Source organism: Microcoleus sp. AT3-D2 (genome assembly GCF_036705715.1).
GTDB lineage: Bacteria > Cyanobacteriota > Cyanobacteriia > Cyanobacteriales > Microcoleaceae > Microcoleus.
The window spans coordinates 1-45,898 of sequence record NZ_JAUBVE010000061.1; the positions used below are offsets into that span (position 1 = coordinate 1).

A 45,898-nucleotide genomic window follows, 5' to 3' on the forward strand; every position below is an offset into this window, starting at 1 on the left:
TACAACAAACTACATTGAAATTTAGTCAGATTTAACTGTAGCATATTCGGGGTTCCAGTTAAGATGCGTTTACCCTGTAAGTAGCACCAGCTTTCTCTACCGTAGCTGCGGATGGGAGCTTCAATTTCTGCCGCACTTGCCAATATTTGCAAAAAGATTTCTGGCTTGACACCAATAATTTGGTCGCGATTGATTCTTTGCCAATCTATGGGTTCCCAAGGGCGGGGATGCGGGGTGGAAAATTGCTGGGGTAGATCGGAAAGTCGATCGCTCAAAACTTCCAATGACATATAATGGTCGATGAGCGAGTTAATCCTGGCCCGACTTTGCAAATAGCGAGGGCTTTGATACTGATTACCAGCCAAATCAATTGTATACACCTTACCAGTAGCTTTCATTGTGTCTGCCTGTTCGTGACTTTTACAGCTATTGTGCAAAAGGCATTTGGGAAGTTGCAATGAGTAACGTGCAGGCTGCTCAATTACTAGCAGTTGCCTCGACTGAGCCGAACTCAGGTGAAACGGCCTGAAGTAGGGTGAACTAAGCAACACATGATACGGCTAAGATATGCGGCAGAGTAGGCTTCCTCTAATAAATTGTCTATACTTCAGTCTTGACTAATTCCATAAGTAGAAAGTTGGTGATGCTGGCATTGCAAAAATTTTTGATTTTTAGAACCACGTAGCACGTCTAAGCGGTTGCACATTTAAACTGTCATACAAGCATTACCCTTGTTTTTGATTGGGCGACCCCATTTAATTATTAATTTTCCTTGATTTAAGAGGTGATGCCATAAATATTCTAGCTCTGAAATTAATATAAAAAATCGATTTACAATAATATATATTTATCGAGTGCCATACTAATTTAATTAAGTTATAGTCGGGTTGTTTTCGGGAAAATTCTAAATGAAGATTAGGCATTTATGTCTCAATTCTTTTTAGGCACTATTCTTTAGATATCTCCCAAATATTCCCCTTATGTGGGAAAAGAACATAACAGACATTTTTTTAAACATAAACATGAGCGAGATACTGAATTATATTGAAGAGAATCATCAAGAAACACAGCGATTAATTGGTCTGCCCTATGAACAGTTACAACAATTACTCCCAAATGCCGAACGATTTTAACTTTAGCATACTTTGGACTCTCGTTAAAATGGGCTTACCCTCAATGAAAAACCCGGGTTCGATTTCTTAGGATTAAACATCAGACAATTCCCTGTTGGGCAAAACACATCAGGCAAAGTTAATGGCAAAATCCTGGAACTTCACACTATTATCACCCCCAGCAATGAAAGTCACAAAAGACACTACAGAAAAGTTGCACAAGTAATAAATAAGTCGCGTGGGTTGGGAGCATCTCATATTTGTAAAAACACTTATTCTGGCTCTTTTCTTCTTCCTCTTTCCTCCTGGCTCCTGACTCCCCACTCCAATTTCTAGCTTGGCTGCTTTCATTGAGATGCTCCAGTTCAAGAATGGGAGTACGCCTCGAAATACCCGTAAAAGTGTCTAAACTACTCAAGGGACAAAAATGGAAATGTGATCACTGCGATAACTACTTCAAAGATAGAGGTTGATCACGTCATCCCCAAATCGCAAAGTGGAAGGGAATCGTATGATAATTGGCAATAACTCCATCGACATTGCCACGACACAAAAACTGCTAATGATGGCAATCTCGGTAACAAATCTAGCTGCAAAAGTGCTAAACCTAAGCCAACAGTGGAAGGAAGGCTTTGGGCGTGGTAAAACGATATGTTGGTAACGACTTACTGATGACAACATCCGTTTTATTGGGGAGCGGAATGATGGGAAACTATCACGTTCCGCTTTGGAGAGCAGTGGAGGAGGCGACTACTTCACTGACTTTAATTATCCTGAAAAAGGGAATGAAGATGCTAGGGATGGAGCGGCAAAACGATACCTCTTGGCCAGAGGTATCCGCCTCGAAAGAGGGAAAGTGTGGGGAGAAGACCCCCTCTACTATTAACGATGCACCCTGAGATGGCAAGTGGACTTCGATGAACCATGAATTAGAATCTCCGTCCGCGACGGTGTGGGAGTATGTCAAGGATGTCGAAACAGCCTCATCAAAGAACCGAGAAAAGGTACTTATGCCGATCGCGCCGCAAAAAAATTCTCCTCCCTCCTCCCCTTTCCCCAACTCATTCACTGCCCGCGCCTTGCCACTCACCAAGCAATCTCACGCACTATTCCCCTTCCCCTCTCTCCTTTCGGGATCATGGAAGTTTCCGTAATTTATCTTAACTATAAAACTCCAAACTCAAAACTATTCACCAGCCCCTATCTCCCTTCAGACAGAGGGAAGTTTTGGTGATGTCCCTTATGATAGATATAAGGTTAACTTTTAAGTACCCTTGTTAAAAATAAATTTTGCAAACAATAGGGTAAAAACTAATGAATACTGAGGAAAAAGCGACCCACGCTGGTAGCGAAAATCAAGTCACGCTACCAAAATCCCGGGAAATCTTGCTCGGCGAGGAAACAGAAAAAGCCCTCGGTCAGCAAAAAAAAGAAGATGCTCAAACTATGCACGCTGTCGAACAGTTGAAAGAAGAACTTCAGCAAAAAATAGATAAAGAGTGTCATCACAAGGTAGATTAAAACTAATAGGTTGTTTTTTGGGTGTGGGTAAGATCCGGTCTTGCCCACACCCGCCTTTTTAAGGCACAATTAAATAAAATTTAAAGATTATAAATTCTTTTGGGTTTAAAAAAATAGTCTTGGATCCACGGGCGACCCTCCAGCAGTTTTTTACAAAAATACTTGATTGCAGCCAGCAGAAACGGTAAAAAAAGCCGGTCAGTATGAAAGTGGCAGTTTGTCTAAAATTGAAAAATTATTTTTCCATCTTCCATGTTCTCTCTTCATTTTTTCTTCATTCTTTCTTCCTAGAGGTAGAGTGCAACGCAGCTCCTAGTTACCTATGATGAGTTTATAAAGTAAAAAACGTCAAATTAGATACAGATAGGGAGAAACCCATGAGCACTCAAGATAGAGCAAAGGCAACTGGCGACAACATCGCAGGCAAAGCTCAAGAAGCCCTAGGCAATGTTACTGGCGACCCGAAGGATAAAGCAGAAGGCAAAGCCAAGCAGGCCAAAGCTGAAGCTGGTCACGCCATCGAAGATGTAAAAGATGAGCTCAAAAAGAAACTAGACTAAGCCTAATACTAATTGAGAGGGTCGAGCAACCTGACCCTTTCAATTATGCCAAATCTTTTCTGAACGGAGGAAAAAAGGTGAGTTTATTGCAGCAGAGTCGCAAAATAATTGCGGGCGTACTTTTGGTTTTAATGCTGGCAGTTACTACTGCGTGCGCGCCCAGCGTTTCAGCCCAAAAACCGACTGATGTACCTGTAGCAATTGGTGGCAGTCAGGGTTATTACGCGCAGCTAGAACGTGGCAATACCGCCGCAGGTCAAGATTTTGGTCAATGGGTAACAAAGACGGCTCAGGGTCTGGTTCAGGATGCTTACGTCCGCGACAATAACAAATTGGGAGTTGTAATTACCCCGCAAGTCCGCCCGACTGAAGTGAAAGACTTGGCGAAATCTTTAGCACAAGGTTTTCACCGCAATTTCCCAAATCAGGATGTAAGTGTTTTGGTTTACGCTCCTGACAAAAAACTGATTTTGACGGCTAAGTACGACCAGCAATCAAATCAGATTGAATACAAGTCTTGACCGAGTTAGCAAGCTTAAATGATAGCCGCGTGGCGGTTTAATATTCCGCAGTTTTTTGAAGGCGAAACCATCTCAATTTAAGACTGAAATGTTGTGTAGATTGGAAGAGAGTTACCATGAGTAGCAGCGATAATTACAAGCGTCAAATCATGAACGATTTAGCCCAGGGCGATCGAGAAATGATGCCGCAGACAACTGGTGAAGATTACGAAAACTTTGACGATTTTGCTCAGAGAACTTCGCCGGCTCAGCGCAAACAATTATTCGGGCGTTCCCTGAATCACGACTCGCTCCCGCCGGCTCAGTTGGAACCGGAATTGCAAAAGGCGATCGCCCAAATTAAGCCAAACGAACGCGACGACGTGGCCCGCGAATTCTTCAAGCATTTGGGCAAGAGAGGATTGGACGATCGCCACTTGGAAAAGCAGCTAGGACTTTCTACCCACCACGCCAGCCGCATGAATGCTGACGATGTTACCAAGCTGGCCTCGTTTACCTATCACAATCACCCGGATATTTTCCGAGAAGTGCTGGCCGAACAGCCGAGTTTGATGAAGTTTTTGGGCAATCCAGTTGTTGCGGGTATTTTGGGAATAGTTGCTGCTAAATGGCTCAACAGCCGCAAATAGTCTCGGATTCAGACAAGCCGAAAAGCAGAGAATACCTGCAGCAAATAAAAGGACGATCGCCCGGGCTATCGCCCTTTTATATTTTATATCTAGTCCCGTAAAATAACGGCGATCGCGTTTGTAGTGAGGACTTGAGTCCTCATAAGATTCTGAGGACTCAAGTCGGGATTACAAACCTTTTTGATTGCGGTCGTTCGAGGGGACATAATATTATATTAAATCCCGATGCTTTAAATCTTAATTATTGGGTTCGTAGCTGTTCGGGTGATTAACACCCATTGCCAATTACCGACTACGAATTACCGATTGCCAATGACTAATTATTGCTCAAAGCTAAAAATAGCTGCACAACCTTAAACTGCGGTACACCTGACACTCCGCAAAATTAAATGTAGGATTAAGTTTTGCCGTGAATCACAAAAAAAAGATGAACCTATCCACTATTTGGCGAAAACTCCGCAGCCAGCAAGCCTTCTGCTTGGCTGCACTCCTGGCAGGTTGCCTGGTATTTATCGGTTGTTCCCCTGCACAGTCAGCGGCTGGCAATTCAGTCGATCCCAAGTTGAAAGAGCAAGTCTTGCAGGTTATCCGCGAAAACCCGCAAGCGATTTTAGAGTCGGTACAAGCGTACCAGCAACAGCAGCAGCAGTCTCTCAAAGCAGCGCAGCAGTCATTTTTGCAGGAGATGAAAACTAATCCCAAATCTGCGATCGGGGATTCTCCCAGCACGGGTTCAGCTTCGCAGCAGATTGTACTTTTAGAATTCTCTGACTTTCAATGTCCGTTTTGTGCGCGCGCTCACGATACTGTCAAGCAGTTTATGGCAAAACACCAGGACAAAGTTACTTTAGCTTACAAGCATTTACCCTTGACTTCTATTCACCCTCAAGCGCTGCCAGCAGCTAAAGCAGCTTGGGCTGCTCAACAGCAGGGCAAATTCTGGGAATATTACAGCGCTTTGTTTGAAGGACAGAAAGAGTTAGGCGAGCCATTGTACACATCGATCGCCCAAAAGCTCAATCTAAAATTAGATAAATTTAACACCGATCGCAACAGCCCCGCTGCAGAAGCCGCCATTCAGAAAGACGTGCAACTCGCTCAACAACTGGGCATTCAAGGAACTCCCTTCTTTATTATGAACGGCACAACTTTCTCCGGGGCGATCGAGCTTTCTGAGATGGAAAGCATTCTCGCCTCTGTCTCGAAATAAGTAATTCATGACTCTTGGAAACCGAGTCTAAAAATGCGTTCCCAGCCTACTTTGGCTGGGAACGAGAAAAACCAGAAAAACTCGAAAAATCTTTGATTAAACGGCAGCCAACTCAGGAGTCGGGCGCTTGCTGTGGCGGATACCCTCGATCGCCGCTGCGTAATCATTCGCCTTAAACACAGCAGAACCAGCGACGATCGCATTTGCGCCCGCTTCCAGAACCTGCCAAGTATTGTTCCCCTTCAAACCGCCATCTACCTCAATCCAAGGATCGAGGCCCTTGTCGTCGCACATTTTACGCAACTGGCGAATTTTCGGCAAAACAGCCGGGATAAAACTTTGACCACCAAAGCCCGGATTGACGCTCATAATCAGCACCAAATCGCAAAGTTCCAGCACGTACTCGATCAACTCCAAGGGCGTCGAAGGATTCAGAACCACACCAGCCTGCTTGCCCAATTCCCGAATTTGGCCGAGGGTGCGGTGCAAGTGAGGCGAAGCATTATGTTCCGCGTGAACCGAAATAATGTCAGCACCGGCCTTAGCGAAGTCCTCGACGTACTTCTCCGGCTCCACAATCATCAAGTGGACATCGATCACCTTGGTAGTAACGGGGCGAATTGCCTCAACAATCAGCGGCCCGATAGTAATATTAGGAACAAAGCGACCGTCCATCACATCTACGTGAATCCAGTCAGCCCCAGCTCGATCGACAGCCTGAATCTCTTCTCCAAGACGGCTAAAATCGGCTGATAATATGGATGGAGCAATAACGATGGGTTTTTGGGATTGGGTCATGGCTAAGTCTGTTCTCCTGACTGCTGTGCTGTATCCAGTTTATCAAAATACGGGTCTCCGGGTCGAAAAGTTGCCAACGATCGGTCGCGAGATTGGAAGGGCAGAAAAATTTGGCCTCTGACAGACAAGTTTGGCGATCGCGCCCCAGCCCAGCTCTCGGAATTTTGGTTTAGGATATAAATTTTCCCTCTAACAAATAACTTGTGTGCAAAATCTCACCTTCTGCAAATTTTGAGTACCGAATTATGAAAAAAACAGATCGCTTAGAAAATCCTGAACTCGATCGTGCCAGTCTGTTTGTATTAATGATCCCAGTCATCGGCTTTTTCCCCGCCCTGTGGACTCTTTACCGCCGTCAGGGTAGTCCCGAACGCAAAGCCATCAGCCGCTTGGCAATTGCCCTTGCTTTTAGTTGGCTCTTAGGACATATTCTTTTAGAAGCTGGAGCGATTTCTGCGGAATCTCCGACACTTCCCATGTTATTAATGAGTAGCCTGCTAACAACCAGCTATTTCATCGTTGCTCTGGGACTGATGGTTCGCCTCTGGAAGCGTCAACCGCTATGGTTGCCCGGAATTAGTCGCGTAGCCGAGCAAGTAGTAGGCAAACATTTATCATAATTTAGGGTTATTTTCAGCCCCTACCCTATTGATTGATTGCGTCTTCAGCTTGATACTACATATTGCCATTATCTTTTTTATTTTTGTTGTGTGTGAGGAAGCCAGTGCCAGCTCAAAAAATTCCTAATCAAGACCCTATCCAACAATCAACTGCTCAACCTGCAACCAAAAAAGCTTCCCAGCCCCATCGAGGCCGCTGGCTGGGTTTTGGTTTTGGTTTGGCAGGAGTAGCAATGCTCTCAGCCACAGCCGGAGCGTTGCTAGCCGTCTCCCTTTCCACAACGCCACTTCAGCAACAAAAGTTGAGCCCTGAAGAAGCAGCAGTATTTTCTCAAGGCGACATGGCAAAGCTCAACATGAAGATGCCGGAGCTGACTCGGCCAGTTAATATTTTAGTTTTAGGACTTAAAGTTCTGACCTCTGACATCGAAGGAAGTGTCAACAAAGATGTCGGATACGAGCTTTGGGAAAACTCCTTTAAGGGCTTAACCGATACCATGCTGTTGGTTAGGTTTGACCCTCAAAATAAAAAGTTAAGCCTGCTTTCCATTCCGCGAGACACCCGCACCTATGTTGAAGGCAGGGGCGAGGTGAAAATCAACGAAGCTAATTACTACGGGGGCCCAGCTTCGTCAGCGAAGGCAGTCAGCGGACTCTTGGGTGGCGTGGGAATTGACCGCTATGTCACAGTCAATATTCAAGGCATAAAAAGCTTAGTCGATGCACTTGGTGGCATTACTATCAATGTCCCTAAAGACATGAAGTATACCGATCATAGTCAGCATTTATATATAGATTTAAAGGCTGGCAAGCAGAAACTCAACGGCGAACAAATCGTGCAATATTTGCTTTACCGGCACGACGATTTGGGCGACATCGGGCGGGTGCAGCGCCAACAATTGTTGATGCGGGCTTTTGTGGAACAGGAAGTAAATGTAGGTTTGCTGTCTCGACTACCGAAGATTTTGTCGGTGATTCAGTCTCACCTTGACACGAATTTGAGTATAGAAGAATTGGTGGCTTTGGCTGGTTTTGCTACTCAAACCGATCGCGCTGGCGTGCAGATGTTGATGGTTCCCGGTAAATTTAGCGATTCTAAGGACTACAAGTCAAGTTTTTGGTTGCCCGACCAATATGCCATCGAAACTATGGTGGCGGAACATTTTGACTTCGGCCAAAATACTTGGACAATTGAGAATGCTGATTCGACTTTTCTGAAGGTGGCGATTCAAGATAGTACCGGAGATCCATCGGCTGTTGAAGATTTTGTCAATAATTTGACTCAAGCCGGTTATCGGAATGTTCAGGTTTATAAAGCTTGGCCCGAACCGCTGGAGGTAACTACTCTAGTAGCTCAACAAGGCGATATTAAAGGTGCTCAAGCGATTCGCCAGTTTTTGGGTTTTGGAGATGTGTTGGTTGAGAGTACGGGTTCTTTGAATTCGGACGTGACAATCAGATTGGGTCAGGATTGGCTGAGCAAAAAAAATCAGTCTGGCGGGGAATTTAAGTCTTTTTAAACAGGGCTTTAACCGCAGTATTTGTAGGGACACAGCATTGCTGTGTCCTCTTGTTTTCTGTTGGTAGAGATGGAGGCGATCGCTTTTTTGTCGATTTACTGATAGTATATTTTTGGGTGATGATGAATCACGATCGCAATACCGATACTTCCCTCCGCAGTCACAAGTGAAACAATAATCAACGAGGGAAAGCTTAAGATATTTTATCAAGGTAGGGTTGATGAACAAGGGTGATAAAATAGACCGACAGCGAGAACATCAGGCAAATGAACGCACCTTTCTGGCATGGTTACGAACTTCACTGGCTTTAGTTGGTTTTGGGTTTGCAATCAGTCGGTTCAGTTTATTTCTCCGTCAATTTCAAGCTACAGTGACTCAGCAAGAAGTTTCCTCCCCTCCCTTCTTCAACTCCGAAACTTTAGGGCTGAGTCTGGTCGTTTTTGGGATTGCGGTGATTGCCTTAGCAGCATGGCGTTATAATCGAGTTTTCTGGCAAATTGAGCGAGGTGATTATCGCCCAAATCGTGTGCTAGTTTGGATTCTGACTGGAGTTGTAATGATTTTAGGAACGTTAAGCATTCCCTTGTTGCTGTGGCGAGAGCGCGGAAATATAGCTCCCACTTCAACTCCTAAAAATTCTCAATTCTAAGTTAACCCGATCGCTTAGAATTGAGTGAAAATAACCGCAACCATATCATTAAGCTTTTGTGCATCTAGATTGTCTGTGGTGTTAGAGGAGCTGATGGGGAGAGCATTTGACTTTCGCTCTGGTCATGGAAATATACAATTTAAATGCAGTACAACTTACAAGCGGAAGCAAGTAGAATGAAGCCATCGCACCCACAACCAACCTAAAAAACTCCCCACAAAATAAGAGATAAAATCTGACCAAGTAAAGTGATTTCCCAAAATCAGCCTTCCGGGTAAAGTAGCTCGCATTGCTTGTAAAAACGGAGGTGTCCACAGTTGGAGAAACTCTACTCCGCAGGTAGCTAGACACACAGCTACAGCCACCCTAATTTGCGAAAATCGCGGCAAGATCAGAACTACCAGCAAAATCCAAAATACCTCATAGGCTATGCTTCCAAAAAAGTCGTTGAACCATTCCGGTGCAGGGCCGCGAGAAAATCTCACTGCGTAACCTAAAGGGATAATCACGATTATACTGATGAGCAGGGCAATTCGATATTTTAAAAAACGGCGATCGGGAGAAATTGGAGAAGTCATTAAATTTGAGAGAGGTTTTTTGTTCACTTTAACGCTTTTGCTATAGTATGGATTCTACTAGCACAAGGAAGAAGGAAAATGCAATAGCGGGACTCAGACAAAAGTTATCTTGAAAATAGGCTCAAACCCAGTCGTCAAGGCCAATTAAGCTCTCTTCGTCTTTTTCCTTTCTGCGACTAGGTTTGAACCTCATTTACCCCGCTCCAAATCCATTTCCCAGAGTGGAATACCAGCCGATTTTAGCCCATAATTTGTTTAAGTCCCACTAGCAAAGTATTCTCGCTAGGGCTAAATTTTTGCTTTCGGTTTACCTCGGCACCCTCGGCATGACGGGCATGATTGCTTGGGTTGGGTTGAATTTGGTAGAAGTCAAAGCCGACGACATTATTTTTATTCCGGCAGCTACCGGCGCTGTGGGAAGTGTGGCCGGGCAACTAGCTTCATGGCGCGGGTGTCGGGCGATCGGGTCTGCCGGTTCAATTAATGTCTAATATTTTATTTTGATCTCGTTTACACTCATCAATGTTGCCTTCTATATCAGCTTCTCCAACATGAGATTTAGCTTTATTAAACACTTCTAAGTGAGCGGATTTCCCGAAATGTAAATTATCTACATACCAATATCGGTCTGTAGCTACTTCGCGGTAGATAGCTCTGCCCTGAAACCTGGGTGAAATTTTTTCAAATCTTTGTTTGTCTCTTAGTATAGTTTGCTCATCTATGGGAGGGTCATTAGAGAGTTCATCATATACTGAACAGCTTAAATTAAATGTATGTTCTAGCCAATCTTCAAGCGCAGATTTATTATCAAGACAATCTAATTTTAGACAATTTACTTCATCATTATTTTTAACGATAGTAATTAAGCAACAATTAGTAATATGTGGATGATCGAGGTGAAAACTGGAATTGATAAAATTAATCAATAAATAGGTTGAGCTACTGTTTTGTAATTTTCTATCAGCTATTTCTGCTAATGATGTATCATTTACACCCTTGTACTTTTCATTAATCATCAAACAATCAAACGAGTCTGTTGAAGAATGTACTTGTTCTTGACGCCATTCTTTAGGATTTAATTTATTAAAAACAACATTCATGAAGGCTTGTTTAAGTGATTTATCTTTAATTTGGTTTAAGCTTTGATTAAAATTAGAGCCTTTTACCGCTTCATAGTTGACAAATAATTTACTATCCTCCTTGTATATTTGTTTATCTTTAATTTTTTCATTAATCACATCAAAAATAGCTTTAAAAACTATTACTGCTTCTTTGAATTCGGCATCATTAGGATACTGTCCCTCAAGGGATACTTCATTAATAAAAATTTCCATTTTAGATTCCAAAAAGACGTTCAAAATCTTTATCCATTTGGTCAAAAAATCCTTTAGGCCATTCTTCAATTCCTCCATTAGGTTGAACAGGAATTTGTACAACTGGTTGCTCTGAATTTAGCTGTAAGTATAATATATTTAAATTTTCATGGTCAATATTTTTATCAAGCACAGCTATTCGCAAGGCATTTAAAATATGATCGCTATGTGATTCAATAAAAACTTGTACGCCACAACTGCTAACCTTAGCTAGAAAGTGAGTTAGTCTCGATTGCGCTTTTGGGTGTAAATGCGCTTCTGGGTTTTCTACAATTAATATTTCACCTTTTCTAGCAATTAATCCTGAAACAATAATTGGCAAAATGCAATGGTATCCAAAGCCAACATTAGCTGGTTTATAACGATCTTTTGAGGCGTTGGTATTAAATAAAGGTTCTAAAATGTTACTTATTGATTGTGATATTTCTACTTTAGCTCCCTCAAAAACATAACTTAGCCATTCTTCTGTTTGATTAGATAATGTCTTTGCATTGTCTCCTCTGCACAACATATCATCAACTAAATCATTTCCTTTTCTATAAAGCAAATTTACAGTAAATTCGCCTTTTGCACCTACATTAGGAAAGTTTTTCAAAGTGGACTTGAAATAAAATTCTTGTGGGCCAATGCGATCGGCTGAAATGTAGTGAATATGACTAAAATTGAAAGATTCATCTAAGGAATTCAAATAAAAATTTTCATCTTCTATTAAACTAGAATCATTAGGTATTAAATTATTTAATGAACAGTTGCCCAATCTTTTTGGTTCATTTTCAGTAGTTGAGTATTCATTAGTATTGTCTTTTTTTAAATACTTTTTCTGTACCGTAGTGACAGAATTGTCTAAATTAAATTTATTACACAACAAGTTGATCTCGCTGATTTTTGCTACCATATCATCATCTAAATTTTCTCTTAATAAATATTCCATACATTTATGAATAACTTTATTGGGATGAACAATTTCATGGAAATAATATTTAAGTACAATGGGTTCATCTCTTGAAATACTACTATTCCTAACATCAACAAAATTACCCAGTCTTACACAACTTCCATTCAACAGAATTTGGGTTGTCACTTCACTATGCTCAATAGATTGTCGCATTAAAAGCAAAGCTTGTAAAAGAGTAGATTTACCACGCCCATTTATGCCTGTTAACAGGTTGATATGTGTTAAAGGAAACTGTATTTCATCTTTAAAACACTTAAAGTTTTTTAACTCTATTTTAGTTAGCATTTTCTACGTCTCCTAAAATATTTTGTGCTATTTTAAAGCGGGTACTAACTTTAGATTTGCTACTCGTAGAATACTTTATAGCGTCAAAGTATTCTGGATTTTTAAGCAATTTAATAAAGTTACCTTGAATAGACTTCTTGTGATCTTGTAAAAAGTCATCGCTCATTTTAGAGAAAAAATAACAGACAGATTCAAAAATTGCGATATTTATTTTTCCCCTACTTCGATCCGATGGCAAACGAAAATTTCCCCACCCAAAAAATTTAAAAGTTAAATTCATTACTCGCTCAAAATCATTTTTTAATAGCTCTATTTCTCGATCATCCATTAAATTAATTTTTTTCATAGCTCTCTCTACAAAATCACTCATATCACCTTGATAATCTTTTTCATAATCAAATAGTTTAAAAGCCAAGTAACGCAAAATAACTTCTCTATCCTTCATTCTTTTGGGTGAAACACCGTTGTCTATAGCCTTTATAAAAGATTCTTTTTCTGATAACTGTTTTAGCAGCTTGGTTGATTTTCCTGAAAAAATACAGTTTCTAACTTCTTGACGTTCAAGTTTAGTTCCTCCTGTGTTAACTCTATTGAAAATATCATAGACAACTTTAACGGGAACAGAGGGCTTAATAAGATATATGTAAAGTTTTTTATCTTCAATCCTTGTTTCATAGTCACCTGGTAGTTCTTTAAGTTCTGAAAAGGTGTAGCCATTCAACTTAGTTAATGCTTCTAAACCACTTAAGTTAAATTTATCGTTAACAAATTCATGTAAAGCTGTAGTCCGCTGTAGACCGTCTACAATAATTAGTTTTCCCTCTTTTGTTTGATTTAAATACCAGGGAGGAAGGGGAAAATTTAGGATAACAGATTCAATAAATTTACTTTTTTTGTCTAATTCCCAAACTACATTGCGTTGAAAATCTGGATCGATAATCAGCCTGCCATTGTCATATTTCCTCAATAACTCAAAAACAGTTTGAGGATCTTCTCTAATATCAATATCTGCTTCAGTTGGATCGTAAGGATACAATCCACCACTATCACCACTATCCTCTTCCGCAGTATCCTCATCTGTTTTGATGACATCATCTTGGAGTTCACTCTCCGTCATTACTTGCTCCTTCTCCTAATATGTGTAACCTTGATGATTCCTCAATTGCACTAGCCTGTAATTTCTTAACGGGACTTAAACAAATGTTAAGCCAAAACCAAGCCAAAACTGGCTTTAATGGATTGTATCATGCTTAGCACTGATTTTTTGTTTAAGTCCCGACTTGTTCAAAAAGTCGGGTATCGGGGTCTTCTATTTTTTTACAAATAAAATGCGCTAATTTTCGGTAAATGCCGATCGCTCTTTAATCCAATCGAGTAAAATAGGATTGACCAATTCCGGCGCTTCATCCTGGGGACAATGGCCCACTCCCTCCAAAGGAATAAACTTTTCAACAGCCGGAAACTTTGCCAATTCTCGCCCCAAAGCGATCGGCTCCCAAGGGTCGTCCGTACCCCACAAAATCAAAGCAGGACAGCTCAAACGCGGCAACAAATCCTCCGGTAGCGGCCCTTGAGAATAACTGATAAATGCCACAAATACTTCGACAGCGCCGCTGTCTTTGGCAGGTTCCAGCAGCATATTTACCAGTTCGTCGGTGACAGATTCAGGACGGCGATAAGCTTGCAAAAGCACTTTTTTTACTGTTTTTGGCGTGGCTAATTGTTTAAAAAATAATTGACTTATCCACTTGACATTTAAAAGTTTTTGTGCAATTGGCGCTCCAAAACTGCGATACCAAGGCAATTCGGCGCGTTTGCGATCGTGCAGCAACCGCAGGGAACAATTGAGTAAAATTACGCCCTCAGCAATATCGGGAAAATCAACAGCGGCTTGCATAATTGCCACACAGCCGATCGAATTTCCCACCAAAAAAGCCGGCCCGCCCGCAACTTCCCGACAAAAATCAGCAATTAGCTGTCCCCAAGTTTCAAAAGTATAGTCAATTTCAAGCTTGGGCGCGGGCTTCGCAGAACCGCCAAAACCGATGAGGTCGATCGCATAACAGCGGCAATCAGCAGCCAGCGCCGGCAAATTCTTGCGCCAGTGGCCCCAAGACGCACCAAAACCGTGGACAAACACCACCGCAGGCCCCTGAAAACCCGCAGCCTGGTAGCAAATCGGAAAGCCTTTCCACAGCCAAGTTTGAGGCGAAATAAGTGTTGACAAAGCGGGAGTAGAAGATGTCATGCGATTTTAGATTTTAGATTTTAGATTGGGCATGGGGCATAGGGCATGGGGCATTGTTAGCTGCTGACTGCTGACTGCTGACTAATGACTAATGACTACTTTGCAGTTAGAGCCGATATTATGTCACGATTAAACCTGCTGACTTCTTTGCTGTATTAAAATTTCCCTTATGCCAACGATCGTTTCCACTGCTGTCGTACCGTTTCTGGGGTCAGAAATTGTACCAGACTACGACACCGCCAAAGTAGTAATCTTGCCAATTCCCTACGAAGCTACCACCACTTACCGCCGGGGGTGCGAAAACGGGCCGGCTAAACTTCTAGAAGCTTCTCATCAACTCGAGTGCTACGACGAAGAACTAGATTCCGAAGTTTGCTACGATGTCGGAATTTATACAAAAGAGCCGATCGCCGATACCCGCAACAGGCAACCAGTTTCATCCTCAGAAATGCTGCAAGTCACCCAAGCAGCAGTCTACCAGCTAGTTACCGAAAATAAATTTGTGATCTCCCTCGGAGGCGAACACAGCATCACTGCCGGCGTTGTCGAAGGTTATCGCCAAGCATACCCGGATGAACCTTTCACAGTCGTGCAAATCGACGCCCACGGAGACTTGCGGCACGAATACGAAGGCTCGATTCACAACCACGCCTGCGTGATGCGGCGTGTTGTAGATATGGGCTTACCCACACTGCAAATCGGGATTCGCGCTATCTGCAAAGAAGAAGCCGACTTGATTAAAGCAAAACAGCTAAACGTGATTCGAGCTCGCGAAATCGCTACTCAACCGGATTGGGCCGATCGGGCAATTGCCAGCATCACAACTAAGCGAGTATTTTTGACGATCGACTTAGACGGCATCGATCCGACTTTAATTCCAGGAGTGGGAACACCTGAACCGGGCGGGTTAAATTGGTATTCCCTCACCGGATTTTTGCGCCGCATCTTCGAGTCATACGAAGTAATCGGGTGTGACATTATGGAATTAGCACCTATTGTAGATTCTGTAGTCTCAGAATTTACCGCAGCCAAATTAGCCTACAAACTTATTGGATATCAAGCTCTGGCTCAAGGTTGGCTAAAGCCAGACGAGGAATAAATCGCGAAGTAGGAATCACTTATAGGCTGTTGGCAAGGCTAGAATTAAGGTAAAGCCAAACAACAGCCAATTTTATTCGTGCTGATTGTTTCATCTTTCATGCTGGCAAATACTGCTCTTCACCTCCTGAAAACATGAGTTTACTAATCGATACAACGGGTACTCCCATTAACGGCTACGCTCCCGATTTTGAACTGCCGGGAGTTGACGACGAAGTTCACCATTTAGCTCGATATTTAGAAAAGTTTCGGGCGATTGCGGTGATATTTATGTGCAATCATTGCCCTTACGTGCAGTCGTATCTCAATCGTATGAAAGAACTTCAAGCAGATTTTCAAGATCGAGATGTTACTTTAATCGGGATTAATGCTAATGATGCAAACCAGTATCCCGACGACAGTTTTGAGAATATGAAAATTTTTGCCACCAACAATCAACTCAACTTCCCGTACATCCGAGATGTTGCTCAAGATGTGGCTGAAAGTTTTGGGGCTTCTAAAACGCCGGAGGTTTTTTTGTTAGACCAAGACGGCAAACTGCGCTATAAAGGTTTAATTGACGACAACGGTGACGATCCGGCGGCGGTGCAGGTTTCTTATCTGCGAAGTGCGATCGACCAATTGCTCAACAGTCAACCCGTTGAGCCTTCAACGACAGAGGCGATAGGCTGTTCCGTCAAATGGCGATCGTAGTCATTAGTCAGCAGTCATCAGTCATTAGAAGATGATAATCCTGGACAAACAGCATCTACTTGTAAGGTGTGCGCGGCGCACCTTACTACTACAGATAGTGTAGATCGCTCTAGGGAAAATTATAATACAGCCTTGTGGAAAGAAAACGCATTTTCAACCCGATCGTCGCAGCCACTTTAGCGCTGACACTGCTGATTGCTTGGAACTTATTTAAAAGCGTTTCCCCAAAAACAGCACAGCAGCAAACGTCCTTAAACGTATCCGCTGCTATCAGTCTCTCCAAAGCTTTAGGGGAAATCAAAACTGTTTATCAAAGCAGTAATCCGAATTTTACTATTACTTATAATTTCGGTGCTTCCGGCGCTCTCGCACAGCAAATTCAGCAAGGAGCACCAGTAGATGTATTTTTCAGCGCCGCTACAAAACAAATGAACGATTTGCAGCAATCTAACCTGTTAAGTAACGACACGCGCCGCAATTTGCTAACAAATCGCCTGGTTTTGATTACTCCCAAAAACGGTGTTGCTTTGAGCGATTTCAAACAGTTGACAGATGCCAGAATCAAGAAAATTGCGATCGGCGAACCGAAAAGCGTACCTGTGGGCCAATACGCTCAGGAAATGCTAAATAAACTTGGATTGTGGCGGCAAATACAGCCAAAATTAGTGCGAGGAAATAACGTCCGCCAAGTGCTGACATTCGTCGAAAGCGGTAACGTAGATGCTGGTATAGTTTATGCGACTGACGCCACAGCCTCAGACAAAGTAACTGTGCGGCTAACGGCTGCGGAAAATTTGCATTCGCCCATTGTTTATCCGCTGGCAGTTATCAGAAACAGCCACAATCCGGCTGCTGCGAAAGCGTTTGTTGAGTTTTTGGGGGGCGATGGGGCTAAAATAGTATTTCAGAAATACGGATTTGGCATAGTTCGATAACTCATTAATTAGGGATTTTTTACCGCAGATAAAAGCAGATAAGCGCTGATTAACGCGAATGTATTTATAGATGGAATTTGATATTTCTCCGCTCTGGATATCTCTAAAATCCTCCGCTATTGCAACATTTATCACCTTTTTCCTGGGAATAGCTGCCGCCCGGTGGATGCTTTCAACTCACATCAGAGGTAAAGCTTTGATTGAAGGCATTTTCATTTCTCCCTTAGTTTTGCCGCCGACAGTAGTGGGATTTTTGCTGCTGCTGCTGTTTGGGAGAAATGGGGCGATCGGCAAATTCTTGCTACAATTCGACTTTACTATAATTTTCACTTGGCAAGCCGCCGCCATTACTGCCACAGTTGTATCATTTCCCCTCATGTACAAAACTGCTTTGGGAGCTTTTGAGCAAATTGATGCCAATCTTCTCAACGCTGCTCGCACTTTGGGGGCCTCAGAGTGGCAAGTTTTTTGGCGCATTATGTTGCCGCTAGCATGGCCGGGAATTTTAGCAGGAACTATTCTCGCATTTGCCCGCGCTTTGGGTGAATTCGGCGCGACTTTGATGTTAGCTGGGAATATTCCCGGACAAACTCAAACTATCCCGATGGCAATTTATTTTGCTGTGGAAGCTGGGGATATGAGGCAAGCTGCTATTTGGGTTTTGATTATTCTGAGTATTTCTCTGAGCGTGCTAACTGCTGTTAATTTTTGGATTGATTTACAAAGGATATCGCTCAAACCGAATTCGAGCCAAAGACTGCAATTAAATATTCTTAAATTCGCGTCTACTTTTACTACTACAAAATCCCAAAAACAACAACCGAAAAGCGGACTTTGTTTAAGCATTTTTAAACCTTTGTCCAGCTTTGCCTTGGATGTCGGCTTCGGTATCGGCACGGAAGTGCTCGGAGTTTTGGGCGCGTCGGGTTCCGGCAAAAGCATGACTCTGCGCTGCATCGCTGGTTTGGAAACTCCAATGAGCGGTAAAATTTCAGTCAATGGCAGGGTTTTGTTTGACTCAGCACAGGGTATTAATGTAGCTTCTAAAGACCGCCGCATCGGTTTTTTGTTTCAAAACTATGCTTTATTTCCTCACCTGACTGTTGCTCAAAATATTGCGTTTGGCTTGCAGCATTTATCTGAAAGCGAGCAAAAAATTCGGGTAAAAGAACAACTAATTTCGGTGCAAATGTCGGGACTGGAAAACCGCTACCCGCACGAACTTTCGGGGGGCCAACAGCAGCGGGTGGCTTTAGCTAGGGCGATCGCCCCTTCTCCAGAATTGCTACTGTTAGACGAACCGTTTTCTGCTTTGGATACTCATTTACGCAGTCAACTGGAACGGGAGTTAATGCAGACTCTGGCTAATTATCGGGGAATTACTTTGTTTGTCAGCCACAATTTAGAGGAAGTTTACCGGGTGTGCAAAAATCTGTTGGTGTTGGCGGAGGGAAAGCCGATCGCCTTTGATACCAAAGAGAACATTTTCGATCGCCCTGGCAATTTCACTGTCGCCCAGTTGACTGGCTGTAAGAACTTCTCAGCAGCTAAACCGATCTCCGTAACTCTCGTGGAGGCGATCGACTGGGGCTGTACTCTGACTGTAGTCGAACCAATTCCCAAATCTCTAGTTTCTGTGGGAATTCGGGCTCATCAACTGAGTTTTGTTAGCGGGTGCGATCGTGAAAATACTTTTGCTTGTTGGATCGCCTCGACTGTGGAAACTCCGCACCGGGTGACATTATATCTCAAATTGCACTCGCCTCCCAATGATTCCCAAGATTATCACTTGCAAGCCGAAGTTTTCAAGGAAAAGTGGAGGGCTATTAAGGACAACCCTTTTCCCTGGTATGTTCATATCGAGCCAATTAGGTTAATATTAATGGAAGGCTGAGTTAACTAGCAATATACCGTTAACCGTCAACACTCAACAGTTAACAGCTAACAGTTAACCGTCAACACTCAACAGCTAAATACCTCTTAAGCAAACATCAATCATGACTCAACAAGTTAAAAAAACCGACACAGAATGGCAACAACAACTCACGCCAGAACAGTTTAAAGTCACCCGCAAAAAAGGAACGGAAAGAGCTTTTAGTGGCGAATATCACGACAACAAAAAACCCGGAACTTATAAGTGTATTTGCTGCGGCACTGAGCTATTTAAATCAGAAACCAAGTACGATTCCGGTACCGGTTGGCCGAGTTTCTACGCTCCCGTTAGCGAAGAAAATGTCAAGTGCGAGTCGGATAACACCTTGTTCATGCGCCGAACAGAGGTACTGTGCGCTGTTTGCGACGCTCATCTCGGTCACGTATTTAACGACGGGCCGAAACCTACCGGTCAGCGTTACTGCATGAATTCTGCTGCTCTTAATTTCGTCCCCAAGGATTAAATTTAGTCAACCGTTCTCAGTCAAGTGTTCTGGAACAGACTTTTGGGTCTGTTCCGGGCAATTGATGTTCAAAATGCACCCATACTGCTATCTTATGGTGGAGGCAAAAAGAGTAAAAAAATAGTGGCGGCATGGGGATGGTATATCAGCGAGTTTTGCTGAAGCTCAGCGGTGAAGCGCTGATGGGCAGCTTGGGCTACGGCATCGATCCGATAGTGGTTCAGTCGATCGCCCAGGAAGTGGCCAAAGTCGTGTCCCAAGGCATTCAAATCGCGATTGTTGTCGGTGGTGGCAACATTTTTCGCGGGGTGAAAGCTGCTTCGGCAGGGATGGATCGGGCAACGGCTGATTATGTGGGCATGATTGCTACGGTGATGAATGCTATCACTTTGCAGGATGCTCTTGAACAAGCAGGAGTACCAACGAGGGTGCAATCGGCGATCGCCATGCAAGAAGTAGCTGAACCCTACATCCGGCGGCGGGCGATTCGCCACCTAGAAAAAAAACGAGTAGTGATTTTTGGTGCCGGTTCTGGCAACCCTTTTTTTACTACTGATACTACAGCCGCTTTGCGGGCTGCTGAAATTGATGCAGAGGTCATTTTTAAAGCTACTAAGGTAGATGGGGTGTACGATTCTGACCCCCACCTCAACCCCAACGCGCGCAGGTATCAAACCCTCACCTATGCCCACGTCTTGAATCAAGATTTGCGGGTGATGGACAGTACCGCGATCGCCCTTTGCAAAGAAAATAATATTCCTATTATGGTATTTGACCTCTCGGTGTCGGGCAACATCTACCGAGCTGTAATGGGAGAATCTATTGGAACTCTTGTGGGAGGTTTTTGTGAAGTTAGCTGAAGCAGAAGATCATATGCAAAAGGCAGTTGAGGCTACTCAACGGTCTTTTAATACTATTCGGACGGGACGGGCCAACGCCTCCCTCCTCGATCGAGTCATGGTAGACTACTACGGCTCTCCAACTCCGATCAAATCCCTTGCCAACATCGGCACCCCGGATGCGACTACGATCACCATTCAACCGTTTGATCGCACAGCGCTTACCTCGATCGAAAAAGCAATTTCCCTGTCCGATGTAGGACTCGTTCCCAACAACGACGGTTCAGTTATTCGCTTGAACATTCCGCCGCTGACGAGCGACAGACGCCAAGAATTTGTCAAAATGGCCAGTAAGTTTGCTGAAGAAGGTAAAGTTGCAATTCGCAATATCCGCCGCGATGCCGTTGACTCGATTCGCAAGCAGGAAAAAAGCAGCGATATCTCTAAAGATGAATCCCGCGACTTGCAAGATAAAATTCAAAAGCTGACGGACAAGTACGTTGCCAAAATAGAAGAAGTTTTGGCAGCGAAAGAGAAAGATATCACGACTGTTTAGGGAATGGGAAATTGGGCAGGGGGAATAGGAAGAGTTTTGAGATTGCCGAGATACGGCCGCCAACAACGAGCAGACGCTTAATCTTGTGTGAGTTGTGAGTTAAAAACTCAAGATTTAACACTCATTAACTTACCAATTCCTCCTGCCCCATGACCACTCACCCATTACCAGTTGTCCGCTGAAGGAATTCGTCCTGCCATTGTTAGCGGATTTAAGGCTGCTGAGGCGATCGATCTCTTGGATGTGCCGACGACGCTAAGGAGCAGTACACTCAATCGATCGCCCAAGAATGCAACACTGATATGGTTTGGGCCCGTCGCTTGGCCAGAGCCTTCTATCAGTTTACAGGAGCTGCTTATAGAGCGGGCGTCAAATTCCCGATGCCTACTCAGTTGATGAGCAAAATTTTGTGTGGCTAACTGCTTTATGCCGATATCGCTAACCGCGCTTTTCATTCTTCTGATGCCGTTTTGGAATGAAGAAACAGGGAATGATAAATATTCTTACATTTCCATTGCTTATTCTTGATTTCCCATTCTTAATCCTTAACTTAAAAATAGGAATTACGCACTATTCCTCAGAAAGCCAGTTGATTCCTAGATTTTTCGTTCCTTAACCCGATTTTTTCCAAGAAACTCGGTTCAAAAGCGTAAATGCTATTTTAAATAAAGTCGATGCGAGGATTTTTTAATACAAGCCTCACGCTGCTCATAGAATAAATCTCAAATACTCTTGGAGGCAAAAAGTGGTTGAAAACGTTACTAAGAGCGCGGTAAGGCGCTTCATGGACACCCTGAATAATTATATTCTACCTAAATCCTGTAAAATATAGCCATCCTAAATCATTTGTAAATTTCTTACTCCCTCCCCTTGATAAGGTGAGGGTTGGGGTGGGGTCAAACATTTACGACTCATTTAGGATTGCTATATATAATCTCAAATCTAATGATAATTTATTTTTATAAAGTAGAGGAGCCTTACGGCTGCTTTTCTAATTTTTCACTACATGACATTTCTCTGCACGGTCAATATTGGTTGACTGTGGAACATTACTATCAAGCCCAAAAATTTGTCAGCACTGATAAAAGATTAGTGGCGGCAATTCAAGCCGTAGCAACTCCTCAAGAAGCCGCTAAATTAGGTCGCGATCCCAACCACCGGATTCGTGCTGATTGGGAAGCCGTGAAAATTCCCATTATGCGCGAAGCAGTTTTAACTAAGTTTCTCACTCATACAGACATTCAAGCTATTCTTCTTGCCACAGGGGATCGAGTGATTGTCGAGGATTCGCCAACGGATTACTACTGGGGGTGTGGCTGCGACAGAACCGGTCAAAATCATTTGGGTAAAATTCTGATGAGCGTGCGCCAAGAAATTAGTCAGCGCCTTGCACCCTGATAGAAACTCAAATTCTTTCGTTAATTATCATTATATGAAGTTATACAACAAATGTCAAGTTATCCTAACAATGAATAATTCTCATAGTGAGAGTTTAAGATTGCGAGAAATTTATAAGAGCATTAAAATAATAATTATTATGTGCTTAAGTCGCTCTGCCTGTTGAAGGCAAAGATTAAACTGGCGCGATCGCAAATTTTACTTACCCCAGCCCACCCGATGCGATACACCGTCGTCTCTGACAAGTGCGCGACGGATTAATTGTACAGATCGGTTTAGTCAAAAATTCCGGGTAATGTATTTGAGTTTGAACGTTCCAACAGCACATCAAAACTTCTTATTATTGTATAAGTACAAAAGGAGATTTATGCAACTCAGAGAAAATACGCAAGAATTACATTATAAACTAGACAGAGAAGTTTTGATACGGCGGATAACAGAACGCATTCGCCAATCTCTAGAATTAGAAGATATTTTAACCAGTACAGTAGCAGAAGTGCGGTCTTTTTTGAAAACAGATCGCATTATGATTTACAGGTTTAGTGCTGACGGCAGTGGAGAAGTTGTTGCTGAGTCAATTAATAACAACTGTCTCCCTTCCTTGAAAGGACTGCACTTTCCAGCAGACGACATTCCCGCGAGCGCCAGGGAGATGTATGTCACTTTGCGCCAGCGGACAATAATAGATGTTAACTCAGGGACGATCGTCCTGAGTCCCCTCGATGCTGCAGACACCGGTCAACCTTTAGTAAAGGAAGAGATCCACTACAGATCGCTCGATCCTTGCCATACCGCTTACCTGATGGCAATGGGAGTGCAATCTTCCTTAGTCGTGCCGATTGTGCACCGCCGGATCGTCTCGGAAAACAGCAAAACAGATATCTGCCAGGCCGCGACGTGTCTGACTCGATACGAGCCAGGAAATAATCAAAAAATTCACATCGAACTGTGGGGACTTTTAGTGTCTCACCACTGTGCGCCCCTCAATATTTCACCAGCAGATTTAGAAGTAGTTCAGCTCGTATCAGATCAATTGTCTAGCGCTATAGCCCACGCGCTCCTCCTCCAGCAAACCCGCTCTCAAGCCGTCCGCGAAGCTACCGTGAGTCGCATAGCAGCCCTGTTATATGGTCACGTCAACATTCAACTGCAACAGGGTTTAGAAGCCACCGTCACCGCTTTGGGTGGTAGCGGTGGCAGACTCTATCTCAAACCGCCGAAAATCAACGGTGAAAAGTTATCCGCTCCCAAGATTGAAGGAGGATTGCCAATTGCCCCGGCCCACAGTGATGCTACCTTTGAACTGTTCACCACAGGAGAACAACCGACACTTCCCAACTGGGAAAAAGTTAAGGCGATCGAAGCTCATCCCCTCTGGCAGGAATGGCTAACCAAAGGATTCAAAAATACCGAAGAACTTCCCAAGTTTTCAATTTTTACTAATTCTCAATTTCCAGTTTGGATAATTACAGACTTATACAAAGAACCTCTATTTAGAGTTTTAGTTCCCGCTTTCCAATCTACTCAAATTCGGGGTTTGTTGGTAATTCCCCTCCACTACAAACAACAATTAGTCGGCTGTTTGACCATTTTTCGCAATGCCATTGATACCGAAAAAATGTGGGCGGGGCGCTTTGACACCAGCGCTGCACAAACTCTTCCCAGACAATCTTTTGAACTCTGGCGAGAAATAAAAAAAGGTCAGTCGCCCGAGTGGAAGTACGAGGAAATTGAGCAAGCTTTAGCTATAGCCAGCCAATTTTGTTCGGCAATTGGGCAGTACGTTCTTTATAAAGAAGTGCAAACCCTGAATGCCAACTTGGAGCGCCAAGTTCAAGAACGCACCGCCCAATTGCAAAAATCCTTGGACTTTGCCAAAGTATTGACGCGAGTTAGAGACCAGATTCGCAGCACCTTAGATTTAAAAATCATACTGCAAACTATTGTGCGAGAAGTCAGAGTTTTGTTGGATACCGATCGCACGGTAATCTACCAATTTGCGGCCGACAAACAGGGCGAGGTAGTTGTCGAAGCTGTTTGTGGCGAGTGGCGGTCCATTTTAGGTATCAAATCTCCACAAGGATGCTTTCCCGAAGGCTCAGACTGCTTTTATCGAAGCGGACGGGTGCGAGCAATTAATGATATTTATACTGAGGATTTAACACCCTGTCACCGCGAATTTTTGGAAGAGTTGCAGGTGAGAGGAAGTTTAATTGTGCCTATGAAAGGCAAAGATTCCCAAGCGTGGGGGTTGCTGATTGCCCATGAGTGTTCGGGGCCGAGAGTTTGGCAAACAGCAGAACAGGAATTAGTGCAACATTTAGCGGCTCAAGCTGCGATCGCCATTCACCAAGCAGAACTTTATCAAGAAAGTCTCAATGCAGCAACTGCCGATCGATTAAAAGCCGAACAGCTAGCTAAAACCGTCACAGAACTGCACAATACCCAAGCCCAACTGATTCAAACCGAAAAAATGTCCAGTCTTGGACAACTCCTGGCCGGAGTCGCCCACGAAATCAATAACCCCGTTAACTTTATCTACGGCAATCTGTCGCACGCCAGCGAATACACCAAAGATTTGCTCTGCTTGGTGGAACTCTACCGCCAGCACTACCCCAATCCCAACCCAGAAATTAGCGAGTGTTCCGAAGCAATCGACATCGAATTTCTTACCGAAGATTTGCCAAAAATTTTGGGTTCCATGACAGTCGGAGTTGAGCGCATCCGCCAGTTAGTTGTATCTTTACGTAATTTTTCCAGGAGCGATCAAGCCGAGAAAAAAGCCGTTGACATTCATGAGGGCATAGACAGTACCCTGTTGATTTTGCAGCACCGGATCAAAGCCAATTCTGATCACAACACCGTAGAAATCATTAAAGAATACGCCCCTTTGCCCTTAGTAGAATGCTATGCCAGCTCGCTCAATCAGGTATTTATGAATCTGATCGGTAATGCCCTTGACGCCCTAGAAATGGGAAAAAAAGAGCGAGTTATGAATCTTCCCTTTAAAGCGGCAAGTGCAGCGGCGACGCATTTAAGCTCCCAAATACTGCCTATCGAGTCAGGAGATATAAAGGCAACCAGCGAGTGTTTGATTCCTGATTTCCCATCTCCTTGCATTCGGATTCGCACTGAATTAATCGATGAAAAAACGGTAGGAATTTGCATTGCCGACAATGGTCACGGCATCCCGAAAGAGTTAATCTCTCACATATTTAATCCGTTTTTTACTACTAAACCCGTAGGTCGGGGCACGGGTTTAGGACTGTCTATCAGTTACCAAATTGTAGTTGAGAAACACCAAGGCGTACTTAAATGTGTTTCTGTACCCGGTCATGGTACAGAATTCTGGATCGAGATTCCCCTGAATTAGGCAACCGTCAAGGCAAGATCAACTTCACCAGCACAGAACCGATCGAACCGAGAAGACTCATAAAGTTGCCACCGCCCCCCGTGCGGGGTTCCGTAGGCTTTTGGCGCGCAACAATGGCTTCGCCTAACTGCTTTGACAACTCCTGACCTTGGGGATTTCCTTGAGCTGCAAACAGTTGGTTTGCTATTGCAGCGTCTTGAGCCGCACCGGCGAACTCTCCCACGTCAGCGCGAGACATACTGCGCGCAAAATAAACAGCTGCTAAATCCGATTTCAGATTCAGGGCTTGATTGTAATAATCAATGGCGTTTCTGTAGTTTCCTGCTTGAGCTTCCAGCACTCCCAACCGATAGAAGTCTTCAGCGGTGCCAATATTGGTTGGCATTCCTCTAACTCCGATCAGTTGCGCGTTAGTTAAATTGGCGTTGAGCAAATTGGCGCCGCTGAGATAGGCACTTCTCAAGTCAGCACCGCTGAGGTTCGCACCGCTGAGGTTAGCCCCCGTCAGGTTGACGCCAAACAAGCTAGTGCCGCTGAGGTTGGCACCGCTGAGGTCAGCCCCGGTGAGGTTGGCTCGGCTGAGGTTAGCCATTCTCAAGTCAGCACCTTTGAGATTGGCTCCGGTTAAGTTGGCTAAAACCAAGCCCGCACTGCTGAGGTCGCAGTTGGGGCACTGTCGGGTGGCTAGTAATTGTTGCGTGTGTTGGATGTTCTCGGCGGCGGCAGGAGCGATCGGGGCGATCGCGCTCAGCAGCGTTGCAGCAGCGAGGATTCTGAGTTTCATTTTAACCGTCCTAAATCCAAAATATTAAATCTAAAATAGCTTTTCTCGAAGCAATTGAAAATCACCATAACACAAGTTCACCCAACAAATCTTTTGACTTGCCGTATGTAGGAGTTCTTTGCGGCATCAGCACCCTAGATTGAAGTTATCCGCCTTACCGGAGTGTCAATCGATTTTAGATTTTAGATTTTAGATTTTAGATTTTAGAATTGAATCATTGACCCCACGGATAAATTCGGGGGGCAAGTTTCATCGGATACAGGTTTTTTATTTCTCCACGGATGAATCACGTGGCGGGTATCCTGGATGCTTTCTTCGGTCAAATAAAGATTTCGCTGCCAATAAATTAGGGTAATGAAAAGCTCATTACCCTTTAGCCGCTGTTCTCGGCAACCATAAAAATTAACAAATAAATTAGTCGTGAATCGTGCCGTCGGGCATCGTTGTACCCTTAAGATATACTCCGCTCAGGTTAACTTTTGTAAGGTTGGCTCCCAACAGGTTTGCTCCGCTTAAGTCTGACGCACTTAAAATCGCTTCAGTCAAGTCTGCCCTAATTAGACTCGCCCCCATTAAGTCGGCTCCGCTCAGGTCTACTTTACTCAAGTTTGCGCCAATTAAATCGCATTCTGTGAGTACCGCCCTACGCAAGTTTACTCCGTAAAGATTTACTCCGTGCAAGTCTGCACGGCTGAGTGTTGCCCGAGATATGTTGGCACCAATTAAAGTTGCTTGGATCAGAGAAGCTCCGCTCAAGTCTGCTTTGCTGAGATTTGCTCCCATCAACTCAGCTCGATGCAGGTTAGCTTCAACTAAAAGTGCTTCCGTGAGGTCGGCTCCACCTAAGTCTGCTTTGCTCAAATTAATCTTGCACAAATTGGCTTTGCCAAAGTTGGCTCTGTTAAGTTTGGCTTTGCTGAGATTGGCTCCAATCAGGTCGGCTTCATACAGATTGACTCCAATCAATTCTGCTTCGTAGAGGTAGACCTCGTGCAGGTAGACCCCACTAAAATTTCTTTCTCCTATTGCATATAGCTTGAGCAGTTCGTCAACGTTCATTGTGGCTTCTCTACACCTTTTAAATGAAGAATACTGTCAGCAAGCTGGTTGCACCGGATGTTCTGCAATTTTAGATTCTAAAATATTCATACCCAGCCTGAAACTTCCCTCAATCTGCAAGGTTTGAGTATAAATTAGATGTTTGGTGAGGGTGAAGGAAAAAGCTGCATTCTCTTTTACCCGTGGCTAAAAATTAATATTTAAAAATTTTAACAACAAGTTCGATCGCACTTCCTAACTAAATCCCAAAGATTCTACGTGGAAACTCCGATCAAACCCATAACTTTTTGTGGGTTGTTGAGCTTACTGAGTGCTAGCGTGACGAAGATCACAAAAAAATGCTAGTAGGATCACATAGAAACTCCGATTTCGATCACAGCAGGCGGGCAAAAATAGCCGATACTTATACTGTAATGCTCTAAAAAATTGACAATGCCACCCTCGTCGTGTTTTACTCAATTGGCGATAAAGCCAGTAGTTTCACGGATACTTGCCCGTGGCAAGAAAGTCGGTTGCAACGTCACTCGGCGCTACCGGCTCTGACCGATGAGAGTGCTGATATCTAAGGATTTTTCGCACAGCGAAAGCCAAAAATGCACTTCGGGGACTAGGGGAATGTCTGTATAAAAATGCGACCGCTGGTGTACAGACATTCGCTTGTTTGCTAGCACCTAACTAAAAATCGCCCATACGTTCGCAAAAATTACCAATTGATACCAGGAAAACCATGATAGACGTTTAACAATAAAATAATAAATGGTATTCCTTAAGAGTCACCTATTGTTACTAATGTTACAGTCGATCGGTTAACGGCTATCAGTATTAGCAATGACGCTTGTCCATCAAATACAAAACTGACCCAGAAACCGGTTTTTTTACAAAAAAAATCGTTGCAACCTTGCTCCAGGTTAAAATAACCCGGTTTCTGAGCGTCTGAGTGCCTCCAGGAATGAAAAAGTTTAATGAGAAAGATCGCTTTTGTCTTGCTTCAGGGCAAACAAAAGGTCAGGATTTAGGATAGGAGCAGCTTTGGCTCGCTTGTCAAACAAAGGTATTGTAGAACGCGAATTGTGAGGTAATTGATATGGCTGGAGTATGTAAACTTAGCATCACAGAGACAATTGAAGAACTAAAAAACCTGTTAACTGAACAAAAAACAGCAAGCGGCTTTCAAAAAATTCAAGCACTTTACCTGTTCAAAATTTGTCACGTTAAGACAGTTAAAGAATTGGCAATGACCATCGGGGTAAACCGAATTACAGTGCAGCGGTGGCTGAGAAAGTACCGATCTTACGGACTCGAAGGACTCCTCGAAACAAAGCACAGCGGCGGCCGCAAGCCGGCTATTCCTCCTGTGGCCCGCGCTAGTTTGGCAATGCGCCTCAGCGACCCCCAGGAAGGCTTTAAAAGCTATGGAGAAATTCAAGAGTGGTTGCAGCAGGAATACAGCATTGAAGCTTCCTATAAAGCGGTTTACGCAACAGTCAGATACCAGCTCAAAGCCAAGCTGACGAAAGTCTAGACAGTTCATACCCCGTCGGATTAATCACCGATTATCTAATGGTTTGCAGTCAGCTTTTGGAGCTTTTGAGGAGTTCCTTCGTCACGAAACACCTGACTAATTCTTTTTTAACAAAACTCGCTCCCATAAACTGCGAAGCATATAAATTATATGTTGTGGCAATGGGGTGAGGGGAAGAATATGTGATGCTTTTCCCCTGTTTGTGAAAGATGCTTAAAAAATTGGTCATCAATCATAACTTGCAAGTTTTGTCTAATTTGCAGGTTTTGTTATATGGAGATAAAAATTGGCAGTGGCTAAGGCAAAAACCGATCCAAAGCCGCTTTCAACTCTTCGATTTCCGTATCGATATTACCTTCTTTAGCGGCTCGGGCAATGCACTCAGTTAAGTGTTCGTCAAGAATGATTCTCGCTACGCGATCGAGTGCGCCTCGAACCGCAGCAACTTGCACCAGAACTTCGGGACAAGGACGGTTTTCTTGAACCATTGTTTTAATGCCGCGGACGTGTCCCTCAATCCGAGACAAGCGATTTACCAGCCGCCGCATCGATTCTTCATCGTGATGGTGAGGATGGACTGATTCAGCGTCGTGATGGTGGTGGGAATTTGAGGGCAAGGATTTGTCAGTAGAAGTATCAGATAGAATCATCGGGGTTACGAGGGAAATTTAAAAGTTAGAATTCAGAATATGTGGAGTTGGTGCGGGCTCGTGACTCATGTATTGTAACTGTCAAAATATATTTAGGATCTTCATAGTGGCCGATTATTGAGTCCGCACGATCGCACACCTTTACCAGACTAACCCAGACTAACAAAGATTGACGCTATGCGACTATTTAAGTTTTTTCGCCCCGCACCTCGAACCGGTGCTCGTTGGTTCGCCCTAATTTTAGGAATGACGATCGCCCTGAGTGCGTTAGCAATCAATGCTGCACCCGCTGCCGCCGCTGATAGCACCAATCCGCCCAACTTACACTTCCAGAGTTCCCCCGCCACCCCCCCGAATCCGCAACTGTTAGCGCTGCGGAGTCCTGAACTCCCAGGGGATACCGGCAGTTTTGTGACCGCGGCTGTCGATCGAGTCGGGCCGGCCGTTGTCCGCATTGATACCGAGCGCACCGTCAGTCGCAACCTCGACCCCTTAATGGAAGACCCCTTCTTCCGCAGATTTTTGGGAGAAGATTTGCGAAGCATGACACCGAGACAAGAACGATTGCGCGGTCAAGGTTCTGGCTTCATCATCGACAAAAGCGGGATTGTTTTAACCAATGCTCACGTAGTTGACAAAGCCGATCGAGTGACTGTCACCTTAAACGACGGCAGAACATTTCCAGGAGAAGTGCAAGGTACTGACGAAGTAACTGATTTGGCAGTTGTCAAAATTAATACTAAGCAATTCGACTTGCCCGTGGCAACCCTAGGAGATTCCGACGCGGTGAAAGTGGGAGATTGGGCGATCGCCGTGGGAAACCCTTTAGGATTTGACAATACCGTCACCTTGGGCATTATCAGCACTCTCAAACGCTCCAGTGCAGCCGTCGGCATCCCCGACAAGCGGCTCGATTTCATTCAAACCGACGCCGCCATCAATCCCGGCAATTCCGGCGGCCCGCTGTTAAACAGCAGAGGAGAAGTGATTGGCATCAACACGGCGATTCGAGCTGATGCAATGGGTATTGGCTTTGCAATTCCGATCGCCAAAGCCAAGGCCATCTACGCGCAGTTAGCCAAGGGAGAACAAGTCAGCCATCCGTTTTTGGGGATTCAGATGATTGCTTTGACTCCTGAAATGGCCAGAGAGAATAATTCTGACCCCAATGCTCCTTTGATTGTCCCGGAAGTTAACGGAGTGTTAGTCATGCGAGTTGTGCCAAATACGCCTGCTGAGAAAGCAGGGATTCGCAAAGGGGATGTGATAGTTCAAATTGACGGTGAGGGAGTGACTGAGGCCGAACAGTTGCAAAGTTTGGTGGACAACAGTGAAATCGGTCAAATTCTCAAACTGAAGGTGCGCCGCGGTGCCCAGATTAAAGAAGTCGCCGTTCAAACTGCTCAATTGCAAGATTTTTAGAAGTGAAGAGGAAGGGGGTAAACTGTTAGAAAACCTTTCCTTCTTCCTTCTTCCTTCTTCCTTCCTCTATATGACACGAGTTCAACTTGCCTATCCCAAAATTCCAGATAGTAAAAATTGCCCTCATGAACAATGTATAGCTTTTGAGAAGTACGATGGCACTAATTTGCATTGGGTTTGGGAAGTCGAACTTGGTTGGTATGCTTTTGGTACGCGCCGCAGTAGATTTGATTTAGATGAGATGGGAATTGCAGAATTTAACGCTGCACATCCAGGTTTAGAAGCAGCACCTGAAATATTTAAGATAGATTTTGCTAGTCCATTAGAGTCTATATTTAGAGAGAACGAACAGTATCACTGCGCTGAAATTACTGTGTTTACAGAGTTTTTTGGTGCTAACTCGTTTGCGGGAATGCACCAAAAGGACGATCGCAAACAACTGGTGCTTTTTGATGTGGAAACTGAGGGTGGCATGGTTGTTCCCGATCGGTTTATTCAGGATTTTGGTAAATTAAATATTGCGCGAGTGATTTATCGCGGCAAATTAACAGGCAAGTTTATGGATGATATTCGCGAGGGGAAATACGGTGTGGATGAAGGTGTTGTGTGCAAGGGAGGCCGCAATGCTAATAATCTGTGGATGGTGAAGATTAAGACAGATGCGTATATGCAGAGATTACAGGAAGTTTTTAAGGATGATTGGGAAAATTACTGGGAGTAATATCAAACTGATAGATCAACTGTCACAAGCCAAAGTGGGAGATATCGGCAATCCCCTTGGATTTGACAATATCGTTGCGTAAGTCATCAGGAATTAAAGTATATTGGTCATAATCAATAGACAGCTAATAAAAAAATCAGGGAAAATTTAGTTATGACATCTGTGCAGATTGAAAAAAAAGCCATGACAGAAGAAGATGTGGCAAAGTTATGGGAAGCATTCCAAGTATTTGATGCGGACGGGAGCGGTGGTATTTCATCAGAAGAACTGGGTCAAGTGATGCGATCGCTAGGCCAGAGTCCTAACGAAACCGAGCTGCGCGACATGATCAAGGAAGTGGACGTAGACTTGTCGGGCAGTATCGATTTTGAGGAATTCAAAATGCTGATGGTGTCCCAGCAGGGCGATCGCCAGAGTCGTCTCAAAATGGCATTTAGTGTATTTGATGAAAACGGTAGCGGTCAAATCACCAGAGACGAGCTGCACGGCGTGATGAGCCAGTTTGGGCTGACAGAGCAAGAGCTCGATGAGATTATCAAAGAGGTAGATCATGACGGCGATGCCTCAATTGACTTTAAGGAATTCTGCAAACTGGTACCGGATGAGTCAGAGATCACAACCGGATATCAAGACTCACCGGTTCCGGTTGTCAGCACACAGACAACAGAGATTTCAGACATTACAGCGGCTGCGATCGCAACTACAGCAACTGCTATCAATGAGGCAGCTTCTGCCACTATTGAACCTAATCTACAAGAAGCACCCACCGATAGCAATCCAGAAATAGCGCGCCTAAAAGAACTACTCGCCCAACACCCACAAACTGAGAAGAAGCGCGGTACGTCCCGGTTGCAGATGCAGATTGGTTTGTTTCGTCTGATCCAGGGAGCAGCCTACCGCAGCTTCCGCGAGAGTTTTTCCGCCAACCACGAGACTCACCTCCGCGTGAGAAACTTGCCATACAGAATCGCTGATTTTGTGCAATTTGTCAGGAGTGCGATCGCGCTTTATAAAGGATTAGGTGTAGTAGAGTCTGCGTGCAACCCTGTACTGGATGCAGTAGTTAAATCGCTCGAAGATGAATATGCCAGACTGCAAGATCGCATCAAAAACTGGAAGACTATAGAAAAAACTCCAGAAATGTTGGCAGAACAAAAAGCCATGTTGGAAGCGCGGGGTAAGTCTGCAACTGCCAAGGAAAAGTTTGCCGCAGGAGTCGAGTTTGCCATCACCATCAAGAAGAAGAGTCTCAACTTGCGTGACATCGCCGAGGGTGTGCTTGCCATCAACGAACTCAACCGATTGAGAAAAATGGAACTGAGTGAGGAAATGGCACCGCCACCAGCCAAATCAGAGGGAGATCCAAAAGAGTACCTGAAGAAGTGGAACCGCGTCATCCTCTCGGATGCCTCAGAGGAAATCGATGGTGCGATGATGCCAGTCGCCTATTGGTATGAAGACTTTATGCCGAAGTTGCTAGCTGCCTTCAGCGTCAGCACAGCAGCAGACATCCCCTTCAACACGGTTCCTGACGAAGCAGCTTTAAACCAGTGGTACGAAGCCACCAAGGCGTCAGGGGAATTTGGACGCTATGGGGCGGATGTTGCAGAAGGCTTTCCCAAATGCGCTCCAAAACAGAAGTTGATGCTTCAACAGGCATGGCGCTTGACGCACAACTACCTGAATGGGGTACAGAAACGACGCGAACGCTTGGAGTTTGGGCGCGAGTCTGGCGAACTCTCGCAATATGTATCGTTCATTGACGTTTATATCGATCGCAGTGAAATAAAGAATTCACAAATGCGCGTCAGCTTCCCTTACTATATTGGCCCTGCGGTGTGGCGTTTCTTCCACACTACGGCTGAAATCGTCTCTACCAAGACCCCCCAACAGCAAAAAACTTTGGTGGCCATCTTCAAGGACTTTTTCAAACTGTTTGCCACTATGTATCCCTGCCCCTACTGCCGCCACCACCTCAACGCCTACGTCGTGCAGAATAAAGAGGTGGAAATGTACCCTGTGGAGTACCTCGTGCTTGGGCGCGACCCGCGTCTGAATGACTTTGAGGTATCAATGGAGGCGAAGCTCTCCACCGTAGTAGATGGCGCTTCCCTGCGCTTATTCTTCTGGAAGCTGCACAATACTGTCTCCTCATCAATTGCGCGATCGGAGGAGTGGTATCACAAGGATGAGAAAGCATTCTACACCACCCGTTATTGGCCCAGCATTGACTCTGAGCTAGCACGAGCCAAAGCCCTCAAACACATTAGCATTGCCACCGATCGGATGTACCGCCTCTACGGTATGCTCAAGCCTGCGGCACGACTGACAGGGGTGAGAGCAACATTGCAAAAGCTGTTGGATAAGAGGGATGAGGAAGGTATCAAGGAGGCTTGCTTAGTTGCCCAAGATTACATCAAGGAGTTGGAGGAGGCGATCGTCACCGGACAATTCCTCCAAGAGACATATTACTTTGACCCTGACCTTGTGGATCGAGCTCCAGTCTTTAGTCCTGAAGAAGAGGAGTTTGCTCGCAGCGGTGTGTTCGTAGAGGTTGCTTAGATATCAGTGAGTAAAAAGTTAAGTTTTTAAGCTTAACTTTTTACCACTTCGTATATAGTAATCCTCCAGTTTGGAGAGAATGCACTTGCTGAAATAATTACCGCCGATCGACTCTTGCGGATTTCTGTACCGACTGAGGGATCGAAATTCACGAGCCAGAGGCTTCCCAGTCGGTAATCGCTGCTTGCTGCCATGCTTCCTCCTCATCGGCTAATTCATCGCTCAGTTCATTTAGCAATAAACAGGCTTCTACCATTGCCTGCTGTTCTTGTTGTTTGCGCCACGCTTGCAATAAAAGCTCAATTAGCCGACTGCGATTTTCTACACGATCGTCAATGTAACGGACTAGCTCATCTGGCAAAGAGATAGATACTTTCATATTATTTATGCCACTTTTAATACTACCATTGGTCCCACCTCGATCGAGCAGATAGCAAGCTGATGAAGTAGAGCAGCAGCAACGCCGATTCCGTCTGATTCCGATCGCCCCTTACACAAAATTAGCCGGATCTTGATCTCGCCGATGCTTCAGCAGAATCGGAGAACCTTGGCCATCACCCACCAAAGCCGCCGTTTCCTCCAAGGCTTCCCTCAATCGCTTGGCCGCGTAAATCGACATATCGCGGGGCACATTTACCCGATCGCGCAAATACCGCAAAGCCGCATCAGAACCAGCAGGCGGCGTACAAACTTCGCCAGTCATCATCAAAGTTAAAGCACAACGCAAAGCCTCATCGAATAACTTGTCATCAGCAGGATTGACTCGAACGATGTTGCGCTGGTGCTTAATGACGCGATGAAGTGCTTCAGCGCGGGAGGTTTCCGGTTCTGGATACATCACATCCGGCAGTCCAGCCCAAGGCCCATGATCCACGCGGGCTTTATTGAGTAGCATCTGAGGTTCGCCGTTTTCATAACACCCGCCCATCTGAGGCGGTAAATCGTGGACGTGGGTGTGAAAATCGCTCTGAGTGCCGCGATAGGTAGGGCGGGTTTCCATCGCCCCAAACCAGTCAGCAAAGCGCGGGTTTTCTTCCCGCATCGAGTAGCCTTTGTAGTAGTAAAGACTGGCATTCATGCGTTCGACGTAGGGCGTAAAGATGACATCCGCAGTGCCAAATTCATCGAGGAAATAAGGCCCCGGAGTGCTGCCGAGAGCCTTTTCTACCTGGCCGACGACGCTGATAAATTGCTCGCGGTTGTGCTGTTCTACTCTGGCTGAACTTGCTGGGTAGCACAGCCAAGAGCACCAGGCCCTAAACAGCAGTCGCTCTAGCCGCCGCAGGGGAATTACTGCGGGGTTTTCCATGCCCAAACCCAAGGGGCCATAGACTAGTTCGAGGGCGATTAAGATATCATCGCTTTCGGTGATGATGCGGCCGTCTAGTTCGATCGCGGGTAGCATTCCCGATGGCACTTTGCGCTTGTACCAGCTTTCCTTTTCCCCATAGCAGAACATTGTAACTTTGTCAATACGGTAGGGGATTTGTTTTTCTTCCAGCCACAGCCAGATTTTTTGGCAGTAGGGACACCAGGCGTGGTTATCGCGGTACAGGGTGACTCGCACATCGGATTCGGTTTGTCCGAAGAGGCGCAAGCGGGATTGAGCGTTGGTGGGGCCGTTTGTGCGATCGACTTCAAAGTCTGTGAGGGCTTCTAATTCTGTCCAGCTTAGGGGGGTCATGCGATTTTAGATTTTAGATTTTAGATTTTAGATGGGAGAATTGAAGCCAGCGACTGCTTCGTGGCAATAATAGAACTTACGCACCAACTCAATCGGTAGGGTGCGCTGTGCGCGCACCTTACCCCTACCCATAGTGCATTCAACTATTTTTTTGTCTTAGTCATGAATAAGATAGTTGGTTCTCAGTTAAAAAACGCTTTGAGGACTGAAGTCCTCACTACAAACTTAACTACAATTAAGGCGACATTTGGGGAGGGGGTGGGGCGTCTTGAATTTTAGCCAGTGCTGCTTTCATTTCGGGAGTGGCTAGCAACTTTTGGGTATCTGCGATTAAACGATCGCCCCAGAGGTTTTCTTTTAGAAATTCTACGGTAGCATAGCGTTGGTCGAGTTTCAGAGCTGCTTCTCCCATCGCTAAGCCTTTTTCTTTGTCACCTTTTGTGTACAATGCTACTGCTAGAGCTAGCATTGATTCGGCTGCTTTGTCGTCGATCACGATCGCTTCTTGCCAGCGTTTGATAGCGCCATCGACATCTCCCATTTCGTATTTGACTAATCCGATATTGTTGATAGCCGGCCACAGGTTTTTTTCTAAAGCAAAGGCTTTTTCGTATTGGGCGATCGCCTGATCAAACCGCTTCAGCTTATAAAAAGCATTGCCTAAATCAAATAATGCACCTGGAGTGTCTGGTTTTAGTTTCAACCCTGCTTGCAAATATTCGACTGCTTTCTCGTAGTTCGCTTTGCGAAAGTGAGCTTCTCCCAAGACAAATTTAATTGATGGATTTTCTGGCGACAAAGATTGAGCTTGCCCCAAAGCTTCAATGCCTTTGTCAAACTCCTCGACTTGAAGGTACAAGCTACCTAACAAAGTCCAAGTTTGAGCATTTTTGGGGGCTAACTGTGTGGCGAGTTCGGCTCTGGGTACCGCTAGTTGGTACTGCTGGAGTCTGGCTAGCTGGACGGCTTCTTCTGCAAGGCTCAAGGCTGTTTGTTCGAGTTGGGCCGAGTCGATTTGCAGGGTGTAAGGCAGGAGTGCCTGTGCAACAGCAGGCTCGGGCATTGCCCCCAAACCGAGTGCGAGTAGCAGAGATATTAAACGAATGCGATTAGGCACTGTACAGCCCCAGAAAAAAATATAAGGGTTTCTCGATCGCCTATAATAACTCATATTTTTGAGTTTTGATATTGCTTCTTGACTCGCAACACTTCTGGGTTTTCATTTGAATACTTCTCAAATTATGTTTACATTCAGGATGGTCATTTTTCTTCACTGTTTTACAGACGACTAAGAACCTCACTACAAATAGGCCAAATCATGAGTTATTATAAACTTGAATGAGTTAATAAATAATGCTTCGTGATTGACAGTTAAAGAGTTACAAAATTCTGTTTTTTCTCATAAATAATAGTTTATTTTGAGTAGCTTAAAGAGGAGTAAATTCCGCACTACAAACCTGGTAAATTCTTCCTTTTCAAGAACTTGAGTGAGTTAATAAGCTCTGTTGAATTTTATCTAACAATTGTGCTGCTGATAAGGAAGAAGGCAAAATTTTGGCAGATACTTCTTGCAGTAGAAAGTCGATCGCCTCGGATTCCGAATTTACAGCAGACCGATAATCCCAGACTAAAATTGGCAGTTTTACTGCCATTTGCCGCAGGTTCGATAGCGCCTGCAGCATAGCGGTTGATTCTGAGGGGGCATCTCGCAAACACAGCAAAACTAAGTCAACGCTTTGATATTGCAACTGCTGCAAAACTTCTGTCCAGCTCTGAGCGATCGACCCTCGAAATCCTGCGGTGTGGATGTACTGAATCAAAGCTTGAAAGTTGGGAGTAGAAAACTGAGAATTGGGGAGGGGAATCTCGGCATTTGTCGATCGATCGCAATGTTCCAGTTCTTCCGTCGGGTTCCCCCCAGAAGAGGAGTGCAAATCGGGTAAAGTCGAAATGTCAGCAAATAAAATGCTGGGCTTCCAACTCATGCCCGCAGCAACTTGAATCACTTGCCACAAAGCACTTGGCACCAACCCGGTAGGTGAAGTTTCACCGTCGTCGGGACTGCTAGTGGCTAAACAGGGAAATACGGACAATCCTTTGACTTGATTTGCCAGTTGCGTAGTTGGAGGGTCTAAAGTCACCAAGGGGAGAGAACCCAAATTTCGAGACCGACTTAACTGTTCGATAAAAGCTAAGGGGTTTTGCAGTTGACTTGTGCCGTCCAAGACGATCGCGTCGGGCCGCCAAATTCTGGCCACGAGTTCTGCTTGGCCGAGGTCGTCTGCTTCTAAAACCCGGCAGTAGTTGGGGTTGAGCAGTAAAGCGGAACCTTGAGACGAACTGTTTTGCGGGCTGAGCCACAACACGGTTAAAGGACTCCTTACTTTGGGGCTACTAGCATTACTGTGACCGATCAAGTCTGCCAGCAGTCGCCGCAAAGCGGGTTCTTCCACCGGCAAGCTCAAAAAGCCTTCGGCCCTGTTGACACTGGCCCGTTCTTTTTCGCCTCTTGTGGCCGTGATGATCGCCGGAATCGATCGGGTATCCGGGTCACTCTTGAGCAGCGTCAGCACGTCCCAACCCGACAGCAGTGGCAGCAGCGGGTTGAGGAAAATCGCTTCGGGACTAAACCTGCGGGCTTTTTCCAGCGCTTCGGTGCCGGAACGGGCCACTATTACTTGGTAGCCCAAACCTGAGATGACGTTGGTTAAATCTTCTATATATTTGGGAACTGCTTCGACTATTAATACTAAACGAGAGCGAGAATTGGCGATCGGAATCTGATATTGGGGTTTTAATAATTCTTCCTCAGCGGCTCCCGGTGCCGAGGCTTCTTCGCTGCTGTTTCCCGGAGGATTTGGTGGCAGCAGCAGGGTAAATTGAGAGCCTTGGTTTTCTGAGGAAATAAACGAAACGTCCCCGCCGTGAAGCCGAGCTAGGCGTTGAGTTAGTACCAGTCCCAGTCCGGTTCCTTGAAAGCGCCTGGTGAGCGGGCTTTCTAGCTGTTGGAATTTCTGAAAGATTAGGTGCTGTTTGTCGGCCGGGATGCCAATGCCAGTGTCCCAAACAGTGAATGCGATCCAGCCTTCCCAAACATTTACTTTCAATCCGATTTTGCCACCAAGCTCGGTGAATTTTAGGGCATTGGAAAGGAGGTTAACCAGCATTTGCCGCAGCCGCAGTTCGTCGGCAATTAAGTGGCTCAGTCCCGGTTCTATTTCGAGTGTAAATTCTATTTGAGCGGAGGGTTCTGCGTTTGCTGTACCGTCCGTTTGGCTCGCGCCTGGAGGATTTTTTTCTTCTTGCTGTTGCAGTTGTTTTGCTTGTTCAAAGGCTCTTTGGCAGGTTGATGCTATTTCGACTGCTTCGGGAATTAGTTCTAGCTGCCCGGTTTCCATCCGGGTCAAGTCTAATATATCGTTAACTATTGTCATCAAATGCCGCCCGCTTTTATGGATTAGTTTGGCGTAGCGTGTTTGGCGATCGTTGAGTTCTCCGATCAATTTATCTTTGAGGAGGCTGGACAAACCGAGGACAGCGGTGAGCGGGGTTTTTAGTTCGTGGCTGATGCAGGATAAAAATTCGTCTTTGAGTCTGTTGAGGTGGATTAAATCTGCGTTTTTCGCTGCTAATTCTTTGGCGACTAAATGTTCTTCGGTGACATCTTGTCCCATTACTAAAATTAGCTTGTCTGAGAGCGGCTGTTTGACAAATTGCCAGATCCGTTCTTGATCTTTTTGTACGGGGCAGTCGCAAATATAGGTATCTGGTTTGCCGGCGGTGGGGCACCAAGCTGGAGCGGTTAAGGTTGAGGGGGAGGCGGCGGCGTACAAGGGCAGCGGGCAACTGGTGGCTGCGGTTGAATCACGCGCGGCGAAGCTATCCCGCAGGGAATCGCCCGATCTACTTGCTCCTACTAGGCTCCTGCATTCTTTGGTGATGCCCTCTAACTGCACGCTCTTGTATTCGCTTGTTAAATGGCTTGGTTTGCGGGGCGAGTGTTTCCCCAAATTTGCTGCTGGTTCGGGAACTGGTTCTGGGCCTGCTCCCAGCAAAATCCGCCACGCTGCGTTTTGACTGACTATTTGTGCGGTAGGGGTTTGCAATCTCAGGGGCAGGGGCAGTTTTTCCAACAGTTCAACTAGGGAATTCAGGTTTTCCGAAGGTTTCAATCCTGCTTCTAGAAAGCGCACTTGAGCGCCTAGGGCAGTGGCGATGGCTTCGGAAACCGGCCTTAATTCGATTTCTGGGACGACTGTTGCCTCCTCTGTGAGGCTGCAGAGCGAGCTGCTGTTGAGTGCGGCGAATTGCAGCAGGCTCAGGCTGTCTAGCATTCCTAAAAATTGACCATTGGCATCTGTGAGGGCGATCGGGTTGTTTGATGAAATGCCTGCGTTTTGGCGGTTTGGCCGGGCTGGGGTGTTCTGTTCCTCTGTTTGCAGGTATTCCCAGAATTCCCTAACGCTCATAGTGGCGGGTAATGCCCTGACTGGTTCGATCGCGATCAAGCTTTCTGACAAAGGTTGCTGCCCGTCGTTTGTGCGATCGGCTCCCCAAGCCCAAAGGCTGCGGAGGTATACTAATCCCAGTGGCTGTAGCTGTTCGTTGACTACTGCGACTCGATCGCAGTTGCAGGATCTGAAAATTGACTGCAGCGATGCTAGCGCACCCGTTTGGAGGCACAGCGGCACTGGCTCGATAAAATTTTTGAGACTGGGGGTGGTGAGTGGCATAACAAACCTGAGAGTCTGCTCGCGAGAGCAGTAATATTTTTGATGCTCAATGTAGCTGCGAATTTCTGTATCTTATTTGTTTTATATCAGTTCGCTATCAGGCTCGGTATCCGCACCGAGACCGGGGAGTTCGATGCCTACGCCTGATTTGAGGCGACTAGCAATTATTTTAAGGCTTAAGCTTAATTGCAGAAATCGCGCTCAGGGTGCTTGACACAAAAACCACGGAGTACACTTTGATTATTCCTCTGGTAGAAGCGCATCACTTATTTTGCGGTTAAGATTGGTTAAAATAAATATTGAGATGATTGTTAAAATGTTAAGTTTTTTGTAAAGGAGATATCAACTCTGAGCGATCCAGCACTTTCAGGCAACTTAGGTGGTGCACCTACAGCTTTGCTTCCTCAACTGTCTATCGGTATTTTTGTCCACTCTAAGGAAATCGCAGCCTCTGCGATCGAGCTTTTGAGAGGCGAACGCTATGCTTTAACGCACCTTAAGTCGGCAGTGGAGCTTTTCGGATTCCTTAAGCACAATTATCACCTTGATTGTTTGGTTTTGGAGGTGGATGGGGATCTGCGATCGCTTCTGGGCAAGCTGCAAGAACGATCGCTCTTTTTGCCTGCTGTGATTTTTTCGCCCCACGCGCAGGTAGATGGCCGGCCCGAAGCACCATATTCAGATGGTTTTGAGGCCGCAGCCATTAGCGCCAATAAGAGCCAAGACGAAAGCTGTGCTTTTTTTTATCACCCTGCTGAGGTGCAACTGGCAATCGCTCGATCGAACGAAATAGCTGCAGGTATCGATCGGGCGATCGCACAATTTCTCAAACTTTCAACTCCGGTTCCTGTCAATTACCAATCATCCGTAACGGTCGATGCGACAGCCCAATTGACTGCTCAAAGTTTGCTCAGCCGACAGCAGCGGCGGCTGGCGGAAAAATTACGGGAGCGATTAGGATACTTAGGTGTGTATTATAAAAGAAATTCCCAGATTTTTTTGAGAAATCTGTCGGGACCTGAGAAGCAAAAGTTTTTGGAGCAACTCAAGTTAAGTTATCGCGACATCGTTTTGAATTATTTTTCTCAAGATGCTGCGGTCAACAATCAAATAGATGAATTTGTGAATTTGGCTTTTTTTGCTGACGTTCCCGTGACTCAAATTGTAGAAATTCACATGGAATTGATGGACGAGTTTGCTAAACAGCTAAAATTAGAAGGGCGCAGCGAGGAAATATTGCTTGATTACCGTTTGACCCTGATTGACGCGATCGCTCATATGTGCGAGATGTATCGGCGATCGATTCCGAAAGAGACATATCAAAGTAGAATGTAGAACGGATTCGGCCTAATTTAAGAAAGAAAAGGTAGAAGGTAGAATCTAACAAAAAAGAAAGGAGCCGAGAAACGACCGCGCGAGCGCGAGGCGGAAAATATTATAAAATAACAAAGAACAGCGGATTTAAGACAAATAACAACTACAACTAACATCTGACAACTAATACTCAACATTTAAAAAAGTTCATGAGTCCTCTGAAGAAAACCTACGTTCTGAAGCTGTACGTTGCGGGGAATACTCCCAACTCAGTGCGAGCTTTGAAAACCCTAAAGGACATCCTAGAACAAGAATTTCAAGGAGTCTACGCGCTGAAAGTCATAGATGTTCTCAAAAATCCTCAGCTAGCAGAAGAGGACAAAATATTGGCAACCCCGACGCTGGCCAAAATCCTGCCGCCGCCGGTGCGAAAAATTATTGGCGATTTGTCCGATCGTGAGAAAGTTCTGATAGGATTAGATTTGCTCTATGAAGAACTTCGCGAAGAAGACCTGAATTCATAAGATAATCAGGTGAGAGTCAGTCAATTTTTGATTTGAGACTTCGGTTTGGCGTGAAACGTTCGGCGAGCGCGAGCGTCGAAGCGTCGAGTCGCGCTCAGTCGAACGATTTTAGATTTTAGATTTACTCAACAGATGAATCTGGGAGGTTGAAAAAAAGTCTAAAATTTTTATCTTTCCACGACAAGAGTACGTGGCACGGTATCGGTTTTTGGGCGGGGTCATTAGTCAGCAGTTAGCAGTCATTAGTTATTGAGCATGAGCCAAAACTAAAAGCTGGGTACAAAGACTCATGATCGGCGGTTAATGAGTGACAACTAAAGAATACTGAGAGTTGACAAAAATCGACATGAATGAAATTAGTCAAACGGTTCAACGAAAAGGATTGGTAACGCCAGGAGTTGAAAAAATTCGCACGATGATTGAGGGTTTCGATGACATCAGTCACGGCGGAATGCCACTCGGCAGAACCACCCTAGTCAGCGGCACGTCAGGAACGGGAAAAACTTTATTTGCCGTACAGTTTCTTTATAACGGAATTACCCATTTTGACGAAGCTGGAGTGTTCGTAACTTTTGAAGAATCTCCCACAGATATTATTAAAAATGCTTGCAGTTTCGGTTGGGATCTGGCACAGTTAATCGAGGAAGGCAAGCTATTTATTTTGGACGCTTCTCCCGATCCGGAAGGTCAAGATATCGTAGGAAATTTTGATTTATCAGCCTTAATCGAGCGAATTCAGTACGCCATTCGCAAGTACAAAGCCAAGCGGGTTTCAATAGATTCGGTGACAGCCGTATTTCAGCAGTACGATGCTGCATCGGTGGTACGCCGAGAAATTTTTCGCTTAGTTGCGCGCCTCAAACAAGTAGGAGCAACTACAGTTATGACTACGGAACGGGTGGAAGAATACGGCCCGGTGGCGCGGTTTGGGGTGGAAGAGTTTGTGTCGGATAATGTAGTGATTGTTCGCAACGTTTTGGAAGGGGAACGCCGCCGCCGCACAATGGAAATTTTGAAGTTGCGCGGTACAACTCACATGAAGGGCGAATATCCTTTTACTATGACTAATGACGGAATTAATATTTTCCCATTGGGGGCGATGCGATTAACTCAAAAATCTTCAAACGTGCGGGTTTCTTCGGGCGATAAAACTCTCGACGAGATGTGCGGTGGCGGTTTCTTCAAAGACTCAATTATTTTGGCTACGGGTGCAACGGGAACAGGCAAAACGCTATTGGTGAGCAAGTTCTTGCAGAATGCTTGTATGAACGGCAATCGGGCGCTGCTTTTTGCCTATGAAGAGTCGCGGGCCCAGTTGTTCCGCAATGCTTATTCTTGGGGCATTGATTTTGAGGAAATGGAAGAGAAAGGACTGCTGAAGCTGCTGTGCACTTACCCGGAATCGGCGGGTTTGGAAGACCACTTGCAGAGTATTAAATCAGAAATTGCTGAGTTCAAACCTTCTCGAATTGCTATAGACTCGCTGTCGGCGTTAGCTAGGGGTGTCAGCAATAATGCTTTCAGGCAATTTGTGATTGGAGTGACAGGTTTTGCGAAGCAGGAAGAAATAACCGGCTTTTTCACGAATACAAGCGACCAGTTTATGGGTTCTCATTCGATTACCGACTCTCATATTTCTACGATTACTGACACGATTATCATGCTGCAGTATGTAGAGATTCGAGGAGAAATGTCGCGGGCAATTAATGTGTTTAAGATGCGCGGTTCATGGCACGACAAAGGAATTCGAGAATACACGATTACTGAAAGAGGGCCGCAAATTAAAGATTCGTTCAGTGGTTACGAACGGATTATCAGCGGTTCTCCGACTCGGATTACGATTAATGAGAAGAGTGAGCTATCGCGGATTCTCCAGGGTGTGCAAGGTCAAGACGATGAGGATATTTGAGAGCTAGCAGTGATTGGTCGTTAAAAGTAGGTTGGGTTGAGCTAGGAAACCCAACTTTTTTAATTTGAGGAGTTTGTGAAGATTTATAGCAACCGCGAAAATGTTTGGGAGGTTCTTAATTGCTGAAATATGAGCTTTTATTGCCTATCAAACCCAATACCTATAGTTTTTACACAGCAACAATACCTTGGGTCAAATCCAACACCATGGCGATCGTCAATTATTTGAATAGTGCTTGGAAAGCCAATACTTGCTGTATGATCAACCTCAGCTCGATTGGCAAACAGGTAGCCTTGCTGGTGTTAAAGTTATAGTAAGATGCCCTTCTCCTGAATTAGCGTGGGTTCATGGCCATCGATTTATTGCCATCGCCGAAAAAACTAGATTGCTTTTGCCATTGGGCAAATGGATTTTAGAGCAAGCTTGTGGGCAATATCAGCAGTGCCTAGCAGCCAGACTAATTCTTCCTAATATCGCGGTGAATTTGTCGGCACGTCAACTCACCCAACCGACTTTAATCGGGAGCATGTCACCTTTGTAGATAAATTAAATGGTGAAGAGACCATTCAGGTATGCACAACGATGGGCTAAGACTTGTGGCACATTCTCTGGTAGCCATTGCGCGCCCGAAATTTTAATTCGTCTGCCAATTTGTTTAACTGCCGACTCGACGGCTCCTGAACCAATTGAACAAATCTCTTCAGCTTGATAATATTGGTAGTTAACAATCCGATGCTGATGTTTTACTAAATAATTACAAAAATTTTTAGCTGCCTGGGAATTGTCCTCAGAAAATAAAGCTTTAGCCTCAGCTAGTTTTCCTGACCAAAGCAATGATTTTGCCTGCTCTATCCGTTGATTTGAACCGCCAATTTTGCCTAAGTTTTCGACTAAATGATACCAATCTAGAATCTCTATTCGTTGACTATCCTTACCAATACGACTGATGATATTCCAAATCCCATCATGCCCATCTCCCAAACAGGTTACCGCCGCATCAAGATGTTGTTGATTTACCCAATTAATCAGAGCATCATTGTCTTGAAAAAATGCTTCTACACAATTGTTATCTAAGGAATGAAAAATAAATAAGTTGATGAATTATCGGTTATACTGAAAAAAGTGCGCTTATTGCAATTTTCACCCA

At 44.9% G+C, this 45,898-nt stretch carries 45 protein-coding genes and 2 pseudogenes; 28 read left to right on the forward strand and 19 right to left on the reverse strand.

Features of this window, described 5'->3' with window-relative positions; translation table 11 throughout:
* Positions 1 to 398: pseudogene (locus QUB44_RS21965) on the reverse strand (hypothetical protein); the annotation flags it as partial.
* A gap of 209 nt (positions 399 to 607) precedes the next feature.
* Positions 608 to 706 (reverse strand): RQC domain-containing protein, encoded by a 99-nt coding sequence (locus tag QUB44_RS31250; protein ID WP_445243688.1) that lies wholly within the window; start codon positions 704 to 706, stop codon positions 608 to 610.
* An 841-nt stretch (positions 707 to 1,547) separates the two neighbouring features.
* On the opposite strand from QUB44_RS31250, the gene QUB44_RS21975 reads away from it, so the two are divergent.
* The 7 genes from QUB44_RS21975 to QUB44_RS22005 all read left to right on the forward strand — a co-directional run bounded on the left by QUB44_RS21975 (position 1,548) and on the right by QUB44_RS22005 (position 5,553).
* Positions 1,548 to 1,640, forward strand: coding sequence for an HNH endonuclease (locus QUB44_RS21975; protein WP_333168740.1), 93 nt, complete (start codon positions 1,548 to 1,550; stop codon positions 1,638 to 1,640).
* A 110-nt stretch (positions 1,641 to 1,750) separates the two neighbouring features.
* On the forward strand, positions 1,751 to 2,011 hold the full coding sequence (locus QUB44_RS21980; RefSeq protein ID WP_333370763.1) for a hypothetical protein: 261 nt from the start codon (positions 1,751 to 1,753) through the stop codon (positions 2,009 to 2,011).
* Between the two features lie 415 nt (positions 2,012 to 2,426).
* Positions 2,427 to 2,633 carry a hypothetical protein gene (locus tag QUB44_RS21985; RefSeq protein ID WP_333163180.1) on the forward strand — a complete coding sequence of 69 codons (207 nt, stop codon included), beginning with the start codon at positions 2,427 to 2,429 and terminating at the stop codon, positions 2,631 to 2,633.
* 377 nt (positions 2,634 to 3,010) lie between these two features.
* Positions 3,011 to 3,193, forward strand: a complete 183-nt coding sequence (locus QUB44_RS21990; protein ID WP_333163178.1) for a CsbD family protein — start codon at positions 3,011 to 3,013, stop codon at positions 3,191 to 3,193.
* Positions 3,194 to 3,270: 77 nt separating this feature from the next.
* Complete coding sequence (locus QUB44_RS21995; RefSeq protein ID WP_333141525.1) at positions 3,271 to 3,714, forward strand: hypothetical protein; 444 nt, start codon at positions 3,271 to 3,273, stop codon at positions 3,712 to 3,714.
* Between the two features lie 116 nt (positions 3,715 to 3,830).
* Positions 3,831 to 4,343: a hypothetical protein gene (locus QUB44_RS22000; protein ID WP_333370765.1), complete on the forward strand. Its 513-nt coding sequence runs from the start codon at positions 3,831 to 3,833 to the stop codon at positions 4,341 to 4,343.
* Positions 4,344 to 4,770: 427 nt separating this feature from the next.
* The gene (locus QUB44_RS22005; RefSeq protein WP_333370767.1) at positions 4,771 to 5,553 is read left to right on the forward strand and encodes a thioredoxin domain-containing protein; all 783 of its coding nucleotides are present in this window, start codon (positions 4,771 to 4,773) and stop codon (positions 5,551 to 5,553) included.
* 96 nt (positions 5,554 to 5,649) lie between these two features.
* Here QUB44_RS22005 and rpe read toward each other — a convergent pair whose 3' ends face one another.
* The gene (gene rpe / locus QUB44_RS22010) at positions 5,650 to 6,351 is read right to left on the reverse strand and encodes a ribulose-phosphate 3-epimerase (RefSeq protein ID WP_333163172.1); all 702 of its coding nucleotides are present in this window, start codon (positions 6,349 to 6,351) and stop codon (positions 5,650 to 5,652) included.
* Between the two features lie 245 nt (positions 6,352 to 6,596).
* On the opposite strand from rpe, the gene QUB44_RS22015 reads away from it, so the two are divergent.
* The 3 genes from QUB44_RS22015 (at position 6,597) to QUB44_RS22025 (ending at position 9,140) form a co-directional block, all read left to right on the forward strand.
* Positions 6,597 to 6,971, forward strand: a complete 375-nt coding sequence (locus tag QUB44_RS22015) for a hypothetical protein (RefSeq protein ID WP_333370769.1) — start codon at positions 6,597 to 6,599, stop codon at positions 6,969 to 6,971.
* Between the two features lie 104 nt (positions 6,972 to 7,075).
* Positions 7,076 to 8,491, forward strand: coding sequence for an LCP family protein (locus QUB44_RS22020; RefSeq protein ID WP_333370771.1), 1,416 nt, complete (start codon positions 7,076 to 7,078; stop codon positions 8,489 to 8,491).
* 220 nt (positions 8,492 to 8,711) lie between these two features.
* On the forward strand, positions 8,712 to 9,140 hold the full coding sequence (locus tag QUB44_RS22025) for a DUF202 domain-containing protein (RefSeq protein WP_333370773.1): 429 nt from the start codon (positions 8,712 to 8,714) through the stop codon (positions 9,138 to 9,140).
* Positions 9,141 to 9,295: 155 nt separating this feature from the next.
* Here QUB44_RS22025 and QUB44_RS22030 read toward each other — a convergent pair whose 3' ends face one another.
* Positions 9,296 to 9,718, reverse strand: coding sequence for a DUF2809 domain-containing protein (locus QUB44_RS22030; protein WP_333370775.1), 423 nt, complete (start codon positions 9,716 to 9,718; stop codon positions 9,296 to 9,298).
* 296 nt (positions 9,719 to 10,014) lie between these two features.
* Between QUB44_RS22030 and QUB44_RS22035 the strand changes: the two genes are divergently transcribed.
* Positions 10,015 to 10,209, forward strand: coding sequence for a hypothetical protein (locus tag QUB44_RS22035; RefSeq protein WP_333370777.1), 195 nt, complete (start codon positions 10,015 to 10,017; stop codon positions 10,207 to 10,209).
* Here the strand turns inward: QUB44_RS22035 and QUB44_RS22040 are convergent.
* From QUB44_RS22040 to QUB44_RS22055, 4 genes are all read right to left on the reverse strand, one after another.
* A complete protein-coding gene (locus QUB44_RS22040) occupies positions 10,195 to 11,052 on the reverse strand; it encodes a hypothetical protein (RefSeq protein ID WP_333370779.1) in 858 nt (285 codons plus the stop codon). The genes QUB44_RS22035 and QUB44_RS22040 overlap by 15 nt on opposite strands.
* Position 11,053: 1 nt before the next feature.
* A complete protein-coding gene (locus tag QUB44_RS22045; RefSeq protein ID WP_333370781.1) occupies positions 11,054 to 12,331 on the reverse strand; it encodes a DUF3696 domain-containing protein in 1,278 nt (425 codons plus the stop codon).
* Positions 12,321 to 13,448, reverse strand: a complete 1,128-nt coding sequence (locus QUB44_RS22050) for a DUF262 domain-containing protein (protein WP_333370783.1) — start codon at positions 13,446 to 13,448, stop codon at positions 12,321 to 12,323. Before QUB44_RS22050 ends, QUB44_RS22045 begins: the two co-directional genes overlap by 11 nt.
* A gap of 216 nt (positions 13,449 to 13,664) precedes the next feature.
* Positions 13,665 to 14,579 (reverse strand): alpha/beta fold hydrolase, encoded by a 915-nt coding sequence (locus QUB44_RS22055; protein ID WP_333370786.1) that lies wholly within the window; start codon positions 14,577 to 14,579, stop codon positions 13,665 to 13,667.
* A gap of 169 nt (positions 14,580 to 14,748) precedes the next feature.
* Between QUB44_RS22055 and speB the strand changes: the two genes are divergently transcribed.
* The 7 genes from speB (at position 14,749) to frr (ending at position 21,096) form a co-directional block, all read left to right on the forward strand.
* On the forward strand, positions 14,749 to 15,678 hold the full coding sequence (speB, locus tag QUB44_RS22060) for an agmatinase (RefSeq protein WP_333370788.1): 930 nt from the start codon (positions 14,749 to 14,751) through the stop codon (positions 15,676 to 15,678).
* Positions 15,679 to 15,812: 134 nt separating this feature from the next.
* Positions 15,813 to 16,370, forward strand: coding sequence for a thioredoxin family protein (locus QUB44_RS22065; RefSeq protein ID WP_333229061.1), 558 nt, complete (start codon positions 15,813 to 15,815; stop codon positions 16,368 to 16,370).
* A gap of 134 nt (positions 16,371 to 16,504) precedes the next feature.
* On the forward strand, positions 16,505 to 17,305 hold the full coding sequence (gene modA / locus QUB44_RS22070) for a molybdate ABC transporter substrate-binding protein (protein WP_333370791.1): 801 nt from the start codon (positions 16,505 to 16,507) through the stop codon (positions 17,303 to 17,305).
* A 70-nt stretch (positions 17,306 to 17,375) separates the two neighbouring features.
* The gene (modB, locus tag QUB44_RS22075) at positions 17,376 to 19,199 is read left to right on the forward strand and encodes a molybdate ABC transporter permease subunit (protein WP_333370793.1); all 1,824 of its coding nucleotides are present in this window, start codon (positions 17,376 to 17,378) and stop codon (positions 19,197 to 19,199) included.
* A gap of 103 nt (positions 19,200 to 19,302) precedes the next feature.
* Positions 19,303 to 19,701, forward strand: coding sequence for a peptide-methionine (R)-S-oxide reductase MsrB (gene msrB, locus QUB44_RS22080; RefSeq protein ID WP_333163153.1), 399 nt, complete (start codon positions 19,303 to 19,305; stop codon positions 19,699 to 19,701).
* A 131-nt stretch (positions 19,702 to 19,832) separates the two neighbouring features.
* Positions 19,833 to 20,561 (forward strand): UMP kinase, encoded by a 729-nt coding sequence (pyrH, locus tag QUB44_RS22085; protein WP_333076369.1) that lies wholly within the window; start codon positions 19,833 to 19,835, stop codon positions 20,559 to 20,561.
* The gene (frr, locus tag QUB44_RS22090) at positions 20,548 to 21,096 is read left to right on the forward strand and encodes a ribosome recycling factor (protein ID WP_333056539.1); all 549 of its coding nucleotides are present in this window, start codon (positions 20,548 to 20,550) and stop codon (positions 21,094 to 21,096) included. The genes pyrH and frr overlap by 14 nt, the downstream gene beginning before the upstream one ends.
* A 164-nt stretch (positions 21,097 to 21,260) precedes the next feature.
* Here the strand turns inward: frr and QUB44_RS22095 are convergent, their stop codons facing one another.
* A complete protein-coding gene (locus QUB44_RS22095) occupies positions 21,261 to 21,551 on the reverse strand; it encodes a hypothetical protein (protein WP_333370795.1) in 291 nt (96 codons plus the stop codon).
* A 490-nt stretch (positions 21,552 to 22,041) separates the two neighbouring features.
* On the opposite strand from QUB44_RS22095, the gene QUB44_RS22100 reads away from it, so the two are divergent.
* Positions 22,042 to 22,494: an NADAR domain-containing protein gene (locus tag QUB44_RS22100; protein WP_333163149.1), complete on the forward strand. Its 453-nt coding sequence runs from the start codon at positions 22,042 to 22,044 to the stop codon at positions 22,492 to 22,494.
* Between the two features lie 367 nt (positions 22,495 to 22,861).
* Positions 22,862 to 25,867, forward strand: coding sequence for a GAF domain-containing protein (locus QUB44_RS22105; protein ID WP_333370797.1), 3,006 nt, complete (start codon positions 22,862 to 22,864; stop codon positions 25,865 to 25,867).
* Positions 25,868 to 25,874: 7 nt separating this feature from the next.
* Here QUB44_RS22105 and QUB44_RS22110 read toward each other — a convergent pair whose 3' ends face one another.
* The 3 genes from QUB44_RS22110 to QUB44_RS22120 form a co-directional block, all read right to left on the reverse strand.
* Complete coding sequence (locus QUB44_RS22110; RefSeq protein ID WP_333370799.1) at positions 25,875 to 26,651, reverse strand: pentapeptide repeat-containing protein; 777 nt, start codon at positions 26,649 to 26,651, stop codon at positions 25,875 to 25,877.
* A gap of 414 nt (positions 26,652 to 27,065) precedes the next feature.
* A complete protein-coding gene (locus tag QUB44_RS22115; protein WP_333370801.1) occupies positions 27,066 to 27,710 on the reverse strand; it encodes a pentapeptide repeat-containing protein in 645 nt (214 codons plus the stop codon).
* Between the two features lie 530 nt (positions 27,711 to 28,240).
* Positions 28,241 to 28,363: a hypothetical protein gene (locus QUB44_RS22120; protein WP_333370805.1), complete on the reverse strand. Its 123-nt coding sequence runs from the start codon at positions 28,361 to 28,363 to the stop codon at positions 28,241 to 28,243.
* A gap of 431 nt (positions 28,364 to 28,794) precedes the next feature.
* Between QUB44_RS22120 and QUB44_RS22125 the strand changes: the two genes are divergently transcribed.
* On the forward strand, positions 28,795 to 29,232 hold the full coding sequence (locus QUB44_RS22125; protein WP_333370808.1) for a helix-turn-helix domain-containing protein: 438 nt from the start codon (positions 28,795 to 28,797) through the stop codon (positions 29,230 to 29,232).
* 296 nt (positions 29,233 to 29,528) lie between these two features.
* Here the strand turns inward: QUB44_RS22125 and QUB44_RS22130 are convergent, their stop codons facing one another.
* The gene (locus QUB44_RS22130) at positions 29,529 to 29,882 is read right to left on the reverse strand and encodes a metal-sensitive transcriptional regulator (protein WP_333163138.1); all 354 of its coding nucleotides are present in this window, start codon (positions 29,880 to 29,882) and stop codon (positions 29,529 to 29,531) included.
* Positions 29,883 to 30,059: 177 nt separating this feature from the next.
* Here QUB44_RS22130 and QUB44_RS22135 point away from each other — a divergent pair, with 177 nt between their 5' ends.
* From QUB44_RS22135 to QUB44_RS22145, 3 genes are all read left to right on the forward strand, one after another.
* On the forward strand, positions 30,060 to 31,304 hold the full coding sequence (locus tag QUB44_RS22135) for an HhoA/HhoB/HtrA family serine endopeptidase (protein WP_333370811.1): 1,245 nt from the start codon (positions 30,060 to 30,062) through the stop codon (positions 31,302 to 31,304).
* Positions 31,305 to 31,374: 70 nt separating this feature from the next.
* Entirely contained in the window at positions 31,375 to 32,025 is a 651-nt protein-coding gene (locus tag QUB44_RS22140; protein ID WP_333370813.1) for an RNA ligase family protein, read from the forward strand.
* 153 nt (positions 32,026 to 32,178) lie between these two features.
* Positions 32,179 to 34,587, forward strand: coding sequence for an EF-hand domain-containing protein (locus tag QUB44_RS22145; RefSeq protein WP_333370815.1), 2,409 nt, complete (start codon positions 32,179 to 32,181; stop codon positions 34,585 to 34,587).
* A 32-nt stretch (positions 34,588 to 34,619) separates the two neighbouring features.
* Here the strand turns inward: QUB44_RS22145 and QUB44_RS31255 are convergent, their stop codons facing one another.
* The 5 genes from QUB44_RS31255 to QUB44_RS22165 form a co-directional block, all read right to left on the reverse strand.
* Positions 34,620 to 34,781: a type II toxin-antitoxin system PemK/MazF family toxin gene (locus QUB44_RS31255; protein ID WP_445299921.1), complete on the reverse strand. Its 162-nt coding sequence runs from the start codon at positions 34,779 to 34,781 to the stop codon at positions 34,620 to 34,622.
* Complete coding sequence (locus tag QUB44_RS22150) at positions 34,736 to 34,966, reverse strand: hypothetical protein (protein ID WP_333370817.1); 231 nt, start codon at positions 34,964 to 34,966, stop codon at positions 34,736 to 34,738. Before QUB44_RS22150 ends, QUB44_RS31255 begins: the two co-directional genes overlap by 46 nt.
* A gap of 111 nt (positions 34,967 to 35,077) precedes the next feature.
* A complete protein-coding gene (locus QUB44_RS22155; protein WP_333370819.1) occupies positions 35,078 to 36,271 on the reverse strand; it encodes a glutathione S-transferase family protein in 1,194 nt (397 codons plus the stop codon).
* Between the two features lie 235 nt (positions 36,272 to 36,506).
* Positions 36,507 to 37,388 carry a tetratricopeptide repeat protein gene (locus QUB44_RS22160; RefSeq protein WP_445299922.1) on the reverse strand — a complete coding sequence of 294 codons (882 nt, stop codon included), beginning with the start codon at positions 37,386 to 37,388 and terminating at the stop codon, positions 36,507 to 36,509.
* A gap of 358 nt (positions 37,389 to 37,746) precedes the next feature.
* Positions 37,747 to 41,004 carry an ATP-binding protein gene (locus tag QUB44_RS22165; protein WP_333370822.1) on the reverse strand — a complete coding sequence of 1,086 codons (3,258 nt, stop codon included), beginning with the start codon at positions 41,002 to 41,004 and terminating at the stop codon, positions 37,747 to 37,749.
* A gap of 396 nt (positions 41,005 to 41,400) precedes the next feature.
* On the opposite strand from QUB44_RS22165, the gene QUB44_RS22170 reads away from it, so the two are divergent.
* The 4 genes from QUB44_RS22170 to QUB44_RS31260 all read left to right on the forward strand — a co-directional run bounded on the left by QUB44_RS22170 (position 41,401) and on the right by QUB44_RS31260 (position 45,292).
* Positions 41,401 to 42,339 (forward strand): circadian clock protein KaiA, encoded by a 939-nt coding sequence (locus tag QUB44_RS22170; protein ID WP_333370824.1) that lies wholly within the window; start codon positions 41,401 to 41,403, stop codon positions 42,337 to 42,339.
* Positions 42,340 to 42,527: 188 nt separating this feature from the next.
* A complete protein-coding gene (gene kaiB, locus QUB44_RS22175; RefSeq protein WP_006632119.1) occupies positions 42,528 to 42,842 on the forward strand; it encodes a circadian clock protein KaiB in 315 nt (104 codons plus the stop codon).
* 346 nt (positions 42,843 to 43,188) lie between these two features.
* A complete protein-coding gene (gene kaiC / locus QUB44_RS22180) occupies positions 43,189 to 44,751 on the forward strand; it encodes a circadian clock protein KaiC (protein WP_333370826.1) in 1,563 nt (520 codons plus the stop codon).
* 250 nt (positions 44,752 to 45,001) lie between these two features.
* Complete coding sequence (locus QUB44_RS31260; RefSeq protein WP_445299923.1) at positions 45,002 to 45,292, forward strand: EAL domain-containing protein; 291 nt, start codon at positions 45,002 to 45,004, stop codon at positions 45,290 to 45,292.
* A gap of 5 nt (positions 45,293 to 45,297) precedes the next feature.
* Here the strand turns inward: QUB44_RS31260 and QUB44_RS22185 are convergent.
* Positions 45,298 to 45,804 (reverse strand): annotated as a pseudogene (locus tag QUB44_RS22185) (ISKra4 family transposase); the annotation flags it as partial.
* Positions 45,805 to 45,898: the final 94 nt, after the last annotated feature.

Excerpts from the sequence above, each read along its gene's own strand:
- QUB44_RS22150 (WP_333370817.1), bottom strand. The coding sequence starts at position 34,966 with ATGAAAGTATCTATCTCTTTGCCAGATGAGCTAGTCCGTTACATTGAC.
- QUB44_RS31250 (WP_445243688.1), bottom strand. The coding sequence starts at position 706 with ATGTGCAACCGCTTAGACGTGCTACGTGGTTCTAAAAATCAAAAATTT.
- QUB44_RS22120 (WP_333370805.1), bottom strand. The coding sequence starts at position 28,363 with ATGTCTGTACACCAGCGGTCGCATTTTTATACAGACATTCCCCTAGTC.
- QUB44_RS22050 (WP_333370783.1), bottom strand. The coding sequence starts at position 13,448 with ATGACGGAGAGTGAACTCCAAGATGATGTCATCAAAACAGATGAGGAT.
- QUB44_RS22045 (WP_333370781.1), bottom strand. The coding sequence starts at position 12,331 with ATGCTAACTAAAATAGAGTTAAAAAACTTTAAGTGTTTTAAAGATGAA.
- QUB44_RS22140 (WP_333370813.1), top strand. The coding sequence starts at position 31,375 with ATGACACGAGTTCAACTTGCCTATCCCAAAATTCCAGATAGTAAAAAT.
- QUB44_RS22065 (WP_333229061.1), top strand. The coding sequence starts at position 15,813 with ATGAGTTTACTAATCGATACAACGGGTACTCCCATTAACGGCTACGCT.
- QUB44_RS21985 (WP_333163180.1), top strand. The coding sequence starts at position 2,427 with ATGAATACTGAGGAAAAAGCGACCCACGCTGGTAGCGAAAATCAAGTC.
- rpe (WP_333163172.1), bottom strand. The coding sequence starts at position 6,351 with ATGACCCAATCCCAAAAACCCATCGTTATTGCTCCATCCATATTATCA.
- QUB44_RS22015 (WP_333370769.1), top strand. The coding sequence starts at position 6,597 with ATGAAAAAAACAGATCGCTTAGAAAATCCTGAACTCGATCGTGCCAGT.
- QUB44_RS22100 (WP_333163149.1), top strand. The coding sequence starts at position 22,042 with ATGATAATTTATTTTTATAAAGTAGAGGAGCCTTACGGCTGCTTTTCT.
- QUB44_RS22095 (WP_333370795.1), bottom strand. The coding sequence starts at position 21,551 with ATGAAAAGCGCGGTTAGCGATATCGGCATAAAGCAGTTAGCCACACAA.
- QUB44_RS22155 (WP_333370819.1), bottom strand. The coding sequence starts at position 36,271 with ATGACCCCCCTAAGCTGGACAGAATTAGAAGCCCTCACAGACTTTGAA.
- QUB44_RS22145 (WP_333370815.1), top strand. The coding sequence starts at position 32,179 with ATGACATCTGTGCAGATTGAAAAAAAAGCCATGACAGAAGAAGATGTG.
- QUB44_RS22135 (WP_333370811.1), top strand. The coding sequence starts at position 30,060 with ATGCGACTATTTAAGTTTTTTCGCCCCGCACCTCGAACCGGTGCTCGT.
- QUB44_RS22110 (WP_333370799.1), bottom strand. The coding sequence starts at position 26,651 with ATGAAACTCAGAATCCTCGCTGCTGCAACGCTGCTGAGCGCGATCGCC.
- QUB44_RS22130 (WP_333163138.1), bottom strand. The coding sequence starts at position 29,882 with ATGATTCTATCTGATACTTCTACTGACAAATCCTTGCCCTCAAATTCC.
- kaiC (WP_333370826.1), top strand. The coding sequence starts at position 43,189 with ATGAATGAAATTAGTCAAACGGTTCAACGAAAAGGATTGGTAACGCCA.
- QUB44_RS22055 (WP_333370786.1), bottom strand. The coding sequence starts at position 14,579 with ATGACATCTTCTACTCCCGCTTTGTCAACACTTATTTCGCCTCAAACT.
- QUB44_RS22005 (WP_333370767.1), top strand. The coding sequence starts at position 4,771 with ATGAACCTATCCACTATTTGGCGAAAACTCCGCAGCCAGCAAGCCTTC.
- kaiB (WP_006632119.1), top strand. The coding sequence starts at position 42,528 with ATGAGTCCTCTGAAGAAAACCTACGTTCTGAAGCTGTACGTTGCGGGG.
- QUB44_RS22115 (WP_333370801.1), bottom strand. The coding sequence starts at position 27,710 with ATGAACGTTGACGAACTGCTCAAGCTATATGCAATAGGAGAAAGAAAT.
- QUB44_RS31255 (WP_445299921.1), bottom strand. The coding sequence starts at position 34,781 with ATGGCAGCAAGCAGCGATTACCGACTGGGAAGCCTCTGGCTCGTGAAT.
- QUB44_RS22105 (WP_333370797.1), top strand. The coding sequence starts at position 22,862 with ATGCAACTCAGAGAAAATACGCAAGAATTACATTATAAACTAGACAGA.
- QUB44_RS21990 (WP_333163178.1), top strand. The coding sequence starts at position 3,011 with ATGAGCACTCAAGATAGAGCAAAGGCAACTGGCGACAACATCGCAGGC.
- msrB (WP_333163153.1), top strand. The coding sequence starts at position 19,303 with ATGACTCAACAAGTTAAAAAAACCGACACAGAATGGCAACAACAACTC.
- QUB44_RS22000 (WP_333370765.1), top strand. The coding sequence starts at position 3,831 with ATGAGTAGCAGCGATAATTACAAGCGTCAAATCATGAACGATTTAGCC.
- QUB44_RS22165 (WP_333370822.1), bottom strand. The coding sequence starts at position 41,004 with ATGCCACTCACCACCCCCAGTCTCAAAAATTTTATCGAGCCAGTGCCG.
- QUB44_RS22025 (WP_333370773.1), top strand. The coding sequence starts at position 8,712 with ATGAACAAGGGTGATAAAATAGACCGACAGCGAGAACATCAGGCAAAT.
- speB (WP_333370788.1), top strand. The coding sequence starts at position 14,749 with ATGCCAACGATCGTTTCCACTGCTGTCGTACCGTTTCTGGGGTCAGAA.
- QUB44_RS22125 (WP_333370808.1), top strand. The coding sequence starts at position 28,795 with ATGGCTGGAGTATGTAAACTTAGCATCACAGAGACAATTGAAGAACTA.
- modB (WP_333370793.1), top strand. The coding sequence starts at position 17,376 with ATGGAATTTGATATTTCTCCGCTCTGGATATCTCTAAAATCCTCCGCT.
- pyrH (WP_333076369.1), top strand. The coding sequence starts at position 19,833 with ATGGGGATGGTATATCAGCGAGTTTTGCTGAAGCTCAGCGGTGAAGCG.
- QUB44_RS22040 (WP_333370779.1), bottom strand. The coding sequence starts at position 11,052 with ATGGAAATTTTTATTAATGAAGTATCCCTTGAGGGACAGTATCCTAAT.
- QUB44_RS22030 (WP_333370775.1), bottom strand. The coding sequence starts at position 9,718 with ATGACTTCTCCAATTTCTCCCGATCGCCGTTTTTTAAAATATCGAATT.